The sequence below is a fragment of the Hymenobacter rigui genome, assembly GCF_003944715.1.
GTDB lineage: Bacteria > Bacteroidota > Bacteroidia > Cytophagales > Hymenobacteraceae > Hymenobacter > Hymenobacter rigui.
In genome coordinates this window covers 1-42347 of sequence record NZ_RWIT01000025.1, presented here as the reverse complement: position 1 = coordinate 42347, position 42347 = coordinate 1, and the positions used below count along the sequence as shown (strand labels likewise).

Annotated in this window: 37 protein-coding genes; 18 read left to right on the top strand and 19 right to left on the bottom strand. The window is 58.9% G+C overall.

Annotation, left to right across the window (positions count from 1 at the left end):
• Positions 1–1225 precede the first annotated feature (1225 nt).
• From EI291_RS22220 to EI291_RS22185, 8 genes are all read left to right on the top strand, one after another.
• Positions 1226–3508: a peptidase domain-containing ABC transporter gene (locus EI291_RS22220; protein WP_125424489.1), complete on the top strand. Its 2283-nt coding sequence runs from the start codon at positions 1226–1228 to the stop codon at positions 3506–3508.
• A gap of 10 nt (positions 3509–3518) precedes the next feature.
• Positions 3519–4811 carry an HlyD family secretion protein gene (locus EI291_RS22215; protein ID WP_125424488.1) on the top strand — a complete coding sequence of 431 codons (1293 nt, stop codon included), beginning with the start codon at positions 3519–3521 and terminating at the stop codon, positions 4809–4811.
• Between the two features lie 44 nt (positions 4812–4855).
• Positions 4856–6496 (top strand): vitamin K epoxide reductase family protein, encoded by a 1641-nt coding sequence (locus tag EI291_RS22210; RefSeq protein WP_125424487.1) that lies wholly within the window; start codon positions 4856–4858, stop codon positions 6494–6496.
• 449 nt (positions 6497–6945) lie between these two features.
• Positions 6946–8727, top strand: coding sequence for a GMC oxidoreductase (locus tag EI291_RS22205; RefSeq protein ID WP_125424486.1), 1782 nt, complete (start codon positions 6946–6948; stop codon positions 8725–8727).
• Positions 8728–8740: 13 nt separating this feature from the next.
• Complete coding sequence (locus tag EI291_RS22200) at positions 8741–9661, top strand: cupin domain-containing protein (protein ID WP_125424485.1); 921 nt, start codon at positions 8741–8743, stop codon at positions 9659–9661.
• A gap of 316 nt (positions 9662–9977) precedes the next feature.
• Positions 9978–10769, top strand: a complete 792-nt coding sequence (locus EI291_RS22195) for a S1/P1 nuclease (RefSeq protein ID WP_125424484.1) — start codon at positions 9978–9980, stop codon at positions 10767–10769.
• A 366-nt stretch (positions 10770–11135) separates the two neighbouring features.
• On the top strand, positions 11136–11399 hold the full coding sequence (locus EI291_RS23585; protein ID WP_125424490.1) for a GNAT family N-acetyltransferase: 264 nt from the start codon (positions 11136–11138) through the stop codon (positions 11397–11399).
• A 224-nt stretch (positions 11400–11623) separates the two neighbouring features.
• A complete protein-coding gene (locus EI291_RS22185) occupies positions 11624–12070 on the top strand; it encodes a hypothetical protein (protein WP_125424483.1) in 447 nt (148 codons plus the stop codon).
• 300 nt (positions 12071–12370) lie between these two features.
• On the opposite strand, the gene EI291_RS22180 is transcribed toward EI291_RS22185, so the two are convergent.
• The 3 genes from EI291_RS22180 to EI291_RS22175 form a co-directional block, all read right to left on the bottom strand.
• Complete coding sequence (locus tag EI291_RS22180) at positions 12371–13480, bottom strand: Fic family protein (protein ID WP_125424482.1); 1110 nt, start codon at positions 13478–13480, stop codon at positions 12371–12373.
• 194 nt (positions 13481–13674) lie between these two features.
• Entirely contained in the window at positions 13675–13809 is a 135-nt protein-coding gene (locus EI291_RS23380; protein ID WP_262697297.1) for a hypothetical protein, read from the bottom strand.
• Positions 13810–14158: 349 nt separating this feature from the next.
• Positions 14159–15001 (bottom strand): LysR substrate-binding domain-containing protein, encoded by an 843-nt coding sequence (locus EI291_RS22175; RefSeq protein WP_125424481.1) that lies wholly within the window; start codon positions 14999–15001, stop codon positions 14159–14161.
• A gap of 103 nt (positions 15002–15104) precedes the next feature.
• Between EI291_RS22175 and EI291_RS22170 the strand changes: the two genes are divergently transcribed.
• Positions 15105–16451: a proton-conducting transporter transmembrane domain-containing protein gene (locus EI291_RS22170; RefSeq protein WP_125424480.1), complete on the top strand. Its 1347-nt coding sequence runs from the start codon at positions 15105–15107 to the stop codon at positions 16449–16451.
• Positions 16452–16465: 14 nt separating this feature from the next.
• Positions 16466–18736: a DUF2309 domain-containing protein gene (locus tag EI291_RS22165; RefSeq protein ID WP_125424479.1), complete on the top strand. Its 2271-nt coding sequence runs from the start codon at positions 16466–16468 to the stop codon at positions 18734–18736.
• A 190-nt stretch (positions 18737–18926) separates the two neighbouring features.
• On the opposite strand, the gene EI291_RS22160 is transcribed toward EI291_RS22165, so the two are convergent.
• Positions 18927–19601, bottom strand: a complete 675-nt coding sequence (locus tag EI291_RS22160) for a nitroreductase family protein (RefSeq protein ID WP_125424478.1) — start codon at positions 19599–19601, stop codon at positions 18927–18929.
• Between the two features lie 129 nt (positions 19602–19730).
• On the opposite strand from EI291_RS22160, the gene EI291_RS22155 reads away from it, so the two are divergent.
• Entirely contained in the window at positions 19731–20096 is a 366-nt protein-coding gene (locus tag EI291_RS22155; protein WP_125424477.1) for a winged helix-turn-helix transcriptional regulator, read from the top strand.
• 161 nt (positions 20097–20257) lie between these two features.
• On the opposite strand, the gene EI291_RS22150 is transcribed toward EI291_RS22155, so the two are convergent.
• The 3 genes from EI291_RS22150 to EI291_RS22145 all read right to left on the bottom strand — a co-directional run bounded on the left by EI291_RS22150 (position 20258) and on the right by EI291_RS22145 (position 23120).
• A complete protein-coding gene (locus tag EI291_RS22150; protein WP_262697296.1) occupies positions 20258–20890 on the bottom strand; it encodes an MBL fold metallo-hydrolase in 633 nt (210 codons plus the stop codon).
• 1021 nt (positions 20891–21911) lie between these two features.
• A complete protein-coding gene (locus tag EI291_RS23285; protein WP_240635639.1) occupies positions 21912–22037 on the bottom strand; it encodes a hypothetical protein in 126 nt (41 codons plus the stop codon).
• A 363-nt stretch (positions 22038–22400) separates the two neighbouring features.
• Positions 22401–23120: a BfmA/BtgA family mobilization protein gene (locus EI291_RS22145; RefSeq protein ID WP_125424476.1), complete on the bottom strand. Its 720-nt coding sequence runs from the start codon at positions 23118–23120 to the stop codon at positions 22401–22403.
• A 619-nt stretch (positions 23121–23739) separates the two neighbouring features.
• On the opposite strand from EI291_RS22145, the gene EI291_RS22650 reads away from it, so the two are divergent.
• From EI291_RS22650 to EI291_RS22135, 3 genes are all read left to right on the top strand, one after another.
• Positions 23740–23961: a hypothetical protein gene (locus tag EI291_RS22650; protein WP_148103444.1), complete on the top strand. Its 222-nt coding sequence runs from the start codon at positions 23740–23742 to the stop codon at positions 23959–23961.
• A 746-nt stretch (positions 23962–24707) separates the two neighbouring features.
• Positions 24708–24872: a hypothetical protein gene (locus EI291_RS22975; protein ID WP_170172764.1), complete on the top strand. Its 165-nt coding sequence runs from the start codon at positions 24708–24710 to the stop codon at positions 24870–24872.
• A gap of 1372 nt (positions 24873–26244) precedes the next feature.
• Positions 26245–26973 carry a hypothetical protein gene (locus EI291_RS22135; RefSeq protein WP_125424475.1) on the top strand — a complete coding sequence of 243 codons (729 nt, stop codon included), beginning with the start codon at positions 26245–26247 and terminating at the stop codon, positions 26971–26973.
• Positions 26974–27133: 160 nt separating this feature from the next.
• On the opposite strand, the gene EI291_RS22130 is transcribed toward EI291_RS22135, so the two are convergent.
• Entirely contained in the window at positions 27134–28126 is a 993-nt protein-coding gene (locus EI291_RS22130; protein ID WP_170172763.1) for a replication initiation protein, read from the bottom strand.
• A 1134-nt stretch (positions 28127–29260) separates the two neighbouring features.
• A complete protein-coding gene (locus EI291_RS22125; RefSeq protein ID WP_125424473.1) occupies positions 29261–29491 on the bottom strand; it encodes a helix-turn-helix domain-containing protein in 231 nt (76 codons plus the stop codon).
• A gap of 108 nt (positions 29492–29599) precedes the next feature.
• Between EI291_RS22125 and EI291_RS22120 the strand changes: the two genes are divergently transcribed.
• Positions 29600–30163, top strand: a complete 564-nt coding sequence (locus EI291_RS22120; RefSeq protein WP_148103443.1) for a hypothetical protein — start codon at positions 29600–29602, stop codon at positions 30161–30163.
• Between the two features lie 211 nt (positions 30164–30374).
• Here EI291_RS22120 and EI291_RS22115 read toward each other — a convergent pair whose 3' ends face one another.
• The 3 genes from EI291_RS22115 to EI291_RS22105 form a co-directional block, all read right to left on the bottom strand.
• Positions 30375–30821 (bottom strand): hypothetical protein, encoded by a 447-nt coding sequence (locus EI291_RS22115; RefSeq protein ID WP_148103442.1) that lies wholly within the window; start codon positions 30819–30821, stop codon positions 30375–30377.
• A 474-nt stretch (positions 30822–31295) separates the two neighbouring features.
• Entirely contained in the window at positions 31296–32255 is a 960-nt protein-coding gene (locus EI291_RS22110) for an alpha/beta hydrolase family protein (RefSeq protein WP_125424470.1), read from the bottom strand.
• A 39-nt stretch (positions 32256–32294) separates the two neighbouring features.
• The gene (locus EI291_RS22105; RefSeq protein ID WP_125424469.1) at positions 32295–32639 is read right to left on the bottom strand and encodes a DUF6249 domain-containing protein; all 345 of its coding nucleotides are present in this window, start codon (positions 32637–32639) and stop codon (positions 32295–32297) included.
• Positions 32640–32735: 96 nt separating this feature from the next.
• Between EI291_RS22105 and EI291_RS22100 the strand changes: the two genes are divergently transcribed.
• A complete protein-coding gene (locus EI291_RS22100; protein ID WP_125424468.1) occupies positions 32736–33320 on the top strand; it encodes an RNA polymerase sigma factor in 585 nt (194 codons plus the stop codon).
• A 4-nt stretch (positions 33321–33324) separates the two neighbouring features.
• Positions 33325–33681, top strand: coding sequence for a hypothetical protein (locus EI291_RS22095; RefSeq protein ID WP_125424467.1), 357 nt, complete (start codon positions 33325–33327; stop codon positions 33679–33681).
• A 492-nt stretch (positions 33682–34173) separates the two neighbouring features.
• On the opposite strand, the gene EI291_RS22090 is transcribed toward EI291_RS22095, so the two are convergent.
• The 5 genes from EI291_RS22090 to EI291_RS22075 all read right to left on the bottom strand — a co-directional run bounded on the left by EI291_RS22090 (position 34174) and on the right by EI291_RS22075 (position 39480).
• Positions 34174–35274, bottom strand: coding sequence for an NHL repeat-containing protein (locus EI291_RS22090; protein WP_125424466.1), 1101 nt, complete (start codon positions 35272–35274; stop codon positions 34174–34176).
• Between the two features lie 284 nt (positions 35275–35558).
• Positions 35559–36011: a gliding motility-associated C-terminal domain-containing protein gene (locus EI291_RS22085; protein ID WP_125424465.1), complete on the bottom strand. Its 453-nt coding sequence runs from the start codon at positions 36009–36011 to the stop codon at positions 35559–35561.
• The gene (locus tag EI291_RS22080) at positions 36012–38306 is read right to left on the bottom strand and encodes a hypothetical protein (RefSeq protein WP_125424464.1); all 2295 of its coding nucleotides are present in this window, start codon (positions 38304–38306) and stop codon (positions 36012–36014) included.
• A gap of 332 nt (positions 38307–38638) precedes the next feature.
• On the bottom strand, positions 38639–38734 hold the full coding sequence (locus EI291_RS23280) for a DUF4113 domain-containing protein (RefSeq protein ID WP_148103441.1): 96 nt from the start codon (positions 38732–38734) through the stop codon (positions 38639–38641).
• A 443-nt stretch (positions 38735–39177) separates the two neighbouring features.
• Complete coding sequence (locus tag EI291_RS22075) at positions 39178–39480, bottom strand: winged helix-turn-helix transcriptional regulator (RefSeq protein WP_240635638.1); 303 nt, start codon at positions 39478–39480, stop codon at positions 39178–39180.
• Between the two features lie 184 nt (positions 39481–39664).
• Here EI291_RS22075 and EI291_RS22070 point away from each other — a divergent pair, with 184 nt between their 5' ends.
• Entirely contained in the window at positions 39665–39859 is a 195-nt protein-coding gene (locus tag EI291_RS22070) for a hypothetical protein (RefSeq protein WP_125424462.1), read from the top strand.
• Between the two features lie 38 nt (positions 39860–39897).
• Here the strand turns inward: EI291_RS22070 and EI291_RS22065 are convergent, their stop codons facing one another.
• Both EI291_RS22065 and EI291_RS22060 read right to left on the bottom strand, forming a co-directional pair.
• Positions 39898–40794, bottom strand: a complete 897-nt coding sequence (locus tag EI291_RS22065) for a beta-1,6-N-acetylglucosaminyltransferase (RefSeq protein WP_125424461.1) — start codon at positions 40792–40794, stop codon at positions 39898–39900.
• Positions 40791–42173, bottom strand: a complete 1383-nt coding sequence (locus EI291_RS22060; RefSeq protein ID WP_125424460.1) for a lipopolysaccharide biosynthesis protein — start codon at positions 42171–42173, stop codon at positions 40791–40793. The genes EI291_RS22065 and EI291_RS22060 overlap by 4 nt, the downstream gene beginning before the upstream one ends.
• Positions 42174–42347 lie beyond the last annotated feature (174 nt).

Sequence of the window (42347 nt, the reverse complement as noted above, 5' to 3'; positions counted from 1 at the left end):
CAGGCCCGTACCCGTGAAGCAGTGGAGGCGGCTATCCAAACGGCCGTGGACTGGATTTCCAGCAAGGACGCCAAAGCCTGGTTCAACCATTGCGGCTATCATGTACACCGTTCATGAATCCGCTATAATACCGAGTGCGATTACCATATGCTTACCCCCAGGACTGACCTTCCGTTGGTTCGGGCAACTACTCCAAATAGATAATATTCACTTCTGCTTTTCCCGGGCGGGTCGCATTTCCTTGCTAATGGCCGTCACCGCCAGTCTAGCTGCTTAGTGCCCACGCAACAGTCAGCCGCCGTAGCCAATATCGACTTGGGGCATGGTCGTTTGAGTTGGGTTAGTATGGATCAGGTAAGTGGTCGTGCGTTGCAACTTTCACGCTCCGCTAGCTCCGCCAAGTAATCCTGCGCGCTGGATGGGCCCGAAGCCCGAATTATTTGTTTTGGACCGGGTGGGAATTCTGCGCAGGACCATTATACTTGTGCACCAGGAATCAGCTAATACCTTTCCCGGTCCCCGCCCTCCTTTCCCAGTACTGCACACCTGTTAGTAGCCCAATTACAGAGCCGGAAAATTCCGGGGGCTCCGGTGTGAAGTATGTGCGCAACCCCTTTCCCTTTCCCGGTTTACGCCTTCCGGCTGCTGATGCACCCGGCCGCTTCGGCTGAGCACGCCTTCCGTCCTCGCCGGCGGGTTGAACGTGACCCGCAGGCCGATCGGAGCCATACAGAGCCCGGCTTCTTCTTATCTGATGTTACTGCGGCAGTACTGCTCCCGCCGGCACTTCGCCGGTGCGGAAGCTTGTCCGCATCTATGCTATATGTTCGGCCGAACAGGGGTTATTGTGTCGGTACCCTATCACGTGATAAAACCAGCACTACTTATCCATCCATTCTTTCCAACTTAGTTAGTACCATGAGCAAGCCATTAAGTAACGTCGGAGGCCAACTCAGCCGAACCCAGATGAAAAGCATCATAGCCGGCCGGCCAATTGACCCCGCCCGCTGTCCTTATCCTTGCTACTGCGAGGGTGGTGCCATTCCGCTGGCCGCCAACGATGGCCCCGGTGGAGCCATCTGCTATTGTCCCGATGATTCCCGCATTTATGGCGATTCCTGCCCGTGGGTATAGGCACTCCGTTGCCTAAATAGTACGCGCAGGGCCGCAATCAACCAGATTGCGGCCCTGTTGCCGGGCTGAGTGCGTATCCTTATCCAAAAGCGTGGCGAAATTCCCTTATTATAAGCAGTTCGATACCATGGACTGCGGCCCGACTTGCCTGCGCATGATTGCCCGGCACTACGGCCGCTCCATTCCCGTGCAAACCCTGCGCGAAAAAGGCCAGCTCGCGCGGGAAGGAACTTCCCTGCTGGGCTTGGCCGAAGCGGCCGAGGCCGTCGGCTTTCGCACGCTGGGCGTAGAATTACCCTTAGACAGCTTGGTAACGGAGGCCCCGCTGCCTTGCATTGTTCTCTGGGACCAGAACCATTACGTGGTGGTGCACCATGTAAAACAACAGCGATCCTGGCTGCGTCAACGCCGCAAACGGCGGGGCTTCCCCAATCAGGCCGCTGATCATCCGCACACGTTCTACGTGGCCGATCCCGGCCGCGGCCTGCTCACCTACTCGGCCGCAGAGTTTCAGCAGCATTGGGCCGCCGCCACCCAGCAGGGTATCCCAACCGGTATTGCCCTGCTGCTGGAGACAACCCCGACCTTTTACGAACAGGACGAGCCGGAGACGGTAGTCCCCACCTACGGCTTCAGCCGGCTGCTGAGCTACGTTACCCAGCACAAACAGTTGATTGGACAGCTGTTGCTCGGATTGGTTGTTGCCGCGGGTTTGCAATTGCTGTTACCCTTCCTGATTCAGGCGGTAGTGGACGTGGGTGTGAATACCCAGAACGTATCTTTCCTGTACCTGATCCTGACCGCCCAGCTCGTACTGCTGGCCGGGCGGCTGGGCGTGGAGTTTGTGCGTAGTTGGATTTTGCTCTACATCAGCACCCGGCTGAATCTGAATATCCTCTCTGACTTCTTTATGAAGTTGATGCGGTTACCCGTGGCTTTCTTTGATACCAAGCACTATGGGGACTTGATGCAGCGCATCAACGACCATAACCGGATTGAAGCGTTCCTGACCGGGCAGGCGCTGAGCATACTGCTTTCACTGCTGAATCTGCTGGTGTTCGGAGTCGTGCTGGCTCTCTACAACACGACCATCTTCCTGGTCTTTGGGGCCAGCAGCCTATTATACTTGAGTTGGATTCGCCTGTTCCTGCGCCAGCGCCGCAAGCTGGACCAGCAGCGGTTCGGAGCCTCCGCCCGCAGTCAGAGCATGCTCGTGCAACTTATCCAGGGCATGCAGGAAATAAAGCTCGCCGGCGCGGAACGCCCCATGCGATGGGCCTGGGAGCGTTTGCAGGCCCGGCTATTTAAGCTGCAGATGACCTCCCTTTCCCTACAGCAGTACCAGCAGGCGGGGGCGTTTGCGCTTAATGAAGGTAAAAATGTGCTGATCACTTTCCTCGCCGCCAAGGCCGTCATTGACGGGCAATTGAGCCTTGGTGGCATGCTGGCTATGCAATACATGGTAGGTCAGCTCAACGGGCCGGTTGAGCAACTGGTCGGCTTTATGCAGAGTCTGCAGGATGCGCACATCAGCGTGGAGCGTCTCAATGAGATTCACACCCTGGCCGATGAGGAGCCGGAAGGCACGCTCTTACCGGCCCCAGTCCCCACCCCTGGCCAGCCGGCCGGCGAGCACCAACAGCTGCAGTTACGGGAAGTCTGCTTTACCTATCCCGGCGCCGGTCAGGCTCTGGTTCTGGATCAGGTCAGCCTGAGTGTGCCAGCCGGGCGCACCACGGCGATTGTAGGCATGAGCGGGAGCGGGAAAACAACACTGTTAAAACTGCTGCTTAAGTTTTACGAAGCTTCGGCGGGAGATATCCGGGTGGGCAACCTACCGCTGCGCACAATCAGCCACACCAGCTGGCGACGCCAGTGCGGGGTGGTAATGCAGGACGGCTTCCTGTTCTCGGACACGATTGCCCGTAATATTGCCGTGGGCGTAGACGCCATTGATGCTACCCAGCTGGCCCATGCTGTGCATGTGGCCAATCTGGATGATTTTCTGCAGGCTCTACCGTTGGGATTACATACCAAGATCGGGCCGGACGGCAGCGGTATCAGCCAAGGGCAGCGTCAACGCATTCTCATTGCCCGGGCCGTGTACAAGAACCCGCAGTATCTGTTCTTCGACGAGGCGACCAATGCCTTGGACGCCCACAATGAAGCCGTAATCTGGGGACGGTTGCAGGAGTTTTTCCGGGGCCGTACCGTCATCGTGGTGGCCCACCGACTCAGTACCGTCAGCCACGCCGACCAGCTGGTAGTCCTGGACAAGGGCCGGCTGACAGAAAGCGGGACTCACGCTAGCCTGATTGCCCGCAGGGGCCAGTACTGGCACCTAGTAAAGAACCAACTCGCCCTCGGAGCCTAGCCTGACGTACATGCCCACTGCAACCCGTTTTGAGGAAGTGCGCGCCGACGAGGTGCAGGACCTGCTAGCGCGCCAGCCCACCTGGATGCTCCGCTGGAGCATTACCCTGCTGGCCGGGCTACTGCTGGCTATATTTTACGGTAGTTGGCTGATTCATTTTCCCGACTTGGTCCCAGCCACCTTTACGCTTACCTCGGTTAACGCCCCCAAAACCGTCCCATCCCGCAGCGAGGGTCGCCTGGTTCGGGTTCTGGTCCGGGATGGACAAGCCGTCGGGGTAGGAATGCCGCTGGGCTACATGGAAAGCACGGCCCGCCCCGAAGAAGTTACGGAGCTCTCCCGGGAGTTGCAGCAGGCCTGGAACTTGATCCGAGGCGGTCATTTGGAACAGGTTGCCCAACTGCCGCTAGATCGCTTCCATCAGCTCGGCGAGCTGCAGGTGGCCTACCAGCCCTTCGCCTTGGCTCACCTGCAGCTGCGCACTACCCTAACGCGGGGATACTTTGCCCGCCGGAAGGCCCTGTTGCGCCTGGAGCTGGCGGACCTGCGGGCCATGGGTCAGAACCTGACCCAGCAGCAGAGCATCCAGCAGGAAGCGCTCAGCCTGGCCACTGCCGAGTATGCGATGCACCAACGGCTGGCGCAGCAGAAGGTCATCGCCCCGTTGGACCTGCAACGCGAGAAAACTAAGTTATTGTCTCAGCGCATGCCCTACCGGCAAACGCTGGCGGCGGTGCTAAGCAACTCGTCCGCCCAGCGCAGCAAGCAGCAGGAGCTGTTGAGCCTGGACCTTTCCCTAACCGAACAGCGCGATCAGTTTCTGCAAGCCCTCACGACCTTGCAGAGTGCCACAGCCCAATGGGAACGCACATTTCTGCTCCGCTCGCCTATTGCTGGACGGGTATATTTTCCTCTACCCCTGCAGGATAATCAGCAGGTGGCAGCCGGGCAGGACCTGTTTTACGTGGCTCCCGGCAACACCGCTTACGCCGGCCAGATGCGCATTCCGCAGCAAAGCGCGGGCAAAGTTCGCGTGGGACAGACCGTGCTGATTCGCTTCAACGGATACCCTTACCAGGAATTTGGCTTGGTACGAGGCACTATTCAGGCCGTAGCGCAGGTACCCCTGCAGGATGGTTTTGTCGCCCAGGTGCGGCTACCCCGGGAACTGGTCACGACCCGGGGCCAGAAGCTGCCTTACCGGGTAGGTATGACCGCCTCCGCGGAAATTATCACCCGCGAGCAGCGGCTGCTGCAACGCCTGTTTCAACCGATCCGGGCGGCTTTATCGCCCGCTCACTAGGCTATCCCTTTCGTCCTTTCTTCGCACTTGACTTTCCTTGTTCCATGGAGCAGATCGTTGCCCGCCTGCTGCAGCTGCAGCACCTGCCAGTTGCCCGGCAAGAGTTTAGCGAACGGGTCCACACCCACCCGGATTACCCTTCCCTGCTGGCCGTTGCGGATGTGCTCGACAGTTTTGGCGTTAACCAATCCGTGGCCCAGGTAGCCGACGAGCAGCTGGCCGAGGTTGGCTTTCCTTATCTGGCCTATCTGGAACGGGGCAGCGGGGAACTTGTGCTGATCCGCTCGGCGGCAGAGCTGGCGGTGGCCCGGGCGGAGCCGGCGCAGTGGAGTGGTATCCTTCTCAGGGTCGAAGGAATGCGTACCCCCCCGAGTGAGGAGCAACTGGCCGCGTACAGGCAAGAGCGGACGGTTACCCGCCTTGCACGCTGGAGCGGCACGGCACTAAGTCTTGGGCTACTGGCAGTTTCGGCTTACCTACCCTCCTGGTGGACAACAGCACTGTATCTGCTGGCCCTGGCCGGGGTAGTTATCGGATACCTGCTGATCGGGCGGGAGGTAGGTGCCACACCCGGTCTGATCGCCGAATTCTGCGGGGGCGATGCCCAGCCCGGCTGCGACAGTGTCCTGGAGGCGGACCCGGTGCACCTGTTTGGCCTTTACGGGTTGCCCGACGCTGTGGCCACTTACTTTCCCTGGCAGGCTGGGTTGCTAATTGCCGTGGCGCTGGCGGGACAACCGGCGGCGGGCGCTGCGTTGCTCTTGGCCGGGCTGGCCCTGGCTGGTCCAGTCGTGATCCTGGCCTCTATCTACTATCAGGTCGTGGTCGTGAAAGCCTGGTGCCGGCTGTGCCTGGTAGTTGATGGAATTTTAGGCCTGCAGGCCGTTGTGGCCTTGCTAGCTTTCTCCCAACAGCAAGTAACCCTTCGTGCTCTGTCACTGCCAACCCAATTATTTGCCGGGGGCGGGTTGCTGGTGTTGACCGGCGGACTACTGGCCCTCAAGCAGGTACTGTTGCGGCAGCAGGCTACGCGCCAAGAGAAGCGAGCCTTGCTGCGGACCAAGAATTCGGTGCCTTTGTTTACGACCTTGCTGCAGCAGCAGTCCAGGGCGGATGACTGGGAGTTCAACCAGGAAATGGTATTCGGGGCCGCTGACGCGCCCATCGACATAATTATGGTCAGCAATCCCTACTGCGTACCCTGCCAGCGTACCCACGCGCAGCTGGACCGGCTGCTGGCTTTATTTCCAGAGCTGATTAAAGTGCGCCTGCGTTTGACGGGCAGTAACGCCGACGTGGGCCGCTTCCCCACAACCACGCAATATGTGTTGCAGCACTGGCTTACGCACGTGCGTGGCCAGGAAGATGAGTGCCTGCGGACGGCTGAAATGCTACGGGCCTGGTACCACACTATGAATCTGGATTCGTTTGCCGCCACGCATCCGGCTGACTTTACAGGTGATTACTCATCCAGCACGCACCTGCTCACACGTCACTACGCCTGGAACCGGCAGCAGGGCATAACCCGTACCCCGACCTTGTTTGTCAATGGCTACCTGTTACCCCCGGGTTACGCCGCCGAGCAGCTTGTCTTACTGCTGCCCGGCCTGGCAGAGTATTTTCTAACGCAGGAGCAAATTCAGCAACCTGTTTTTGCAGAGGCGGCAACCTATTCTAAGCAGTAGCTGGAAAGTGTTGGTGCTTGCAGGAAGCGATGGCAGCCCGCTACGAGTTAACGGCTAACTGGTGGGCCGTGGTGACAGCCACGTTACCGGCGCAGGGAATTGGCTGATCGCGGCGCGATGACTATCTGTAGCGGAATACTCTGTCGAGAATTCTGCGCACTGGCTCGTTCCAGCCGGATTTGCCGGCTGTTTTTACGGCTGTGCAGCTTAAGCAATGGACCTTTCTGCTCGGACGATTAAGGTAGTGGCCCCCCATACCTCAAGCGGGGGGCACATAACTAGTAAAATCACTACTTGTATAAATATATTAAATTACATATGTTTATACGATTGCTCTGTTTATCCTCCCTAGTGCACCTATTGCTCCAATGGAGCCCAGCCACCATTTTAAAAAACGGGGCGAATCTGAAAAGCCTTACGAGTAGGACCGTTTAGTTATCCCTTATCTGATGAAAACTTTTTCATCCAGTCCCAACCTGGCCTTCGGTTACCCCACGCCCGGTCCACAAACTCCCACCCCTCAGAAGGTGATGGATCATATCTTCTTTCTTTCCGAAGAGGCGTGGAAGGATGTCCGGGAGCAGGAGCAGTTTGACTATATCATTATTGGAAGCGGCTTTTGCGCCCTGGCTTTTGCCGAGCGCGTACTCACGCAAATGCCCATGGCCCGAATCCTGATACTCGAGCGGGGGCCTTTTTTTCTGCCCGAGCATTTCCAGAACCTGCCCATTCCTTACCAGCGCACCCTAGGGCATCTCTCCGAAACGTTTCCCTGGACGCTATCGGCCCGCACGGCTACGCAGCCGCAGGGCAACATCCAGTTTCAGCATGGCATGGTACCCTTTTTTGGCGGCCGCAGTATCATGTGGAGTGCTTGGTGCCCACGGCCTACTCTGGAAGAGATGCAGTACTGGCCTGAGCATACGGTGGCAGCAGCCCGCGCTCACTTTGCTTCGGCGGAAAAGCTGCTGAATGTTATCCCGGCTGATGAGATTGATCAGAATCTTTCTCCCAAGTTGCTGCAGTTAGTAGCACAGCAGCGGCCGGTCTACAGCGTGTTGCAACGGGAGCTGCAAGCCATGTTAAGCGCCAACCTTGGCCGAATTCCTTCGGCCACCCGGGTGATGGCCGCGCCACTGGCAGTCGGCAGCAGTGTGCAGGCCGGGATTGATTTTGCCAAATTCTCTACCCCATCGGTACTGCTGGATCTGGTCAGCCACCAAGCCGATCTGCAGAGCCGCGGCGAGGGTAACCCGCTCAAGATTGCCGGGGAATGTATTGTTCACCAGATCTATCAGCAGGATGGGGTTGCCACCGCACTCAATACCTCCCGGGGGGTGGTGAATATTGGCTCGGCCAAGCTGATTCTGGCCATGGGCACTGTCCCGCCTGCTACCTTGTTGATGAACTCTTTCCCAAATCTGGAAAAGGTGGGAGAGCGGTTTACAGCGCATTTTATTACCTCCGTAGTAGCCCGAATTCCGCGCCAAGATTACGCATTTGCGGCTGACCTGGAGGAATTAGAACTGGCTGCTATCTACCTGGCTGGCGTCAATCCAACCAGTGGTATGCAATACCACGTGCAGTTGTCCGTTCTCTCGGACCGCAACCCGCTGAAAAATGCCAGTATGGCCGCCCGCTACATGCCTGATGTAGTAGCCACCGCATCCCTGGCTCAGCTTACCAGTTCCGAGGACTACCTGGTTTTCGTGTGTGCGGTACTTGGGGAAATGGATTTTCGCAATCCCGATAACTACATCCGCCTCAACGGCCAAAGCGACCCGACAACGAACATCAACCTGCAGGCCATCGCCAGCGAAACGGATCTACAAACGTGGGATACGATGGATGAGGGCACCTTCCAGATGCTGGAGCAAGCCCTCTCTCCCATTGGCAGCGAGCGGGTGGAATACTGGCATGGCACGCCCACTCAGGGCAGTTGGAGAGCTCATCGTCCCGCCCAGAGCCAGCGCCGTGTCGGCGGTCTGGTGCACGAAGGATCTCCGCTGTGGATCGGTGAGGGAAGTGAGGGAGTGGTAGGCCTAGATTACCGGCCGCACGGTATCGAGAATGTGTATGTAACCGGGGGAGCCCTATGGCCCGCCAGTGGCTCCTGGAATCCCACCATGACGATGGTAGCGCTGGCTCAGGATTTGGCCGACAACTTGGTGCAGGAGAGTGAGCAGGCGCCAGCCGCTGCATTGAACTCGTTGGAAAACACCCTGGCGTAATCTCTGCCCGACGATGGAAAACCAACCCCTTGCCCTGGATATTGCTGACCTTAACGAGGTCGTCCTTGACACGCAGCCAGCTATGACGGTGGCGGACGTACTCTCGCGAACGGACGGTGTGTATTTCTGCATTAAAAATCACGACTCCGTATTCCTGTGGGTCAATGAGAACTTTGCGCAGCTGGTTGGCCAGACCCCGCAGCAAATCATTGGTACCCGGGATTCCCGGGCAGCCCACGTAGCGCATGACCAGCAAGTGATGGCCAGCGGGGTGCCATTGCTCAACTTCCACGAAACCATTCAGGTACCGAACCCTGACGGCTCCTACTCCGATCTGGAGATTGTGACGCAGAAAGGCTTGTTGCGCAAGAAAGGCGGCACGGATATTATTGGCATCACTGTTTGTTTCTCCAAGCGCTTCCCCGAACCCCAACAGGAAGTGCAAGCCTTAATCAGTCATTTCGGCATGAAACCAACGGGGGTGGGCGGTTACCTGGCCCAGGGACCCAAAGGTGACTTTTCCTTGTCACAAGGAGCGCTTCCTGATCGGTTTTCGGGGGAGCGGGCAATCTATTCCACGAACCTGTTCCTGCTTTCTGCGGGGGAGGTGCTCCGGCTGCACACGCTTGATCAGGACGAACAATGGTTTTTTCACCAAGGCAGCGCCATTCAATTACATGCTTTTTCGGACGAAGGCATCTATTCCACCTTCGTGCTGGGCAGTGACCTCGACCAAGGCCAGTGTTTGCACGGAGTAGCCCGGCACGGTCAATGGTTCGGAGCCGAGTTGCTGGGCTCGGGATATGCCTTGGTCAGTTGCAGCTTAGCTCCGGCCTGGACCGCGTCGGATTCGCACCAGCCCAGTCCCGTGGCAATTGAAGCATTGACAACGCGTTTTCCACAGCAGTCAACCATCATTGACCGGTTGCGATAAGTAGCTCTGCTTTAATCGTCCTTTGCCGTTTAGGTGATCCGGTTTCAATGTATTTGTTATTGAAACTGGATCACCTAGGCTGGGGTGCAAGCGGGAACCCATGCAATTTATCCGGTGCGCATCTGCCCTATGCCTGTGAAGCAGACCAGTTACTTCTTGAACTTCTTCCTCAAAGCGCAAGCAGCAAGCCAATTAGAGTCATGATTCTTGAGTAAACATTGCCAAACTGTTAGCAAGCAGCGCAACGCCTAACAAAGCACCTTGTCGCCTTGTGATAGGCACCTACCATCATACCGCCTTTAAAGTCAGTCCTGCCATGAAAACCTTGGTCCGCTTAGCTGCACTTTACCTTTTTGCCGTTCCATTGCCCGCCAAGGCGTGGAATATGGTTGGACATCGGGTAATCGGGCAAATTGCTGCAAACCATCTGCTGCCGCATACCAGGGAAGAAATTGGCAGATTACTGGGTACGGAGAGTCTGGCGCTGGCCAGTACTTGGGCAGACGACTACCGGGAAACGCCTACCGGGAAAGCCTCTGCGAATTGGCATTTTGTTAATGCACCGGCGGGACTTAACCACGCTCAATACAGCGTCTTCCTGCAGAATACCCCTACCGGGGTGCAGACGTTGTACACCGAGTTTCCCCGCTTGCTGGCAGAGTTACGTAATCCGGCCACTTCCGCGATCCAGCGCAAGCAGGCCCTGCGGCTCATTGTTCACTTGGTAGGGGACGCGCACCAGCCCTTGCATGCGGGACGGGCGGCTGACAAGGGCGGAAATTTGATTAATCTGGTACTGCGAAAAGATACGGTCAGCCTGCACAAGTACTGGGACCGCGACATGGTAGAGTATGCTGGTCTTTCCTATCAGGAACTCGCAACGGCGTGTGATCACGCTTCTGACCGGGAGGTTTCCCAATGGAGCAAGTCTCCCATAGAAGAATGGCTCTTTGAATCGTATCAGCTATGCGAGCCCATTTACCACGCCGCGGAAAACCCTGATTTTCTGGTTTTGTACTATGACCAGCAACTTGTCGTAAGACAGCGCTTGTTACAAGCCGGCGTGCGACTAGCAGCGCTCCTGAGTAATACTTTCTCCCTTAAATAAACACGTGTTCCGTCTAGCGGGGACAGCGTGGGCCGAGGGATCTGACGCTACTTTGAGCGTCTGCTAAGACTAGGGCGAAAGTACTCAGTAAATTGGTCCGCACGTGTTATCTGGTGGACTTTAGACCAGCTTGGTTAGCCCCGCTTCCTGGTACTGAGCCATTACTTCTGCTGATGCCCGGTAATCCGTTATCAGAGTGTTGATCAGAGAAAGGGGAGCGTACACCATTATTAAGGAATCCCTATTATCCTGTCTATAGGCAGTATCCTCTATCGCCCAACATGTAGAGTAGAGCAGTTATAGATAATTTGGAGACAGAGGTGGGTAGGTTGGGTAGTAGGCATGTGCGACAAATAAGAAAACAGCATCGGCCGTTGGGCCGTTCTCGACCGGGGGACGGGGGACTTCGTGGGTTGGTCGGGTCTGAAGTTGATTCCGAACCTTTTTCAGCCGGATACCACCGTTTATGAGCTGGGCTACCACTTTTTCCAAAGGCATTGGGGACGTGGGTACGCCACGGAAGCGGCACACACGGTACTGCGCCATGGCTTTAAGACGCTTGGCTACGATTTACAGCATGGCCGATGTGCTGAATCATGGCCTCTGTTAAAAGTTTGGTACAAAGGTTAAACGATGGGCTGGCTATTGTCCTCTCCTTTGCTTTGCCACGATAACTGGTTAATATGATGAGATGAGGGTTTACAAAATTCGTTCTGCCCTGCGAAGAGCTATTGCCATCGGGTGCGCGTCAACAGCTAGGTGCTCACTAAACGGAGCGTTAGTTCGGCTTAGACGACTATCTTGTTGCTGTACATATTGCCCTTCTTGTTCTGCTTCACTGATCATCCCCGTCTATGCGACCATTTTTACTATTGGGCGACATCACAGGGGCTATTGCCATATTGGGGCTGGCAGTGTTGGCATTCGGAGGGCTGCTCGTGTTTGGAGGAATACAAATCCAACGGACGAGTGCCTCAAAGATGGGGTGCATAGCTATTGGAGGCATAGCCCTGGCCCTTGGAACCCTAATGGTACTGATTGCCCTGGCCTTTCTCTTTGACGTCTGGGATACGCAGCCGGACCGAGCTTTACAACACCAAATAGGAGAAGCGGAAGCGGCTCATCAAGATACCAGTTGGAAGGCTCAAGCACGACAATCTCGGCAAGAACTCACGCGATTTGAGCAGTCTTTTGACTGGCAACGCCACCCCCTACCCGATAGCTCCCAGCGTGACTGGATTCGTCAGGATTCTATTCTGCCGGCATATGATAAAGATGCTCTTTCTGAACTAGAATGGTAATTTCCAGGTGTCTTCCTGCCAGTTAAAAGGCTTTGTTTGCTGGTGCAATAATTCGACGAAACGGTGGCTCAAGCAGGCAGTGCGACTGCACGTTTAACCTTTGTACCAAACTTTTAACCGAGGCCAATCATGCCTCCAATCACGTGCTTCGAAAGCTGAACTTCGTGGTTGTGGATCGGTTCGATCTCCATGGCGCGCCGCACAACTGGTACCAGTTCTTGCGACCGCAACAAAGAAGGGCATTGCTTCGCTCGTTTGCTTAAAATCAGCTTGTTTAAGGCGTAAACCCAAGTGAAATAACTACGCTTCGGGGGCCAATCGATAGCTGGTGCTGCGCCCACCGGCACCTTCGTGCATCAATACGCCCTTGGCCACCAAGTCAGCAATATCGCGGCCGGCCGTGTCCTGCGAACAATGGGCCATGCGCGCCCATTTCGCCGTGGTGAATTTACCTTCGAAGCCGTCGAGCAGGCGCGTGAGCAGTTGGCGCTGGCGTGCGGTAAACGCCATATCCCGGTGAAGGTCCCAGAAGCGTGCTTTGGCCAGCACCTGGCCCAAGGTGTGCTCGGCGGCCTCCAAGGCTCGCCCCAAGCACTCGAGAAACCACGTCAACCACGGCGTGACATCTAACGGGCCACGTTGGCTGGTTTCGAGCAGGTCGTAATAGGCTTGGCGCTCGGCCTGGATTTGTGCCGACATGCTGTAACAGCGCTGGCCTGTGCCGTCGGCACGGGTCAGTTGCAAATCGGCGATGGCACGAGCGATGCGGCCGTTGCCGTCGTCGAAGGGGTGGATTGTCACAAACCAGAAATGGGCCAGTCCGGCTTTCAGCACGGGATCCAGGCCCTGGTCGGTGTTGAACCACGCCAGGAATTGCTGCATCTGCGCGTCCAGAGTCTGCGCGGCGGGCGCGTCGTAGTGCACGCGCTCACGGCCCAGCGGCCCGGAAACGACCTGCATGGGACCCGTGCGCCAGGCACCCACCTGCAACGGATACAGGCCGCTGTAGCCCGTGGGAAACAAGGCGGCATGCCAGCCGAACAGGCGCGCCGCCGTCAACGGTGCCGCGGCCTGCTGGGTGGCATCGAGCAGCATGGCCACCACGCCTTCCACCCGCCGGTCTGCGGGTGGCAAGGCGGCCTGCTCCAACCCCAGGCGCCAGGCAATGGAGGAGCGCACCGAGGCCGGGGGCAGTAGTTCGCCTTCGATTTCGCTGGACTTGAGCACGTCGAGCGTGAGTGTACGCAATGTGGCCTCAGCTCGCAGGTCGACGCCCAACGCCTCGAGCCGTCCCAGCAGCCGCCCCTGTTGATGACGCACTGTGCCCAGCAGCGTTTCCAAGGCGGCCGGGTCCCAGGTAAAGGTTGGCCAACCCGTCAACTGATGAATGTATGGCTGTAATCTCCGCATAATATGCGGCGAATATACCCGTTATTCACCGCATCCCGTGCATGGCTGGTTCAGTGACTTGGGATAGTAAAGAGGCTGGGCAAGGCATTGCACGGTGCCGTTGGCATCTTCGGCTTGGCAAAACCATTTTGATACAGAAAAGCCCTTCCCACGTCTATGGAAAGGGCTTTTCATGTTTATCAGTCACGAAAGGACTAGGGGTTCACGTGCTTCAGCTTGAGGCGACGACGCTCCTGAGCCTTCTTTACGCGACGGTAGATGGTCTCACGGGTGATTTCAGACTGCTGGGCAGCGGCGGTATTTTCCGTGGTGGTGGTTTTGTTCGACATACAGATGAAAATTATGTTCAGCTCAAATATACCCTTCCCCGGCACATTGGGTTCTACCCTCCTCTTACAAAAACGGGCAGTGCCTGATAAGCAGCGCTGTAAAATTCCCTGAATGTATGTTACCTGAATAAGGCTGACAGCCACGCGGCAGGCCCGGCATCCGGTTGTCATCTCTGGCCAAGATTCTCAACGCTGGTTCAGCGACACCATCTACAGACCGCTACTTAAACCCACTGCAATACCAAATTAGAGTGTGTCTTCGCGTGCCGGGGCGTCATGTTACAGCCATACAAAACAAGGCAGCTCAAGCATCAAGGCCGCGCCCTGCGGCAGGCGGGCTACCTGGAAGTTAGTGTTTAAGGCGGCGCAGCACGAACTCTTCCAGCGTGTTGACCGCGGCATTGTTGGCTACGTGCTTGATGAGTGAGGTGTGGGTATCGGCCAGCTTTGGCAGGACGGCCGCGTCGATGGCCTGCAGGTCGGGGGGAATCATGGTCTGGGGCATAACGGAAATCCCCATACCCGCCCGCACGGCCGCCACCGCGCCGGCGTAGCTGGGGCTCGAAAATACCAGGCGCCACGACCGGCCGGCCTGCTCCAGCGACTTAATGGCCGATGCCCGGTACACGCAGGGCTGTGGGGCCATAATCAGCGGCACTGGTCTGGTGGGGTCAATCAGACTCGGGTCACCAACCCATTTGAGGGGCTCCGACCACACGTCCAGTCCGTTGGGAAAATCCTCCGGCCGGTTCATTTTCACCAGCACCAAGTCGAACTCATTCTTCTTGAAACGGTCGAAAAGGTTAAGAGTCAGGTCACACTCGATGTTGAGCAGAATACGGGGGTGAATACGCGAGAAGTCGGCCAGTATCTCCGCCAGGTAAACGCTGGCAAAGTTCTCGGGCAGCCCGAAACGCACCTCCCCCTCGAGCTCCGGCTCCTTGAACCGGTCCAGCGCCTCACGGTGCAGCGCAAAAATCCGGCGCGCATACCCCAGAAAGATTTCGCCCTCGGGCGTGAGCGTGAAGGCCTTGCCCCGCACCAGCAGCAGCTTATCCAGCAGCCCCTCGAGCTTGCTAATCTGCTGGCTGATGGCCGATTGCGTGCGCCCTACCCGTTCGGCCGCTCTGGTAAAGCTGCCCGTTTCGGCCACGGCAATGAAGCACTGCAGGGCGATGGTGTCGATGTTCATAAGAAGCTCTAATGCAAAGTATAAGAATTTCGAGTTTCTCTAATATTAGAAGAGCTAATACTTTTGAGCACTCAAGCAAAAATAACTTATAACCGGATTTGGCATGACACCTTTTGTACTCGGCAGTCTCTTTCACGTCGACCGGCTGGCCCTGATCATGATGGGCCTGGTCGCTTTTATCGGACTCTGCGTGGGCAGCTTTGCCCGGCACTATCTGAAGGGCGACAGTTACTACCGCTCGTTTTTCGGGCGGCTCACGCTGCTTGTGGGCACGGTTATGGTGATGGTAAGTGCCGACAACCTGTTGCTGCTGCTGCTGGCCTGGTGCGCGAGCAACGCGCTGCTGGTGCAGCTGATGATGCACAAAACCGGGTGGCGGGCCGCCCGGGCCGCCGGCGTGCTGGCATCCAGAAACTTTGCCCTGGGGGCGGCCGGGGTAGCCGGCGCTTTCGGGCTGTTCTACGCCACCACCGGCCAGGCCAGTATTCAGGCCGTGCTACAGGAGCCGGCGCTTACCCCGCCCCTGCTGCTGGCCCTGGGGCTGCTGCTAATAGGGGCCATGACCCAGTCGGCCATCTGGCCCTTCCACCGCTGGCTGCTCAGCTCCCTGAACTCGCCCACTCCGGTTTCGGCCATTATGCACGCGGGGCTCATCAACGGGGGCGGCTTTCTGCTAGCCCGGTTTGCGCCCCTGTATCTGCGCAGCCCCGACCTGCTGACGGTACTGGTGGTGCTGGGTTTCCTGACGGCGCTGCTGGGCACTTTGTGGAAGCTCATGCAGCCCGACGTGAAGCGGATGCTGGCCTGCTCCACGATGGGGCAGATGGGGTTCATGTTCGTGCAGTGCGGGCTGGGTTTGTTTCCGGCGGCAGTGGCGCACCTGGTGTGGCACGGTCTGTTCAAAGCCTACCTGTTTCTCTCCAGCGGCAGCGCCGCCAAGGAAAAGCGCGTGGATCAGGCCTACCCGCCCACTGCGGTAGCCTTCGTGGCGGCCCTGGCCTGCGGGCTGGCCGGCAGCTTCAGCTTCGCCGCGGCCAGCGGTAAGCAGTGGCTGGCCACGGATTCCACGTTGGTGCTGATTGCCGTGGCCTTTCTGACCACCAGCCAGTTTGCCCTGCCCTTGCTCCAGGTCCGGCCACTGCACCAGTTGCCGGGGGCACTGCTCGGGGCCAGCCTGTTTGGGCTGGTGTATGGGGGCAGCGTCCAGCTGATCGGCTGGCTGCTGGCTCCGCTCAACCTGCAGCAGCCCCAGCCCCTGAGTGCCTACCACGTGGCGGGCCTGCTGGCCCTGACGCTAGCCTGGCTGACCCGGCTATTCTTCAGCGGGCAACCCAAAGACAAAGAAAGCTCGACTCCCAACTGGCTGCTGAAAGGCTACGTGCAGGCGCTCAACGCCAGCCAGCCCCACCCGGCCACCATCACCACTCATCGCAACCAGTACCACTTCTAAGTAGCCGCCCCGCCATGGAAACAGCCGTTAAAACCAAGCCCGCGCGTAAAAGCAAACCGCCGGTTGAGCTCGGCACCACTGCCGGCGTAGCCGAACAGGTTACGCGCAGCTTCGCCACCATTGCGCCCTTCTGGCCCCTGAAAAACCTGATTGCCGTTAACCCCCTGCAGGGTCTGGAGGATCTGCCGGTGGAGGAAGCCCTGCCCCTGGGCCGCGCCTACTTTCAGCGGGCCACGCTGCCCGGGCCGCTGGAGGCCGTTAACCGGCAAACCATTAAGTGGCTGCAGGTATTTTTCGACGACGGGCAGGCCACCCTGCCCATGCCGCTGCGCCACCAGGGCCTGTACGCCGCCTGGCGGCAGCTGGCCGTGCACGATGCCGCCCTGCACCAGCACGACGCCCAGCGCGTAGCCTGGCTGACCAATCTGCCCGAAAACCCGCACCAGGCAATTGGTGACTGCCTGTTTCAGCTCGACATTGCCCGGGCTGAGCGCCAGCAGTTTATGACCCTGCTGCTGACCACGCTGCCGGGCTGGGCCGCCTTTGTCCGCTACCGCACCGACTGGGCGGGCCTGGACGCCCACCACCCGCACCCGGTAACCCAGGCCGACTACCTGGCCCTGCGGCTTGTGATTACCCGATTGCTGTGGCCGGAAGCCGCGGCCCTGCTTGCCTGGCACCGGCAGGCGCTGGCGCAGGAGCGGGCCCAACCCGCCGCCCTCGAGCAGCTGCTGCAGGCCGAACGCGCGTTCCAGCAGCCGCTATTGGCGCAGCTGGCCGCCCAGCCCGTGCAGGCTCCCCGCGCTGCGGCCGCGCAGGTGGTCTTCTGCATCGACGTCCGGTCGGAAGCCTTTCGCCGGGCCCTGGAAGCCACGGGGAATTACCAGACGCTGGGCTTTGCCGGCTTTTTTGGGGTGCCGGTGCAGATTGCCGACGCGGTGACGGGCGAATCGTACGCCTCCTGCCCCGTGCTGCTCGCCCCCAAGCACACCGTTACGGAAGCCCCCTGCTGCGGCCCGGCCGAACAGGAGCAGGACCGCCGCGGGTACGGCCGCCTCACCACCCTCAAGCAGCTGTACCAGTCCGTGAAATACACGTTTACCACCCCGTTTGCACTGGTGGAAGGCCTGGGGCTGGCTACCGGCACGTGGATGGGCCTGCGCAGCCTGGCCCCCGGCCTGGCCGCCGGGCTCAAGCGCCGCGCCGCGCAGGCAGTGCGTAAACCCGTTGCCAAAACGCCGTCCCTGAGTCCCCTGCCGCTGGCCGATCAGTGCGCCTACGCCGAAGGGGCGTTGCGGCTGATGGGCCTGACCGATCATTTTGCGCCGCTGGTGGTGTTCTGCGGGCACGGCAGCACCACCCAGAACAACGCCTACGCCACGGCGCTCGACTGCGGGGCCTGCGGCGGCCGGCACGGCGCGCCCAACGCCCGCATTCTGGCCGGCATCCTGAACACCCCCGCCGTCCGGGAGCATTTGTACCACAACGGCATCGTAATTCCGGAGGCTACCCGGTTTGTGGCGGCCGAGCACAATACCACCACCGACGAGGTCACGCTCTTTGCGGATTCCCCGTCGGCCGCGCTTGAAGCGCTGACGCAGGATCTGGCCAAGGCCCGGCAGGCTACCAGCCGCGAGCGGCTGGGCCGGATGCAGCAAACGGCCCGCCCCGGCCAGGAGGCGCGCAACACCTGGCTGCGGGCCCAGGACTGGGCCCAGGTACGGCCGGAATGGGGGCTGGCCCGCAACGCTGCCTTTATCGTCGGGCCGCGGGATCTGACGGCGAACCGGAACCTGGAAGGGCGCGCGTTCCTGCACTCCTATGATTACACCCAGGACCCGACGGGCAGCGCCCTGACGACCATTCTGACCGCGCCCATGGTGGTGGCCGAGTGGATCAACACGCAGTATCTGTTTTCGACGCTGGATAACGTGGCCTACGGCGGGGGTAGCAAGGTAACCCAGAACATCACTGGCAAAATCGGCATCATGCAGGGCAACGCCAGCGACCTGATGACGGGCCTGCCGCTGCAATCCGTGTACGCCACCGACGACCAGGCATACCACCAGCCCCAGCGCCTGCTGACGGTAGTCTACGCCCCCCGCCCGCGGCTGAAGGACATCATCAGCACCCAGCCGGTGCTGCAGAAACTCTTCGGCAATGGCTGGGTGCAGCTGGCCTGCCTCGACCCGGAAACCAACACCCCCTACCTGCTCACCCGCGACCTGGCGTGGCAGCCCGCCCCCCTCACCCCTCACCCAGTCACTGCAGAAGCAGTGGCGTAGCCCGCCTTCACCCACCTATTGCCCGCTCCGCTTGGTTGATTCCACCCAAAAGCCTGCCCTCCTACCTGGATTGGTAATTTCGGAGAGTCTACCACGCAACAGTGCCCCGTAACCGCCTGCCACCGGCTTAATCAGCCGGGCAACAGACGAGTACGGGGCACTTGTTTGTAGATCAGGTACGGCTGCTAGATCACTCCGTCGGAGCCTTATCCGCAGCGCCCGTCAGATCGGCCAGCGTCAGCTCGCTTGCAAAATCCTCCAGCGGCGTGCGTACCTTCTTCATGTTTACCAGCCAGTCTTCCGACTCCTGTCGGTAGCCCAGCGGCAGCAGCACCGTGCTGCGGTAACCGCTGCCCTTCAGCTGCAGCAGCTCGTCCAGCTGCTCGGCGTTGAAGCCTTCGATGGGCGTCGCGTCCACGCGCTGTTCGGCGGCGGCGGCAATGGCCATGGCAAAGGCAATGTAGCTCTGCTTGGATGCGTGGTGGGCGTGCCACTCCTGGCCCAGGGGCTCGTACATGGCCAGCAGATTCTGCTTGTAATCGGCCATAGTCTGATAAGGCAGGCCGCGCTGGTCCATTGTGTAGTTGAACACGCGCGTGATGCGCTCCTCATTGTAGCCGTCCCAGGCCGCAAACACCAGCAGGTGCGAGCAGTCCGTCACTTGGCTCTGGTTAAAGGCCACCTCTCGGATCTTGGCCAGCAGCGCCCGGTCCGAAATGACAATCACCTTATAAGGTTGCAGGCCCGACGAGGAAGGGGCCAGACGGGCGGCTTCCAGGATGTAGTTCAGCTTTTCGGCGGGGATACGCTCGCCATTCATTTTTTTGGTGGCGTAGCGCCACTTCAGGTCTTCGAGTAAGGACATGGGTACAGGTGTGTTCAGAAACAAATTCGGAGCAAAGGTAAAAGCACCTGCTGACAAGTCGTACCTTTGGGACAAAAGGTAACCGGGACATGCACGTCCCTTTGGTGACATTTAAGTAACCACTATCCTATGCCGACAGCCGCAACCGACCACGCCCTCTCGCCCGAGTGTACTTTGCGGATGCGCGCCATTGATGACACGCTGGACATCCTGAGTGGCAAGTGGAAGCTCAGCATCATCGCCCGGCTGTGTCACCAGCCCATGCGCTACTCGGCCCTGCTGCGCGAGGTAACGGGCATTTCCGGCAAAGTGTTGAGCCGGGAGCTGCAGGACCTGGAAACCAACGGGCTCATCGTGCGCCACGTTGCCACCAGCAAACCCCTGACGGTCACCTACAGCCTCACTGAAACCGGCCGCTCCCTTACCGCCCTGACCGATAGCCTGGCGGAATGGGGCCTGGCCCACCGCGCCCGCATGATGCAGGCCGGCGAGTAAGCTGACTGCTCCCATTTGGATTTGGGTTGTTTCGCCCGAGCCCTACCAACTAAAACAGAGCACCTACTAAAGGAAGTGAGTGCTCTGCATACTGAAACAGAACTATTGCTCAAACACTGCCTACTGTAACCCGCTAACTCCGTGCTGGCAGCGACGGGCACTTAGTTAGCAGCCGGGTACCAGTTGCGCAGTCGAACGTCGGTTTTCTTGTTCTTGGCCTGCACCATCTTTTGAAACGCGGCTACGTCGCTGAGCCCGTTCTCACCGCGGTAATGGTAAGGATACACAATCCCCGGCTTGAAGGCCAGCACCCCCTGCGCCGCCTGCTGCACGTCCATGGTATAGGGCAGGTTCATGCACACGAAGGCCACGTCGATGTTACGCAGCGCCCGCATCTCGCGCGTGTCTTCGGTATCCCCGGACAGGTACACGTTTTTGCCGCCGAGCGTGAGCACGTACCCGTTGCCCCGGCCTTTCGGGTGCCGGGAGTCCGGCGTTTCCGGCAGGTTGTACATCGGCACGGCCATCACGCGCAAGCCCAGCGTGTCCAGCTGCTGACCGTTACTTAGAATGCGCACCCGACCTTTATATTCGGCCGGCAATTGCTGGGCCACGGCCGCGGGTACCAGGAACACCGCATTGCTGGTATTGAGGCCCGAAAGCGTTTTCGGATCCATATGATCCGGGTGGATGTCCGTTATTAACACCACGTCGGGCGCAGTCAGTCCTTCGTACGCGGCCGCTCCGCCATAGGTGTCTACGTAAATCGTTTTCCCGCTCCAGCTCAGCACCACGCTGCCGTGGGTAATGGGTTACACGGTAAGCGGGCCCTAGGCCGTGGTAATCTGGTCGGCGGCGGTCCGAGTGGGTGCCGTCTGGGCTTGGGTTTGCAGGGTAAGTGCTGCCAGTGTAGCTGTAATCAGGAAGGAGCGTTTCATGAGGTGAAGCGTTGAGAAACTGGTAAGAGTGAATTGACTTACCCGGTGAGAAATACCTTGTTGGCCGCACAGTATAAACTGTCCGACCCGCTGCTACTCCCCGGTGTTAGTCGGTGGCCCGTACTGCTACTTGTCAGGCTGCGGGTATAGCGTATACGGGTAGAGTCTGCCTCATGACCGTATCACGTCCGCGTCAAGAAATTTCAATCGATGCGAATTGCTTAGATCCGAACTCTGCCCGATCTGTAGCTCTGATATCTGTGCAATCCCACCAGCTGTGAGGTGGGAACAGGGCTCTGAGGTATATCTCCCTTTCACGGCGTTTTGCTCCATTCGACCCAGTCGGTTGTAGAACATACTATCGTACTTCCGCATTTTTGCAATGTCTTTCACCCGGGCAGGAGCGAGTTGTTCGTGAGCAATAAGCTTGGAATTTAACTGGGCTATCTGCACATCAGAGTGGGCATCCTTAGCGGCCATCTGCTCCGGGGTAAGCGGCTTTACCCCCACCCCCGCGGTTAGGAGTAGACTTGCTTGTAATCTCCTCCACTTTCTCGACTACGTGTTCCAAGCAGGTCGGCGTTTTAGTCGCCATTCCCAGCAGCACCGCCTAGCCAAACTGCTCTTACATATGGGTGTGGGCTTAAGGCCGGCCCAGCGGAATGATGTGAATTTCTGTTCGGCGTCGCAGACAGGTATCATCAATCAAGTTCGAATTTCCAGCCCGTCCTTCTTTTCATCATGCACGCTCTGGTCGATGCCGCAGCCCTTGCGTTCTATTGAATAATGGCCGCCCATGCGAGGTTCTGCTCGCCAACTCCCGTACGTTTTTCAGTTTGATTTTTATGACGCACAAGTCCGCCACGCTACGGGTGTACTACTCCAACGCCATCGCATTATTACCGATCAGCAGCAACTCATCCTGACTCGGACCCAGTACCGGCGAGTGAAACTCGGGGTAGTGTTTTCCTGTGCCTTTCACGTTGCTATCAATCTCGGCCACCACCTCGGCGGCTGTCTTATGCTCGGTGTCAGGAGTTCAAAAAAACGCAGCATTACCTTATGTTACCTTTACTTCTTTGGCCAGATAATCGATGTACCGCTGAGAGCTTGCCATTGCTATCGTATACTTTTCGCTCGTCATTTTTTCGGATTGACTACTATGACAGGTGGCGAATAAATCGGAGACGGAGTGGAGATAAGAACGGCCTGATAACCCCGATTACATCAAAGTCGTCAGGCCGAAAAGTTGCCGCTGTATCCCCAGTTGCTCCATCAGCTGCACGGGCACAACACGCTGTTTTACCTTGCCGGTCACGCGCACTTTTTGGTGCAGTTCGGTTGGAAACAGCTGGGGCGTGTGGTCCTATTTCGGAGTTGAATCTGCTTCCGGCATTGCGGCTGCCGGAGCTACGGGAGCTTTCGGGGGAACTGCCGGCACTGCGGGTTTGGGGGCCAGCGTTGGCACGGGCACATTATGGTTTTTGATGAACTCACGCATCTTCACGACCACCTTCTGGTCGCGGTCCTCATTGAAAGCCTTATTGAGAGCCGCCCAATCCGAGTCATTTTTTCTCGTGACGGCCAGGTTGGTATGCTCGCCAATCGTGCGCCCGGTATTGGCTTCCACATTGGTCTGCACCAGCATCTCGACCAGCGGCATGAGGTAGTTGGTTTCAAGGGCGACCTGGTGCCGGAGTATGCCGCTTTCAATCTGCTCCAGGTAGTTGAGCGACCCACCCTGCTGCTGCTGCATGAACCCGTAGAGCGATTTCTCGAAGGTGCGAATTATCGCAATCAGTCGGTTGCCAATGTCCACGTTCTGCACCCGAATCGAGCGTGCCTCCTGCGCCACCGTCTTGGTGACGTGGGCAAAACTCTGCGCCGCCGCCTTCGTCGGGTCGAGTCCGTTCTCGGCAAAATAGGCGATGGCCGCGCTGGCATATTTGCCTTTGCTCATCTTGAGCTTCTTGGCTTGCTGGGCTAGAATACGGTCAGTATCCGATGTTATGCGAAGCAGCGTGCTCTGCGTTTCAGCCACGCTTTGTTCACGCGGGCGGCCTGCTTTTCGTTTGGGTCTTTCCATAAAGGAGTAGGCGAAAAAGACGATTATTATTTACTTTATATATGCTGTAATTCAATTAGTTAGTAAATTACGTTTACAATTATCCGTAACTACTACTAATTGAGCTTCTCTACACAGCAAGTTTTTTAATTAAAATTTACTGTATTACTACTGACTATCAATGCGGTAGCAATTGTTATTTACAGACAAACTCTGTTTGTCCCTGATTATCAGCGCGGTAGTGATGATTTCAGGTACTCCTCTTGCTAACTACTGCTATGGGCCGTGTTTTAAAAACATATGTCGTCCCCAACCTATGGCGTGGCACCTGAACTTAGAGGCTATGCTACGGGCTAGGTTAGAAGCTATGGCTTAGGGGCTATGTTACTCTACACTATGAGCAATCCGGAGCCGCACTATGCTACCCTGGCGTCCACTGTTACCGCCGGCCCCTTCGTATCTGCCGGCACCCAGCTACCTCTCTGCCGGGCCTTGTAACACTTCGCGCCCACTGAGCCCGCAGCATCACTCAGCAGCTACTCCGAATCTGTGGCGGGCTTCATTTTCACTCCTGTTGCATCCGGGGACCTAAGCGACTTTTCCCGACTGACTGATTGCTACCCTGCCCCAGTTTCAGCCTATGCTGCTACTAACCGGGTCTGATGATTCTGCCAACTCCAGAAGTTTCTCCCAGCTGGCCTCCTCCCCCTTTTTTGCTACTGGCTCTCTGCGCGCTTCACCCGCTAACCTGGTATACTCCCCACTACTGCTCTGGCTCCTGTTGCGGCTGACGGCTCTACTGCATCCGTCCATTCTGATGCTACCCATTATAGCGGCTTTCGTTGCCACCGTGCCCACCTGAGCTACCGGCCGACTACGCCTACCCCGGCAATTTCTGAAACGGCTCCAGTCACACTTTCCACATTCAGGCGACTGCCCACCTTTACGCAAGTCCCGGCTCTGAGCACTTAAGCTGATGTTGCTGCTCCCGCCACTTTTGCAGCCCGCTGCTTTGTGCCGGCTACCCAATTTTCAGAGGCTGCCCGGTTTAGCCTAGCCCATGGATTTTGCTGTTACTCCGCTGACCAGGTAGCTCCGATTTTCCCGACGCTGACTTTACCACCTCGCCTCATTTTCCTGCGAGTCTGTTCTGTACCCAGGCTTCAATTTTCGCCCAACTGCTCCATGGCGGCTATCCCGGTTTTCCGCCCGAGCCGCTGACTGGCCACTGACCAATTTTATGAGCTGGCCCATTTTGCGCGGCCCCAATTTTCAGTCAATTCCTTCTGACACGATGCTCACAAAATCCCGGACCTGCTGTAACTGTCCTCCTCCAGATTTTGTCCCTTGGCCTGCTGATTAATACCGGCAGAAATTGCCTCCGCTCGAAATCTTCTGCTCCTCTCAACCCGCCCGACTTCCCGAATTCCTAACTTCCGCCAAACTGCTGGTCGTGTGATTTTCGTCCGGCTCCGGTTGCTGCACCTCATCGAAAATCGTCAGCCTGGAGCAGAGCCCTTCCCTGCCAAAAAGTACGCCGCCCCATCTTGTTCACGGCTCCCAAAAATTAGCGAACCTGCTCCAGGCGTCCCTTCCGAAAAACCCGACTTGTCCCTCCCCGACTGTTACTCGAAGCGGGCTTCTTCTCCCGGTAGCAACTCCCAGCTTACCCGCACTTACCAGCTCACCCGCGCTGACTGTCTGGTTCACGCTCCCTTCAATTTTGCCCAGCTGCTCGCTCCCCGCTATCCGGAGTCGTGGCTGCCCTCGTAATTCTGGCCTTAACGGAATTTTCACCGCCCGCCCATTATCGGGGCTACCCACTTTTTCGGCTCATCCCGGATTTTGCGGCCGGCCGAATTTTCGTCGCCCGCCATTTTCGGGGCTGGCGGATTTTTCAGCTCATCTCGTTTTTGAACTACACCGACTTTTCGGCTACCCCCGGATTTTGCGGCCACCCTACTTTTTCCACCCACTACATTTTGGCTTGGCTTTGGATTCTGCGCTGGTCGGATTCTACGGGTCTGCTGCTGTTTGCCTGCCTCCTGGTTTTGTCGCCGGCTGTCGTCTGTGCTTCATGCTATAACTACCAGACCCCGGCCAAACACTTGCCTCCAGATTTTCCCGACGCCGGCGTTTTTTGCCTCCCACCAAAACCACGCTGTCCCCGTTGTACCCGGTACGCTCCACCTGCCCCGACTACCCGGTATGCTTTCGCCCCTTCCTCACTTTACCACCTACCATCAGGCCGCGGGGAACTATACGTATAGTTGGCTCGAGCTGTGCTTTTCTGGGTAGCTTGCATTCTGACCGGCACCACAAATTCGTACTGGCCATGTTGCTTGACCTCCACTCTATTACGTGGTAACTCGAGTATCCCGGACAACTCGCATCCGTCAAATAACGGGATAATGTTCAGGTAAGAAGTCTCTGGTTGCGGCTTAAAACCTAAAAGATCGAACCCAGATAGAGGGGCCGTTTCCGCAACCTAGCTGATGCCTGGTAAAGCGTCGACACCTGTTTGGCCACTAGAATTAACAACGTAACTGCTCCGCGCTTATCTGCCAATTCCGGCAAACGTATTGACGCCGAAACCTAAACAACATAACCTCAAACCATCCGGCCTAATATAGCCACCGCGTTCAGTTGATGACCCATCTTACATCATCAGCGGCGAAGGATGCTTTCCTGAACTCGGTGCGTTGAAAGCAAAGTCGTCTGGGACTACCGCATATCGGCAAAGAAGTCCGCCAAGGTCAGTTGATGAATATTCAGCAACCGCAACAGGCTCTTCATAGTAAGGTTGCTGCCTTGTTCGTGACGACCATACCCGACGCGGGGCAAGCCGTGTTCAAATGCAAACCTCGTAGGAAGAATACCCTCTGTCCAACTGCAATTGCTTAATCTTTTGGGCAATCTGTTTCAGGCGGGGGGCAGAATCGGCTACTATAAGCACACGTGTCGGAATGTCCAGTGCCTGATTAATATACCTTACCTGTTACAATTAACATGATTTATTAAATATACTATAGCATGTTTGCATCTAGAAAGTTCAACGGCTCCCGTGTCGCTTCACACTCTATCTTATCCCCCACAATAGAGGTGGTGACAGGTTGTGCGGGAGTATTCTCTATTCTTCCTTAGCATGACCCCTGATCCAGAAATCAACCCTTGCCCTGGTTACCGCCCCTTACGGTTTGCTGACGCTTCCTCGCATCTGGTGGTGCGGGCTTTCACGGACGCTCATGCGCGACTTCTGTTGCGGTTCCCGAACTTAAGCTGTCCGACCTGGAGTGATGCACTCCGGGAATTACAATCTGACATTCTGGTGAACGGCAGGGAGGTATCCTTCGACTGGCAGGCCCTTACCACGCTGGCTCAACAACTGGCGGCCTCTACCCAGCACCTTCCATATCTACCTGGTTTGCTGGGAGAGGACATTGTAGCTGCGCCTCAGAGTGAAAACGAATTACCCTCGTCGTTAGCCGGCCCTGAAGTCAGCGGCTCTATAGCGGAAGCAGAGCTGGAAACGGCCACCATACTACTGGCTGACGGGACACCACAATCACTGCAACAACTCCTCAAACATAGAGCTTCGCGCAACCGCACTTTTCATGCTATTATCAAACGCCACCCGCGGGGCAATGGTAAATTTGGCTTCACGGTGCGTGAGTTGTGCCGTTCTATGCGCATCGGTGCAGAAACGCTTACGAAAGCCAAGAAAGACCCCGGCCGACTGTCCATAAACTCACTCAGGGGTCTGGCCGATGCCATGGGTGAGCCCCACCCTGACGTTATAAACGATATAATGCTCCAAACAATGGCGAAGAAGGCCAGAGCGGATGCCCGGTTGAAAAGAAACTCCAACCAGTAAGGCATTTTGTGTGCGAATGCAACGCAACGCCTACCACAGTAATGTCATTAGAGAACAGATAAGCAATTAAACGCTGAGAATAAGCTAACTGGTGAAAGTTCATGTACCACGGGCAAGTTCACGTCAGCGGCTACTGTTATCTCACTATGTGCTCGTGAGGCTAAGCAGGTTTACTCTCCGTACTGCCAACCATCTCAGCCAGTGTCTGGTAAACTGGCAGAACAGATTTGATCTGACTGAGTGTGTAAGCAGCTACTGACTTGATGTTATTGGGGTTCACCAGCGCTATGCGCACGTCGTAGAGTACTTTCGTCACCAGCGTGTAAGCCGTCATATCCCGCACGTTGCTGACCACTTCCCGTGCCTGGTACTCCTTCAGTTCAAAGTCCAGCCGTAGGCGGTCATACAGGGCCGGAAGCTCTGTATAGATTGCGGCCAGCTCCTCCCGGTACCTGGCAATCTCCGTCAGCGTGAGCGTACGCTTCGCCGGACGAACGGCAGAGTCCGTGTCGGGCTCCAGCGTACTGGTCATCTTGAAAATCAACGCCTCTACCCGTCGGCCCTGTTTCTGGACTCGCATCTCTACCTGCCAGCCAATTTCCAGAAACTCTGCCATTGCGGGCTTGAGTACGTAGCGGTTGAAATCCGTCCAGTTCCGGTACTGCTCTGAATCCTCCCCGAACAGCCACTCCCGTAGGGTCTCGAAGGCCAGTGGCTCTTCCCAGGTCTGGTTGTGGTAGCTGCGCAGAATCCAAAACAGCCGCTGGGTGTGGGCGCTTTTGAACGAGAGTAGAGACTGCAACTCAACGGTGGTAAAGCGCCCGGCCAGGTTCAGCAGATGCTCCCGTAGCAGGGGATTGAACTGTCCCGTGATCTGACGGGAGCCTTCGTTCAAACTCAGAATGGCGAACATGCTGATGGCATCACGTTGCCGCCGACCGGACTTGCCTCTGGTCATCATCAGAGGCTGCGTAAGCTTGGTTTGCGCTTCCATCAGCTCCGCGTAGGCACTGCCGCCACGGCGGCCGCTGGGCGTGATATCCTGAAAGTGAATGGTGAACTCGAGCGAGTCCTGCTTCTGGTGAAGACATCCCAGGGCCAGCGCGAAAATACGCGCCTCTACATTGCTGAGAGCAAGCGGAGAGCGGATCACTTCGTTGCTCAGAAATGCAACTTCATTAACGCGAGTGAGCAGTGTGTTGCTGGCCATAACCGGAAAATATGGCGCATAATACGGAAGACTTCCGAGTTCTTCCGCTCTTAACGCCTTTTTTTCCGGTGTTGACGCCTTTTCTTCCGCTGGTCGCGCCTTTTCTTCCGCTCTTGACGCCTTTTTTTCCGCTGTAGTACGCCATATTTTCCGGCTTAAATCGACATAGGCGACTGTTATTCATAATGTTACACCTCCCTCAAATAGATAAAAAGCCTTTAAACACTTCAAAAACTCAAAACAACTTGACTCGATTTTTTTTTAGGAAGGCTTTCAGAAGTCGTTCATCAACCGGATCCGCCAGACCGCGCGAATGCAGCTTCGCGCACTGGTCGAACCATGTGCGTACATATTTTTTTCTCAGATCGACTCTGGTGAGCCCGTCGTCCCGACGTAGGCCAAGGTGATAGAACGCTATTGATCAGGCGTACGGGCCGTTACCTGCCCGCTGGTTATCCGGGCTACGACGCTCGCAACGGATAAATCATACTCCTCCTCTGAGTCAAATACGGGGTGTCGGAAGGGAACATATGAACGCGGGGTCGCAGCCATTTTTCCCGTAGAGCGTACGAGCAGCAGACGTTTTTTGGTTGTCTTTTTCATTTCGCTGGATACATGGCCCCTCGAAGAGCGGTGACAGGACAGTCCAGGGTATACGGAAGCGGCTTTCCGTATGCACTAATGACTACGTTTCAGTAAGGTAAACTACGCTATTCCGGTTTTATTCCGCTGGAACGCCTCTTTGCGCTTATTGACCCTTCCCGGCTTGCGGTGGTGACTGGTGAGGCCACTCTCTGACCGCTGGCTCACCTAAGTGGCTGTGCGGGATCAGTAACGAATAAGCCGAGCTTACCATACTGAGTAGTACACCTACGGAAACGGGGGCCAGCCCAGCACACTTGCCAGCTATTGCCGGCACCTGGTCCGGTGTGGATTGCGTTCTGCAACTACCTGCTTCAGCCCGAGGACAAGGTGCTTGCAACTCCACAGGGATTATCTGGACGAAAAGGTCATGACCACGCGTCTGGTAGTAGAGCAGCAGTATGGGAAAGGTAGGTAGTGCTGAGCAGGACAAGCTTAGCGCGGCGGCACGGAAAACTGCATGAGCTCGCTGAGGGAGATTTCCAGCCCCTGGGCCAGAGAAGCCAGTACGTCGAGCGTCACGGAGTAGCGGGCCGTCTCCAGCCGGTAGATGGTTGGCTTGGACACATCAGCCACATCGGCCAACGCCTGCTGGCTCCATCCTCGCGCCTCGCGCAATTGCCGCAGGTGCTGGCCAAAGGCCTTTAAAACCTCCTCGTTTTTCACCTTGGCAAGCTGGTCCTAAAAATCGCCCGCCTTATAGTCACATATGATTACAAACGTAGATTTTCCGCTATCTTGCGCCCCTCCGCACCCTTTTCCGTTCACAGGTTTATGCCCCTTACTTATTCTCATCTCCCAACACCCGGTGCCGAGCGCATCCCGTTTGCGCAAGCGACACCCGGCCAGGTATCCCAGGCCAGGGACAACGCCCGGCAAGCTTTGGGCAGCAGGTTCCTTCCCATGCGGAAAATAACGTGGATCAACGCGTTCCAGACTCTGCAACCCGACCTGTGGGTGGGGCCGGACACGGCCTGCATTGATACCAGTGAGGTGGACCGCCTGACGCAGCACCTGGAATCCCTACCGTCTGATTTCCAGGCCCGGTCGGAGTCCGATCCGCGCCAGTTTTACTTCAGACGGCAGCCGATGAACTGCCCGGATGAGATTCTGCGCGCGCTGGCCGAACTCGAGGCCGATCCGTACGCTTGCGGCCCGGCCGTCTACGCGCTGGTTGCGGGGCTGGTCCGGCACCACGCCGAGGCAGAAAACTTCTACTGGACCAGAATTTCCGACCCGCATGAGGAGAACGGCGAGGACCCGGACCAGGCACGCGCTACGCTGCTTGCACGGGTACAGGCACTGGATTGCCTGCGGAACGCATCAGGCACTGCGTAACGTGCCTGGTGAGTTGCCAGCCCGTTCTCTACTGTTCAGCATAAAGTGTTGTTATTCCCGGGTGACCGGCAGACGCCCGGCGGCTGTTGCCGCCTATTACGGCCTTGGATAGCTCATGGCCAAATCCTGGGAAACACCCGGCACCGGCCGCCTCAGCACGACTTACTCTACCGGCCGGGTGCGCTGACTGGCTACGGAGGAAAGCGGGCAGCTACTGCGGTTCCGCGGGGGGATGCTCATCATCGTACAACGTGTCGAACTCCAAAGCCGAGGTATCCAGCGCAGCCCTGATGAGTTGTTCTACCCGCGCCAGCTTCGTTCGCTCCTTGGCCTGGGGATGCTCAAGTACCTGCAGCATCGCGCGCAACTGTTTGCGCAGGCGATACGCCTTCTGCTGGTGTTCTTTCGGCAGCTGTCGTGCCGCGGCTAATTCTTCCGCGAGCTGACGATTAGTGGCCCGCTGCTGCTGCAGCTGGCTGCCAAGGCTTTCCATCTCATCCTGCAGCCGGTTGCGCTCCCGCCGCAGCGAGTCGGCCTGACTGACCTGGGGTATCTGGTGATACAGCTGATTTGCCAAGGCTAGGGCCCGCCGGCCCGCCTCCAGGGGAATGCCCGTGGCTTCCAGCGCCAACTGAGCTTGTCGAAGATGCGGTGGCATTGCGAGCGGACCGGTACTCATCTGATTGGGATGACGGACTGAGGTAAGACGCATTCTGAACGCCGACCGAACTTTCGGCACCCGGGCAAGTGCGCAGGAGTATACACTCGGGCAGGGGTAAGTAGGGCCCTGGTTAAAGATAACGGAATTTTTCGGCCGTGAGCAGCCGTGGATGCAGGCCCGTGACCCGGTACCGCGCGGCCCAAAACACAAGCCGGCGGAGCAGGTGATACTATCACGCCTAAGTCAAGTCCTGCTGAAGCCGGCCTGGTATCAAACTGCTCGATTGCGCTGGTTTTTCCGGTCCTGCAGGGGATACGTCTCAAACCGGCCACTGCCTTGTCTGCTCTGACCTCGGTAACCATTCACCTGACCACTTCGCACGCCATCTACAAACAACATCCCAACAGTGTCCGGCTCAGCTAGACCGACTTAACAACGACTGGCTGAATCAGCGGAGCAACAAGCAAGCATTTATTTCCCCACTGTCTTGAAATCTGCCACCTGCTTGTGCTTTGTCGATTTCCCATCGGAGTGCGCAAATGCTTCCATCCAGCGGATAGCATCCTCAACGGGTTCGGGTGAGGAAGCAAACATCGTATTGTGGCCCAATACCGGGTACAGGCGGTACTGGTAGCGTTTACCCTGCGCGCGGAGGGAATCAAGGTGTTCCATCGAAATGCCTGCCGGGGCCTGAATATCACGCCCGCCATACAGCCAGAGGCCGGGTATACCCAGCATACTCAGCACTACCTGCGCATCCGTATCCTCAAACTGGTAACGGTCAGAGTCATGGAGCAGATGCCGGCGGGCTTCGGCTTCGGTGTGCGTGTCCCAGAACTGTTCATTGCCGGCCGTAAAGAACTGGAACCGCAGCTGCTCCCGCACGCTCACGACGGGCCCGCTGAAAATCACCATAAACCGCACTATCGGGCTCTTCTGCGCGGCCAGGGGAATCACCCAGCCGGCCTGGCTGGCCCCCAGCAAACCCACCCGGCCGCGCAGGGCCGGCAGCCGGGCGGCCAGGGTGGCGCTGGCGGCGCTGGCATCGGCGGCCAGCAGGCTGAGGTTGGCGGCATCCACGTTGTTGGTCCCGACTTCTGGCCCCGCGTACACCCCGCCCGACTCGCCCACCCCGCGCTTGTCGTAAGTGAGGGTCGCAATGCCCCGCCGAGCCAGGCGCAGCGCCAGCTCCAACTGCCGCTTTTCCTGCCCCGACCCGTGCACGATGACTACCGCGGCAACGGGATGAGGGGGAGTTACCAGCGAGCCGGCCAGGGTAACGCCGGCACTGGTAAAGCTGATTTGCTCAGTGCGGATGTCCGTTGACTGGGCGGCTCCCGAACGGGCAGCGGCCAGCAGCACAGCAACCACGGCCAGCAGCCAGACATACTGGGTGCGTTCGGCGGTGGGACGCGGAGTAGTGTGTATCATATTGCTGATCCGGAGAAGTAGCTGAGGGAGGAAGCGTGGTTAAGGGCGGGGAGTGGTCACGGACCGGAGCAGGTAGTACGCCACCACCAGGCTGAGGCCGGCGAACAGGAAGATGGTGGCCGGGTACACGTAGCTCTGGTTGCCCACGAGCCGGGTAAGCCCCGCGCCGGCCACGATGCCGGCGGCAATGCCCACGCTGAGCACGCCAAGCAGGAGCAGCAACGGCAGATAGCTCCTAGATTGCAGCCCCGTGAGCGGCAGCCCCTTCTCAATCAGGGCCAGGCGCTCCCGGGATCGGGTCGTCAGGTAGTAGTATGCAATGCCAAACCCGGCCAGGGTCAGGCTGATGGTGATGGGAATTGCCGCAGCAAAAACAGTATCCATGAGCAAAAGCAGAAGAGGTTTGCGCTTAGACGCGGGTGGCCCGGGTTCGGTCACATGGTGTGACCAGACCGGGACAATCGGCGTCTAAGCCTTCGCATGGATTTCTTCTCCCCTCCTTCCGCCGACGACCGGCTGCTGCGCCAGGCGGCCCAGGGCCAGGCCCAGGCCCTCAGCCAGCTCGTGCGCCGCCACCAGGCCCTGGCCTACACGGTGGCGCTGCGCGTGGTGGGCAACCGGCAGGATGCCGAGGAGGTGGTGCAGGACGCGTTCTTGAAAGCCTTTACCGGCCTCAGCGAATTCAGGCGGGCCGCCAAATTCTCCACCTGGCTCTACCGCATTGTCTACAACACGGCCCTGTCCAAGAAGCGCAGCCGCCCGCCGCTGGTTGACCTACCGCCGGAGGCTGACCCGGTGATGGAGCCAACGGCCACCGCGGATGGCTGGGAGGCCGTACGTCGGGCCGACCAGCGCAAGTACCTCACGCTCGCGCTGGCCCGCCTGCCCCCGGAAGATGCGCTGGTACTCACCCTGCATTATTTGGGCGAGCAGAGTATCGCCGAGCTCTGCGTTATCCTGGACAAGAAAACCTCGGCCGTTAAGATGCAGCTGCTGCGCAGCCGCAAGCAGCTGGAGCAGGCTCTGACCGACCTGCTCCCCACCGAATTCAAGCACCTCCTCTAGCCCCATGAGCCCACTGCCGCCCTCCGATCCACTCAAAGAGCTCCTGCATGCCCACGGCCTGGACGAGCCCTCCCCCGAGTTTGCCACTATGCTTACCCAACAGGTGGTTGCCCGCTACGCTACGCCCCCCGCTCCGCCCTACCAGGCCGGTATGTGGGTGGGCCGCGCAATTCTGCTGGTACTGGCCGGCCTGCTGGCGCTGGCGGTGTGTCTGCTGCCTTTCCGGGTGTCCGTCGTGCCGGTCACCTGCTCGGTAGCGGTGGTACTGGGCACGGGTGGGGTACTCTGGCTGCTGGAACATCACTGGAAGCAGCTGCCGACCCTGGGGCTTTCGTCGCCGGTAAATTCAATGAGAAAGTAGTAACTGCGGACGCGCTGGCTGAGTTTGAGACTCATGCTCAGGACGTGATATCCGGTGGGGTGGCGTTCGGTTAATAGTTCCGGGCATTAGGCGGAGGTTGGCCCCGTTGCGCTTCTGGCAGCCGAAATGTCCCAGTAAGCCGTATCTTTTCAGGCCTTTACCACCTTTTTGGTGGACTAACCAGGGCATCTCACCCAGGATTGCCGAGCGTTTGGCTTCGAGGGGACGGGAAGCGGATTGTGCACCGGGTTAAGAAGTGGGTATAATCACAGAAAACAATAAGCGGGGTAGCTTGCTCCATAGCACGAATAAGCGGCTAAAATGGACCCGTAGCGGCGTTCAAGTTTGGGAAAATTTGCCGGGCAAGCTGAGGTGGTGCAGAGTAGATCAACAGAAGTTGGCGAGCGGAGGGAGCATTTGCGAGAGTCGGGAGAGGGACATGGTTGGCAAATACACTGAAGGGCGCAAGCTCAAATTACCGCTGCTGTCGGCTTAGTTCAGCGAAATGCGGCGAATCAACTGGTTTTTGGTGTCCGTTACATAGAGCGTGGTGCCATCGGCGGTAAGGGCTACCCCGAAGGGAAACTCGAACCGGGCCTCCGGGCCGCTGCCGTCCTGGCTGCCCCAACTGCGGGGGCTGCCCGCCAGGGTGGTGGTTTCGCCAGTGAGGGTGAGGCGGCGCACGGTAGAATTGACGTTATCGGCCACGTACAAGGTGCCGGCCGCATCCAGGGCAATACCGTTAGGCCAATCGAAGCGTGCGGCAGTCCCCGAGCCATCGGTGCAGCCAGCCTTGCCGGCCACGCCGGCCAGCGTACGCACGTCACCGGACACGGAAATGGTGCGGATGGTATGATTGCCGTTGTCGACCACGAAGAGGGTGCCCGCCGCGTTGACAGCCAGGCCCGAGGGACGAAAGAAGCGCGCCGCCGCTCCCACCCCGTCTGCCGCACCTTTCTTACCGGCGGTACCGGCTACCGTGGTTACCTCTCCAATAGCTGTAATGCGTCGGATGGTGTGGTTGTCGGTGTCGGTTACGTAGATAATCCCGCTGGCCGTTACGGCAATGCCGTGCGGGTAATGGAAGCGGGCCTGCTCCCCGGGTCCGTCGGCATTTCCTTTCGTGCCTACTCTACCAGCTAACGTAGTGACCACGCCCGCCGGCGTGATTTTTCGGATGGTCTGGTTTTCCGCGTCGGTGACGTACAGCACCCCCTGAGCGTCCAAAGCGAGACCGACCGGGGAGTTGAACCGGGCAGCCGCCCCGACGCCGTCGGCGCTGCCCTGAGCCCCCGCCGTCCCGGCGAAGGTGGTTACCATACCGGCCGGGGTGATTCGGCGAATCGTGTGGTTGTTGGTGTCGGCCACGTAGAGCGTGCCGTCCGGGGCCAGGGCAATACCCATGGGCCGGCTAAAGCGAGCAGCAGGCCCGAAGCCGTCGGCGCTGCCGGCCTGCTTGGCCGTACCGGCAACCGTAACAACTGTGGGGGAAATGACTTGCGCAGCCCGATCAGCGGGGATGGTCGGCTGCGCCAGCGCGGAATGACACCAAAGCAACAGCGCAAAGCAATAGATAGAAAAGGCAAATTTCATGGTGGTGGACAGGTAGCGGGTATGGCAACAGGCCAAGAGAATGATTCAGCGACCAGTAAGGGGTATGACAGCTATTGGGTAGGCTCAACAGAGTACAAGCGTACGCGCTGGGAAAGGTATATACCAGCCGGACGGAACAGCCACCCGAGCGGGTAGCCATTCTGCTATTCAGAATAGCTCTCTGATCTACCGAGTAGAAATCAACCAGCTATGTGCAGCCTATGCGTACTGGCGGGCAGCATGGCCGGAAGCCCTGGGGCAGTACTCCGCCATCAGGGCTGGACCTACCGAATAACCGTGAGCCAGCCCCGGTAGACGGCGCCGGCGGCTGATTGAGAAAGTTGATAGTAATATATCCCAGGCGCAGCATCCCTCCCCCAATCGTTGCGGTATGCGACCGTCTCGTACACCTTCCGCCCCCAACGGTTGAACAGACAGAGCGTCCAGGCCCCCTGCAGTCCGTCAACCTTAAATTCGTCATTGTAGCCATCACCGTCAGGCGTGATGATGTTTGGGACGGTTAGGCAGGGAGTAAACGTCACCTGGCGGCTGGCGGTCTGCACCCCACAACGGGTAATTACCTGCAGAGAGTACGTACCAGCCTGCTGCACGCGCAGCGTGGAGGTGGTAGCCCCCGTTGACCAGCGGTACGTAACGGGAGCAGGCAGCAACCGGGCCGGCAATGAGGGCCGAAGCAGCACATCGGTGCCGGCACACGCAGTAGTATCGGCGCCCAACTACAGGATCGGAAGAGTGGGCAGAATACGTACAAGGTGGCGGGCAGACTGCTGACAGCCTCTGCCATACGTAACCAGCACGGAGTAAGTACCTGACTGGCTGACGGTGAGAACGGAATCAGCAGCGCCCGTATTCCACAGATATGCGGTGGCGCCGCGTTGCGTTGCTCGCAGGCGCACTGGCTGACCGGCACACCCAACGGAATCCCCCGCAATGCGAGCAGCTGGTACGCTTACCTGGTAGGAGGCCGTAAGCCGGCACCCGGAAGGAAACAGGGCCTCGACGGAGTACGAGCCGGGCTGGGTGATGGGCAGAGACGCGGTGGTAGCGCCCGTATTCCAGCGGTAAGCAGTAGCGCCGGGGGCTACGGCCGTCAGCAGGGCCGGGGCACCGGCACACAGAGCGTCGGGCCCCGTAATGGTCAGAGAGGCAGGCCGGACTAGTACTTGTTGGGTACGGGTGCAGCCACTGCCGAATTGGGCGGTAACGGTATAGGTACCCGGCTGGAACATGGATAGCGTAGCGGTGGTAGCGCCCGTATTCCACCGCCAGGCGGTGGCGCCCGCAGCAGTGGCCTGCAGCTGACCGGTGGAACCGCTGCACAACACGGTGTCACCGGTTACCCGGATGACAGGGGCTGCGGATGTCACCGTGTGCTGGGCCGTACGGGTTTCACCAGAGTTAAACGTTACGGTAACGGAGTATACGCCGGGCTGCGAGACAGTTATGGAAGGAGTGGTGGCACCCGTACTCCAGCGGTAGCTCTGCACCGTAGGGGAGGCTTGGGCCGTTAGCTGTACCTGGCTCCCGGTGCACACCAGCGTATCGCCGGTAATGCTTACCCGCAGGGACGGGATATCAAACAAAACCGCCAGGTAGCCGACCGGAGCCGAGCTGGAACCAGATAAAGTAAGGGCGCTGAACTGCGCCGGCGGGGTAGCACTACCCCCCATGTAGAACCGTTCCTGGAAACCGGGAAGCACTGCGCAAGCTTCGTCGGCACCGGGCCCACCCGCCCGCTGCGCCCACGCCGGGGCGGCTGACGAGCCGAGCTCCTCCACTTTGGTGATGAAGGCATCGGTGGCACCCGCACTGGTCAGGCGGTGCGGGCCGATGGTGGCGATACCCTCAAAATCTCCCACCCAATACAGGGTGTTTGACCGCAGTATTCGCCGGCCCCGGTCATTGCCGGCGCCCCCCGCTTTCAAGGCCCAGGCAAACGTGGCCCCCACCCCATCATCACTTGCTTTTACCAGGAAGGCGTCCGAGGTGAGGCCCGATGGGTCCGTGTTGGTCAGCGTCAGGGGGCCGAACCGGATGTTTTGGCCCCGGAATGAGCCCGTCAGAGCCAGCCCGTTGAAGACAGTAATACTACTTGCCTGATCATCGCCGGGGCCGCCTACGGCGTAGGCCCAGGTAGGGGTTATGGTAATACCCGACAAGGCTACGGCCCCCATGAACAGGTCACGTCCCGCGCCGGGGCTCGAATGGGTCAGGGAGCGGTTGTTCACCAAACATTGGGAGCTGGTAAACTCTCCCGCGAAGTACAGTCCCCGGGGTTGTAGGGTAACGGCGGTTACGCTTTCATCGCCGGGTCCCGTAACAGCCTGCACCCACCGAAAGCTTCCGGCTACGGAATTGTCGTCGAGCAGGGCCACTATTCCTTCCCGGCTCCCGACGACACCCGTGTTGGTCAGGCTGAACGTGCCGAGCGTTGCCGTCGCGCTGGAGAATTCCCCCCCTACTACCAGAAGGCGCCCATTGACGTAGATGCTGGTGAGGCGTTCCTCCTCGGGTCCTTGCACCGATTGCGCCCATGCGAAGTAGGGAGTCCGGTCAACTTCATCCAACGATACAACGAATCCATCGGACTTGCCCCCCGTGCCAGTCAGGGCAAGGGACTGATTGCCGAAAGCGGCGGTAGGACTACGGAAGGAGCCGACTATGTAGGCCTGGGTACCATTTACCTCGAAGTCGGCCACCTGCTCAGTGCCCACTCCCCCAAATCGGGCCGCCCAGGTAAAAGAATTCGAAAACAGATCCCAGCGGGCAACGAACCCATCCACTCCCCCGGCACTGGTCAATTGGGTACCCCCCAACTGAATGGTTCCCTCAAACTCTCCGGCTACATAGATAGTCTGCCAATCATACGCATCCTGGGCCGTTATCCGGCTGCGGGCTCCATTTACATGGGTAATGGAGGAAAGCTGCTGCCATGTCGGAGGAGCCTGTGCGCGGAGCCCAGCAGGGATAATAAGCAGCAGAAACAGTAGAAAGAGGAAATATCGAACCATCGATGATTCAGAGGTGATGACACATAATCTGATAGCTGGCAAAGATAACCAGTAGATGTGCTGCTGATTTGTCTGGCACCTGATTTCTGGCTGAGGCGCTACCACGGCGGCTTGAAGCAGATGACGCGGGCAGTTGGCAACAGTTGAAAAAACCGCAAGCAGGTGCCCACCTGACTGATCATTGTGCTGAGCCTAAGGGCCTGAAAGTGGTACCTGAACTACCGGACAAACCAGTCCAGATGACCTTTCCGGCAGCTGGCACCCCGTGAGTATACAACGAACATGTCCTCCAGTCGGGTGGTAAACGTCTGGCTTTTGTACTGGGCCTTGCCCTACCAGAGCGCGGGCTGGCCGGTGGCCGTACCAGAGGCGGCGGGACGTACGGTACCGCGGCCGAGTCGGCGGTTGAGCATGTAGAGGGTGCGCATGAGCTATAGGGCGCGGCCGGTTTCGGGGGCAGGTATCAAGGTTGCGGGGGCGCACCGGCTCAGTTGCTGGCCCAAGGCTGTCGGCTGGCCCATGCTCGAAGACACGCTGGCTACCCTGTACGCCCCCCGTAGCATTACATCAATCTGGGCTTTATTGGCTATTGGGCCTTGGCTTAGGAGGTTACGCGAGCGGGCGGGCCAGGCGCTTTCACTGGAAGTCTAAAAGAAACGCTACCTCGAAGCAGGGCGAGTATTTTAGGGTTCTATCAGGAAAGTCAAACGCGCTGTGTCTGTTGACGTACTGGCATCACACGGGTGAACTGACAGGGATGTATCAGCCACCGCCGGGCGCTTGTCTGCCGGGTCATGGGGTAGATGCAGGTGTCGCCAATTCCAGTAATCAATTACGTTTTGCACTGCCCCTGGCATGCACTATATAACTGCTACGGCTCCAGGCTCTTTGCAATGAGCGTCCGAAGTCGTTCCTCGTGCTGGTCCGCCCACTGGCCGATTGCGCCAATGACGGGAATGAGGGAGTAGCCCAACTCGGTGAGGGAGTACTTCACTTTCGGCGGCAGCACCGGATAAATCACCTTCGTCACCAGCTCGTGGCTTTCCAGCTCCTTCAACTGCAGATTCAGCACCCGGCGGGTGGCACCCGGAATTTTGCGCCGCAGCTCGCTGGGCCGTTGAAAGCCCTGATAAATAAACCACAACAGACGGATCTTCCATTTTCCGTACAGCACTAGGGCCGTCCCCAGCTGCCGGCCCCGACCGGCCCGTTGCGCCTGGCCATCGTAGAGGATTTATGTATGCTTATTTTCGTATCAACAAGGAACAACCACCTGGATGCAAGTAGTTTGATAGGAGCTGATTGCTAGGTACTGAACAGCTTTTGCAGCCCACTATCACCCAACTCCATTTTTTATCATGCGCAGGAAACGATTTAGCGACGATGATGAGCTGGAAGATGCCGGCCTGATTCAATCTATGGCTCCCACTGAGGATGAGCTGCGGGAAATATCCTTGTTCATAGCCGAGAGCAAAAGACGTTGGGCAAGCCAGCTCCAAGAAGGGTCCCAGACTGCTGATGAAGGCAACACCCCTCAGAAGAAAGACGAATAGCACCAGCTTGCTCACTCGCTAAGGGATAGGTCCGTTGATCAGGACGAGAAAAGCGGTGGCCCCGCGCTGTGCTCCTGAGGCCGGCCCAATGCCAGCACGTCGAGGGAGTCGAGCACGGTGGCATCGTGGTGGATGTCGAACTTACGAGCCCAGAGCTTGCCGCAGCCCAGCAGCTCGGGCAAATCGTCGCTGGTCAGCAGCTTGGGCGTGGCCCCGCCCGCCCGCCAGTCGATGTAGCGCAGGCTGTCGTTGCTGACCGTGGCGGCCAGCGGCGAGTTCAGCAGCACGGTGGGCAGCAGAAACTCATCGGAGCCCCAGGTCAGGTGGGCAAAGCGGCGCAGATCGGCGTGGTCCGCCAGAAAATCCACCAGGTAGCGGGCCGCCGGGCGGGCCAGGGTCGACCAGCTGCAGGTGGGGCCGCCGTAGAGCGGCCCGGCGAGCGGCAGCCGGCGGGCGGGCAGCAGGGCATTCAGGGCCTGCTGCACCAGGTAGCGGCCCGGAAAGGCGTACTCCGTGAGGTGGTAGCGGCTCAGGCGGCCGTGGTTAGCCTGCCACCACGGCCCCCCGGGCGGCTCGGTGGCCAGAAACGACTCGCCCCGCCGCCCGGCCAGGAAGGCCAGCGCCCGGTCGGGCGGCGCTAGCGGGTAATCCTGCCCACTTAGCACGTTGATAAACTCGCAGGCCGGGTCGCGGGTCAGGATTTCCCCGAGGCACTCCACCGTGTTACGGGTCTGGCTGTAGCCGCCCCAGGTAATGGCGTTGCGGGTGCGGGTAAAGTGCACCCGGGACCGGTTAGCCAGCCAGAGAAAGGGCGCGGCATCCGTTTTCCGGTCCAGGTGCACGTAGCAGGTTACATCAGGGTGGGCCAGAGCGCCGAGCAGCCGGCCCAGCTGCCGGGAGTTCTTGTGGGCCAGGATCAGGTGGGCAATTTTCATGGCAAGGGCAGCGCAGGTGTGGACGGATTGGGGCGGCGGAAAACCACGGACGCCAGGCGGGCAAGCCGGCGGCCGGCGGCTCGCCACCCGACGCGCAGCATGCCGCCGGCTTCCACCGGCAGATCCCGCCGCAGCAGACGGAAACCAAAGACAAACCCAACCAGAATGGTGGGCAGACTGGCGAGGGCGACCCCGTAGATGCTGTGGGTAAGGTGAATGCCCACCAAATCCCCAACCACGTTCACGGCCAGCATCAACAGCACTTTCAGCAGGTTCAGCTGGGGGCGGCCCAGCACGTCGAGGGCCAGGCCCGTAAACCGGTCGAGCGGCAGCAATACGGCCATGCTGATGGTGAGTCGCAGCACGCCCGCCGCCTCGGTGCCCAGGTACTGCCGCCCCCCGATCAGGGAGATGGGCACCTCGGCCAGCAGCACCGTGCCCACCACCACGGGCAGCAGCAGCCAGGTAAGCAGCCCGGCCTGCCGCTCCAGCAGCGCCGCCATGCCGGCCCGGTCGTGGCGGTTGGCGGCGGCGGCCAGCCTCGGCAGGGCCGTGGCCGTAACGCTGCGCAGCGGAATTTCAATGAGCTCTTGAAAGCGCTGCGCCAGGTTGTAGACGGCCAGCGCGGCCGGGCCCAGCAGCAGAGTAATGAGCACGGTATCGGAGCTGCGCAGCAGGTAAGAGCCGATGTAGCTGCCCACGCTGTACCGGCCGAAGCGGGCCAGCTCCCGCACGCCGGCCGCCGAGCCGTGGCGCAGGCTGCACAGTCCCGCCCAGCCCCGCCCGAGCACCACGGCGCTGGTCAGGGCGGCGGCGCCCAACTGGCAGTACACCACCCCCGGGAGCGACACGCGCCCCAGCAGCAGCAGCCCACCGATACCGGTCAGGAACGCGACCTGACCCAGCAGGCGCAGGCCCAGCAGCCGGTCGAAGCGCTGGCCGGCCTGCTGGGTGCAGGTGGCCATGAACGAGGGCAGCGTCAGGGCGAGCAGCAGCGGAAACCAGCGCAGGAACAGCCCGAGGCTCAGGGAAGCATTCCAGGCGGGCCACTGACCAGCCAGCAGCCCCAGCAGACCGGGGCCGGCGGTAAGAACGAGTGCCAGCATCCAAGCCGACCCCTGCACTTCGGCCGCCCGGGCCGGGGCCGCGCCGGCGTAGGCCCGGATAAAGGCCGTGGTCAGCCACCCCGACCTAAACGCCTCCATCAGGCCCTGCATGGCCAGAAAAAACACCCAGACCCCGAGCTGGGCCGGGGGCAGTAGCCGGAACAGCAGCGCCACCGACGCCACGGTAAAGCCCGAGGCCGCGAGGTTGCCGGCCAGCGACAGCAGCTGCGGGTTGCGCAGGTAAGGGCGGCAGCGGAGCAGGAATCCGGGCATCAGCGGTGAGGGGTAGTACAAGTTTGAGTGAATCAGGCGGTAGCCAGCGCGGTGCGCTGGGCTTTTTCCCAGGCGGCGGGCTGGGCCCGGCGCACAAAGCGCCAGAAGCCCTGGAAGACGGCCACCTGCATCAGGGTGAAGTACAAGGGCACCAGCAGCGGCCCCGCCGCCCGG

What these genes read in the sequence shown, in the direction of transcription:
- EI291_RS22120 (WP_148103443.1), top strand. Translation starts at nt 29,600, where the DNA reads ATGCCCCTTACTTATTCTCATCTCCCAACACCCGGTGCCGAGCGCATC.
- EI291_RS22090 (WP_125424466.1), bottom strand. Translation starts at nt 35,274, where the DNA reads ATGAAATTTGCCTTTTCTATCTATTGCTTTGCGCTGTTGCTTTGGTGT.
- EI291_RS22205 (WP_125424486.1), top strand. Translation starts at nt 6,946, where the DNA reads ATGAAAACTTTTTCATCCAGTCCCAACCTGGCCTTCGGTTACCCCACG.
- EI291_RS22175 (WP_125424481.1), bottom strand. Translation starts at nt 15,001, where the DNA reads ATGAACATCGACACCATCGCCCTGCAGTGCTTCATTGCCGTGGCCGAA.
- EI291_RS22095 (WP_125424467.1), top strand. Translation starts at nt 33,325, where the DNA reads ATGAGCCCACTGCCGCCCTCCGATCCACTCAAAGAGCTCCTGCATGCC.
- EI291_RS22070 (WP_125424462.1), top strand. Translation starts at nt 39,665, where the DNA reads ATGCGCAGGAAACGATTTAGCGACGATGATGAGCTGGAAGATGCCGGC.
- EI291_RS22080 (WP_125424464.1), bottom strand. Translation starts at nt 38,306, where the DNA reads ATGGTTCGATATTTCCTCTTTCTACTGTTTCTGCTGCTTATTATCCCT.
- EI291_RS22210 (WP_125424487.1), top strand. Translation starts at nt 4,856, where the DNA reads ATGGAGCAGATCGTTGCCCGCCTGCTGCAGCTGCAGCACCTGCCAGTT.
- EI291_RS23380 (WP_262697297.1), bottom strand. Translation starts at nt 13,809, where the DNA reads ATGTCGAACAAAACCACCACCACGGAAAATACCGCCGCTGCCCAGCAG.
- EI291_RS22115 (WP_148103442.1), bottom strand. Translation starts at nt 30,821, where the DNA reads ATGCCACCGCATCTTCGACAAGCTCAGTTGGCGCTGGAAGCCACGGGC.
- EI291_RS22155 (WP_125424477.1), top strand. Translation starts at nt 19,731, where the DNA reads ATGCCGACAGCCGCAACCGACCACGCCCTCTCGCCCGAGTGTACTTTG.
- EI291_RS22650 (WP_148103444.1), top strand. Translation starts at nt 23,740, where the DNA reads ATGCTGCTACTAACCGGGTCTGATGATTCTGCCAACTCCAGAAGTTTC.
- EI291_RS22170 (WP_125424480.1), top strand. Translation starts at nt 15,105, where the DNA reads ATGACACCTTTTGTACTCGGCAGTCTCTTTCACGTCGACCGGCTGGCC.
- EI291_RS23280 (WP_148103441.1), bottom strand. Translation starts at nt 38,734, where the DNA reads ATGCGCACCCTCTACATGCTCAACCGCCGACTCGGCCGCGGTACCGTA.
- EI291_RS22105 (WP_125424469.1), bottom strand. Translation starts at nt 32,639, where the DNA reads ATGGATACTGTTTTTGCTGCGGCAATTCCCATCACCATCAGCCTGACC.
- EI291_RS22135 (WP_125424475.1), top strand. Translation starts at nt 26,245, where the DNA reads ATGACCCCTGATCCAGAAATCAACCCTTGCCCTGGTTACCGCCCCTTA.
- EI291_RS22060 (WP_125424460.1), bottom strand. Translation starts at nt 42,173, where the DNA reads ATGCCCGGATTCCTGCTCCGCTGCCGCCCTTACCTGCGCAACCCGCAG.
- EI291_RS22200 (WP_125424485.1), top strand. Translation starts at nt 8,741, where the DNA reads ATGGAAAACCAACCCCTTGCCCTGGATATTGCTGACCTTAACGAGGTC.
- EI291_RS22180 (WP_125424482.1), bottom strand. Translation starts at nt 13,480, where the DNA reads ATGCGGAGATTACAGCCATACATTCATCAGTTGACGGGTTGGCCAACC.
- EI291_RS22195 (WP_125424484.1), top strand. Translation starts at nt 9,978, where the DNA reads ATGAAAACCTTGGTCCGCTTAGCTGCACTTTACCTTTTTGCCGTTCCA.
- EI291_RS22165 (WP_125424479.1), top strand. Translation starts at nt 16,466, where the DNA reads ATGGAAACAGCCGTTAAAACCAAGCCCGCGCGTAAAAGCAAACCGCCG.
- EI291_RS22065 (WP_125424461.1), bottom strand. Translation starts at nt 40,794, where the DNA reads ATGAAAATTGCCCACCTGATCCTGGCCCACAAGAACTCCCGGCAGCTG.
- EI291_RS22100 (WP_125424468.1), top strand. Translation starts at nt 32,736, where the DNA reads ATGGATTTCTTCTCCCCTCCTTCCGCCGACGACCGGCTGCTGCGCCAG.
- EI291_RS22145 (WP_125424476.1), bottom strand. Translation starts at nt 23,120, where the DNA reads ATGGAAAGACCCAAACGAAAAGCAGGCCGCCCGCGTGAACAAAGCGTG.
- EI291_RS22215 (WP_125424488.1), top strand. Translation starts at nt 3,519, where the DNA reads ATGCCCACTGCAACCCGTTTTGAGGAAGTGCGCGCCGACGAGGTGCAG.
- EI291_RS22185 (WP_125424483.1), top strand. Translation starts at nt 11,624, where the DNA reads ATGCGACCATTTTTACTATTGGGCGACATCACAGGGGCTATTGCCATA.
- EI291_RS22110 (WP_125424470.1), bottom strand. Translation starts at nt 32,255, where the DNA reads ATGATACACACTACTCCGCGTCCCACCGCCGAACGCACCCAGTATGTC.
- EI291_RS22160 (WP_125424478.1), bottom strand. Translation starts at nt 19,601, where the DNA reads ATGTCCTTACTCGAAGACCTGAAGTGGCGCTACGCCACCAAAAAAATG.